The following is a 57,671-nucleotide window of genomic DNA, read 5'->3' as shown; positions in this document are numbered from 1 at the left end:
GTCAAAATATTACCCACCAGCAAAAGAAGATGACTGTGGATCAACTGAAGGCATTCAGAGATCGATTTAGTATTCCTATCAGTGATGACCAAATTGCAGAAATACCATTTTATAAACCTGCAGATGATAGTCCCGAAATTAAATATATTAAAAAACAAAGAGAAATGTTGGGCGGGTATTTGCCCTCACGCACTACCAAAGTTGATCCTCTAAAGGCTCCTGACCTAGCTGAGTTTTCAGCAGTTACCAAAGGGTTAGGTGACCGTGAAATTTCAACAACGATGGCATTTGTGCGTATTCTTTCAACCTTGTTGAGAAGTAAGGAAATCGGTTCACGTATCGTTCCAATCGTTCCTGATGAATGTAGAACTTTTGGGATGGAAGGTTTATTTAGACAAATCGGTATTTATTCTCCAGTTGGTCAACTTTATACACCGGTAGATCATGAACAAGTCATGTTTTATCGTGAAGCAAAAGATGGACAAATTCTTGAGGAAGGAATTAATGAGGCAGGAGCTTTTTGCTCGTGGATTGCCGCAGCGACCTCTTACAGTTCGAACAAATTGGCTATGATCCCATTTTATATTTATTATTCAATGTTTGGATTTCAACGTATTGGCGATTTGGCATGGGCTGCAGGGGATATGCAGGCCAGAGGATTTCTATTAGGCGGAACTGCTGGACGAACAACACTTGCTGGCGAAGGGTTACAACATCAAGATGGACATAGTCATTTATACGCTTCAACAATTCCAAATTGTGTCTCTTATGATCCTACTTATGCTTATGAACTTGCTGTGATCATTCAAAACGGTTTGTATCGTATGTATGAGAAGCAGGAAAATATTTTTTATTACATTACAGTAATGAATGAAAACTACATGCATCCAGATATGCCAAAAGGGGTTGAAGAGGGAATCATTAAAGGAATGTATGTATTGCAAGAAACCAAGAAGAAATCGAAACAACATGTACAGCTAATGGGAAGTGGTACCATTCTGCGTGAAGTAATTAAAGCAGCACAAATGTTAAAAGATGATTATGGTGTGACTGCAGATATTTGGAGTGTTACAAGCTTTAATGAATTAAGAAGGGATGGTTTAGCTGTGGAACGCTATAATGCAATGCATCCTAAGGAAAAGGAACAAAAAAGTTATGTTACAACTCAATTAGAAGGTAGACCAGGACCTGTGATTGCTGCAACAGATTATTTAAGAATTTATGCAGATCAAATTAGACCGTTTGTACCTAATCACTATATAACTTTGGGTACTGATGGTTATGGAAGAAGTGATACGAGAGAACGTTTACGTCATTTCTTTGAAGTAGATGCTAAATTTATCGTTCTAGCGGCATTGAATGCTTTAGTCGCTGAGGGCAGTATCGATAAATCCAAAGTTGTGGATGCCATGAAGCGCTATAACATTAATCCTGATAAATTAAATCCGGTTAATCATTAGAATTAAAAGTATATAGTAGGCTTAGTAATCCAGGTTGTGATTGTATTGGAACATACAGTAATCGCTTAGGTATGTTTCCAACACAGTCATGATTTGAATACACTGAGTAACCTTTTGAGGAAAGACATGTCAAACGAAATAGAAGTTAAGATTCCTGATATTGGTGGAGCGACTCAGGTTGATGTGATTGAAATAATGGTTCAAGTAGGAGATCAAGTAGAAGTTGATACTCCACTCGTTACTTTAGAATCAGATAAAGCTAGCATGGAAATTCCTTCTCCAGTTGCTGGGAAAGTCACAAAACTGAATATTAAAGTAGGTGATAAAGTATCTGAAGGTGATGTGATTCTTTTTGCCACAATTGAAGAAAAAGCGAATATTGAAAAAGAAAATGAAATTCAAGCTCAAGCTTCTAAAATAGAACCTGTCAATGTTGAGAAAAATGAGCCTATGGTTTCACAAGAAAAGAAATCTGAACAGGTAAAGGAAGTTAAAATTCCCGATATAGGTGGCGCAAGCCATGTTGACGTGATTGAGGTAATGGTTGAAGTTGGGGAGCAAATTGAGGTGGATACCCCACTCATTACTTTGGAATCAGATAAAGCCAGTATGGAGATTCCTTCACCGGTATCAGGAAAAGTTACTAAACTAAATGTTAAAGTAGGTGATAAGGTATCTGAAGGTGATTTGATTCTTTTAGTTGCTACAGAAAATGGCTCGCAAGCGGAAGAAAAAATAGCGCCTGCAGCTGAGCAGAAGCCAGCAAGTTCTCCTGAAACATCAAGCGCAATAGAGTTTAATAAAATCGAAGCAACTTCCCAGCAACCAGTTCTTACTGAGCAAGTAGATTCTTCAAAATTAATTGCTGCAGGCCCTGCAGTAAGACGCTTAGCTCGAGAATTTGGTGTGAATCTGGCGGAAGTTAAAGGTAGTGGTCGTAAAGATCGTATTACTAAAGAAGATGTACAAGCTTATGTGAAAAGGCGTCTTAGCGAACAACCAAATCAAGGTTCTTTTGGCATTCCACCTAACCCCGTAATTGACTTTTCTCAATTTGGTGACATTGAAACCAAGCCACTTAATAAAATTAAAAGGCTTACTGGAGTTAATGTTCATCGATCTTGGATAACAATCCCTCATGTCACCCAGTTTGATGCAGCAGACATTACCAATGTTGAAGCATTCAGGAAATCTGAATCAGAGCATGCTAAAGAAAAAGGATATAAACTGACATTGCTGGCATTCGTTTGTGCCGTAGTCAGTAAAGCATTAAAAACATTCCCTCAATTTAATGCATCTTTAGATGCCACTGGCGCCAATCTTATTTATAAAAAATATTGCAATATAGGTATTGCTGTAGAAACACCGAACGGTTTGGTTGTCCCTGTTATCAAAAATGTCGATAAGTTAACTGTTGCTGAAATTGCGGCTGAAATGACACGTTTAAGTACCAAAGCCCGAGATAAAGGCTTAATGCCAACAGATATGTCAGGAGGATGCTTTACTATTTCCAGCTTAGGTGGAATTGGTGGTACAGCATTTACACCTATAGTGAATAGTCCTGAAGTAGCTATCCTTGGATTATCTCGCTCGGAAATAAAACCCGTCTATGAAAATGGTACCTTCCAACCAAGGTTAATGCTGCCTTTGTCTCTCTCTTATGATCATCGTGTTATAGATGGGGCTGAGGCGGCGCGTTTTACTCGTTTTATTTGCGATTGCTTAAGTGATATAAGACGAATTTTACTCTAATTTTTTTTATAATATCTAATTGAAGAGGCTTGTAATGGCTAACAAAATAAAAGCAGATGTCGTTGTATTAGGAAGCGGCCCTGGTGGATACACAGCGGCATTTAGAGCAGCAGATTTGGGAAAAAAGGTAGTATTGGTCGAGCGTTATGATTCACTAGGTGGTGTTTGCTTGAACGTAGGTTGCATCCCTTCCAAGGCATTATTGCATATTGCAAAAGTTGTTGATGAAGCTCATGAAATGTCCGAACAAGGTGTTAGCTTTGGAAAACCCAAGTTGGATAGTAAAAAAATCGTTGCATGGAAAAATTCAGTAGTATCCAAATTAACAGGTGGTTTGAAGACATTAGCAAAACAGCGTAAAGTCGAAGTCGTTACAGGTTTAGGTAAGTTTTCAGGTACGCATCAAGTAACTGTCGCTACTAAAGATGGGGCAGTGGACGTTGAATTCGAAAATGCAATCATTGCAGTAGGTTCTGAATCCATTAACTTACCTTTTATTCCCGAAGATAAACGAATTTTTAGTTCAACAGGTGCTTTAGAACTTGCTGATATTAAAGGAAATTTGTTGGTTTTGGGTGGAGGAATTATTGGTCTGGAAATGGCTACAGTTTATGCATCTTTAGGTGTTGAAGTAACTGTTGTTGAATTTATGGATCAATTGATCCCAGGTGCTGATTTTGATTTGGTTAATGTTTTGCAAAAACGCATGCAGAAGAAGGGTGTTAAATTCCTTTTGAAAACCAAAGTAACTGCCGTTGAAGCCAAAAAAGATGGTATTTATGTCTCAATGGAAGGTGAACATGCAACAGACAAGCCACTTTGTTTTCAACAGGTTCTTGTTGCTGTTGGTAGAAAACCTAATGGTGGTGCAATTGATGCAGAAAAAGCTGGAATAAAAGTTGATGAGCGTGGTTTTATCAAAGTAGACAATCAACAAAGGACGAATGTATCACATATTTTTGCTATTGGTGACGTTGTTGGACAACCAATGCTCGCACATAAAGCAATTCCTGAAGGAAAAGTTGCTGCGGAAGTTATTGCGGGTAAAAAACATTACTTTGACCCTAAGTGTATTGCAAGTGTCGCTTATACCGATCCAGAGATTGCTTGGGCGGGTCTAACTGAAAAAGAAGCTAAAGAAAAAAGTATACGTTATGAAAAGGCTACTTTCCCCTGGGCTGCAAGTGGTCGTGCTCTTAGTATGGGGCGTGAAGAAGGGATGACTAAATTATTGTTCTGCCCTGATACGAATCGAATATTAGGTGCAGGAATTGTTGGAATTAATGCCGGTGACTTAATAGCTGAAGCGGCATTAGCTATTGAAATGTGTTGTGATGTTGAAGATATTGCTTTAACAATACATCCTCATCCGACACTTTCTGAGACTATTGCTCAAGCTGCGGAGGCATTTGAAGGAACAATTACTGATCTATATTTGCCAAAAAAGAAAAAAACTAATGAATAGTATGTAATACACAATCTGGGTGCAGCGAAGTGGTGCTGCCATTAAGTTAAGTGATTTGGACTATACTCTTTGTCATCTCCGCGAATGCGGAGATCCATTTTTAGAGCCTTTGCGGGGTGACAAAAATCTTGAACTTAATAGCAGTACGGGCGACGCAACATGGAAAATTATTGCAATAATCACCGGGACAGCACTTCATTACCGGGGTATGATTATTTGTTTAGGAGTGACAAGGATGACACTTAATATTCGCAGCATGAATGAATCAGATATTGATAAAGTTTATGCAATTGAAAAAGATGTTCATATTGCTCCTTGGTATAGGGACATTTTAAGGGATTGTGTACGTGTAGGGTATGATTGTCGTGTATTTGAAGTAGATGTTGAAAATAGTCTAATTATTGGTGGTTATATTATTTCTAGACATAGTAATAAGAGCTGCCATATTTTAAATTTCTGTATAGCTAAATCTTTTCAATCAAAAGGTTATGGGCGGCAGTTCTTAGAAAGAGTACTGCATTCATTAATTGAATCACAGCATATTGATTATGTGGTTCTTGAAGTGAGACCTAGTAATAAAGCAGCATTACATCTTTATAAAAGCATGGGATTTGAACAAATTGAAATTAAACCAGCTTACTATATAGAAAATAACCATGTTGAAGATGCAATTGTGCTAAAAAAAATATTATCTATTTAAAAATCAAATCCCAGGGAATGTTGCCAACTCATCTGGGGCACTTCGGCGGCGAGGTGAATTGGCAACAGTCCCTAAAAATCCAAGGATATTCTATAACGAAAAACTCCTACTCGTTACTTGATCATTAGCCTGTAGTATGAGCTTATATAAATTAACCTAGTTCAGGTCCTTCTTTTTGGGGTTCCTCATCAGTAATTTCTTCTATTTTAGGACCTATTTTTCTCATGTAAGGTAATGCCTCAATTGTTTTCATCATATGATCTCGAATGGCGTCCATATCGTTAACTGGAATATTGCTCGGTACATGTGAAAATACATATGTTTCATCATCATTTTCATACATACTGTTAAGTATTTCCAATATGCCAGATTTGGCTAAGTATTTTGCTTCATGCATCGTAATCACTCTGCCATCAGGAGGAATAAGTCCCATATCACGATTTCTTTGATTAACTAACTCAAATTCATCAGCAAGATAAGCATCATGCTCTGCAAAACCTACTTTAACAGAGCAAACTCTAAGTTTGTATCCTGGATTTTCAAAGCTTACTTCATGTAAAGGAGTCTTGATGCTTGTCCAATTACATAATAATTGACCTGGAACTGTTAGAAGATGAATTTGTTTTACATCGTGTATTCCTAATCCAACATATTTTTTACCAAAATTTCTAATCATAGTAATTTCAATGTTTTTTGCTGCCGTTTCCAAAACGTCCGTAAGCCCTTGGAATTCAGTATGCATTTCAGTTTCTAAGTCATAACGTTTTTTATAACGTTTATATAGCTCTTCGTGAGTACCCAGTATCTCTTTTGGATTAACAAAAAAAGGTGGCAGATTGGTTGTGACAATTGCTCCGGTGCTGGGTACAATGGTACTCATACTTGCATAAGTTCCACCAACTTGTAATGAGGGTGTAAACGAACCAAATCTGGTTGTGTTATTAAGAATAACATGTTCAGGAATGTTATAATGATCTTGTTTCTTTTTGCTGGGTGCGCATAAAAACTTTTTCATTTTTAGAAAATCGGCTACTTCATTATTGCTCATACCTCTAAATATCAGATTTTTTTTATTGTTCTTTTCTAGATGTGCAACAAAATTTGGAAATGTATCATGCCTCGAATGCAAATTTGTTTTATAAACCGCTTTAAAATCTTTTAAAATTGAACTTTGTCGAGTATTTAGATAATCTAATACAACATTGGAGTATGAGTACTCACCTTTGCGAGGTTGCCTTACATGGCTAAAAAATTGTTTTGCTTTCATCAAGAACACTCCAACGATTTAAAATAATCGAACTTAGATTCTTTGATTATAATTATAGCATTAAGTGTAAATATTGTTCTTGCTGGGAATGTATGTAAATAGAGATTAAAAATTGCAATAAATTATGGAACATAAGATAAAACTTAACGTTAGGAGAGGGAAATGAAACAGCATGCGCAAGGATTTTTAAAATTGGTTGCTGAATCCAAAAGTCGAATTAAAGAAATAACTCCAAAAGCATTAAAAGAAAAACTTGACCGCCATGAACCGATGCATCTCATTGATGTGCGCGAGCTTAATGAATGGGATACAGGCTATATTCCAACTGCAATTCACTTAAGCAAAGGAGTTATTGAACGAGATATTGAGAAAAAAATTCCGGACCTAAGTTCCCAAGTCGTTGTATATTGTAGTGGAGGTTTTCGATGTGCCTTGGTTGCAGAAAACTTACAAAAAATGGGTTATACAAATGTCTTATCATTGGAAACTGGAGTACAAGGCTGGCTTGATGAAGGATATTCGTTACAAAAATAGACAGGTTTGGTGCATTTTGAATTGGTATGAATATATGCTAGCTAACCTCTCTCGCAATGAGAAAGGTTAAGCATTCCAGATATGAAAATATCTTGCTAATCAGTCGCATGTTTAAAATTTATAGTATATTCGTTGTTCCAATGCCAATTTTTTCTCTGATTTGTTGTAATGACTAAGGATTTTACTTTTTTGGCGTCTAATTCGTGATTGTTCTTATAAAGTAACGAGAACTCAACTGTACTTTCAATGAGAGGCGAAAGAAGGAACGTTGACTTCGCCATGTTTGTAACAAGATGATACTTTTTTGTCGTACCATTGTTTAGATTCATAGTAATGTGTAATTGCTGTGGTTTAAAGACAATGGTTGCTAAAGATCCCAAAATGGTAGGGGTTATCTCAATTTCAGCAAATAGTAGTTGTGTTTCTGGTATTTCGACTGGCTCACCAAGAGAATGAGACTCTCTTTTTAATAAAGTGATGTTTATTGGATGTTCATGTTTCTTCCTTTTGAGAAATAGAAAATTATTCGTGGAATGAATAGGTTGGTAATTAGCCAGTAGTAAAGGCCAACTTGCACCATCCTCCAAAGAAGGGACTCGTTGATCAATTGGTTCAATCTTAAAAATGATATTATCAGGTTTATGTTTTCCTTGAAGATGTTTTCTATTATTCGCAGCTAAACCTGGATTAAAAGCAGAGTAGCTCTGAAAGATTGGACGTGGTGCCCAAGTATTGTGAGAGGATATTAAGTAGGCTTGATCGTAAGAATAAATATCTGTAGTGCCTTTTAAAATCGGAAAAGCAGCTTGATCGCGTATGAAGCTCATAGTAAGCGTATAGTTTTTTTCGAGCCAGGAAGAATCCTGTATTCTGTTTTTGAAGCCATGCCACGCTGACGAGTAAGTAGAGATGAAGTTATCCCGGATTGATATGTTTGTGTACTGACTATTAATGGAGAACCAAGTATTTAATGTAACAACAATGAGCAGATAGCTGGTCCAGGAGTTAATAATATAGGGTAAAAATAGTGTTGCAAGCAAAACAGAAGTTCCAGGTATAAAGGCATGACCCAAATGACGTGTAAAACCGGTTTTGAACGAAACAAATAAAAAAATAAAATAGACGCCCAATAAAAATATTTTGAGAGTAGCTGGTATTTGTTTGTTCAAGAAAATGGTTAAGAAAATTAATGAACAGGTAAGCAGATATAAAATGACTTCTTTCATATTTCCATCAGAGGACATTGCCTCAGTAAATCCTGAAGCGATAAAAAGTGAGTTGGTGAGGTAACCAGGTAGGGTGAGCAGAGATTGTCCCGCTGCCAACCAAAATAAAATGATTGATATTGAAGGAGAAACAAGGCAAATCAATGCGAGATTTTTTTCTTTATTGGCGAGAAAAAAAATGAAACAAAGAAGGAGCATAAGAAGACAAATAATTAGCATTGACCCTTTGATTAATGCCAATAAGCCCAATGGAGCGAAGAGAAAAAAAGCAAACAACAAAAGATAATTGCCTGTAATCTTATGTTCTAATGAGTTGATTTTTAAGCTGCACAATCCTGCAAGCAATGGATAAGAAAAAAACAGAGAATCCCTTGAATAAATCATCCCTAAAAATGGCACGCAATAAATTAGAGTCCAATACCATCTATTTTTTTTCATTAAAAAAAGTAAACACCCCCAGTAAGTGAATGCCAAGTAAAGACATCCAGCAATCATCATAAGATCAGTTGCTGGATGATAAGCCTTTGTATAAAGAGATGAATAGGGGCCCAGAGTAAATATTATTTCTTTGCCAAAAGCCAATCCTTGAGCGACAGCTTGGTTTAGTCCAAGTGCCCATGAAGGATCAATGCCTGGAGCTGGCATTTTGGGAGAAAAGGGGACAAAAGCAATTATTAGAGTAAGTAACAGCAACAATTGCGCCATAAAATCAAAGGGCTTATTTATTTTTTCAAGCAGTATCCTTGGTATGTTCCTCAATGTAGTTGTCCATAAATCAAATTTTTTAGTAGTGTAGCTTGGGTGATATAATGGAACAACCCTATCATAATATGTTGCTGGGTGAAGGGAAATGTAACCCGGGTCTGGCGGTTATATTCACATCCTGTACTCCTCGGTTATGTTATGCTGCATCCAACCAATCAGATTTTTAAATTCTTCTAAAACAGGAATGTCAGTCCTAAAGAAACTGTATTCGAAATGTCTGGTGTCGTACTTGTATCTTCAATTGTTTTAAATGCACCATAATCATGTTCGTTTTCATATTCAGCAAACAAACTTAGACCGGGTAAAAGGCGATAATAAGGCCTAATTGTATAACGCATCTGATTCAAACCACTGCCAATTTGAGCGTTGACCACGGTTTTAGTTGCTAAAATACTGCGAACACCCGTTCTTATAAAAAAATTATTGGTAATTTGCGTATCCCGCGATAGTTCAATATCAAATTTAACGCTGCCATTATAAAAATAAGTTCTTAGGTCGGTGTCAATGAAAAATGGCATTAATCCTTCCAGGCCAAGGCCTGCTTGCCAATAAGGATTGGTGGCAGGTTGATTAAAATAGTTCACTCCACCTTTAACTGCCCAAAATTGACTGATTAAATGCCAGTAAAATATATCAATATCCGCATTTTCAACTACACCTTTATACACCTCAGCATCATTGGTAAATAATTCTAATTTATTATAATCAGGGCCATACAAGCCCTTGTAAGTAAGACGTTGGGAGTCATGTAATGGATCCGCCCCCACATCAACAAAAGTTGAAAACCAAAAACCTGCGCCATGAGCCATAGGATGCTTCACCAAATGTAAATTAATCGGTCTAATTGCTTCATCGACTCTGATGATGGGGCGGTTATAATAAGCAGTATCCTTCTCAATGTCTTCCGGTTTGGCTTTACCTTCTGCGATGTTGACTATGGTTGTATATTGAAAGACCCGGCTCATTCCCGTCATCATATGATAAAGCATATGACAATGGAAAAACCATTGGCCGCTTGCATCAGTATCTACATCTGCAGTTATTGTGGCTCCTGGTGGAATATCCAGTGTATGTTTCAAAGGATCATAGGAATCCTTTCCAGTTCTTAATATGAACCAATGGCCATGAATATGCATTGGATGATGCATCATGGATGTATTAGTAAATACAAAGCGATAACGTTTCCCAGGTTTCAATGGAATCGGTTTAGCCTTATAACCAGGTACACCATTGATGAACCAGATAAATTGTCCCATATAGCCAAATAACTCCAATTTAATTATCCCTTCTACGGGTTTATTGGGATTATTGGTCGGAACTGCTGCAGTTAAATCACGATATTTTGTTTCCAATGACGTCATAAAGGATGAGTCAGAAGATGAGATTGTATCCCTAAAACGGGTTGGTTCCGTGGGCATTTTCATATTCATGGAATGCCCCAAATGCATACTATGATCCATGTTCATAGAGTGCATTTGTTTCATTGAAGACTTTGCTGTGGTTTGCTTTTGTTGGCTCATAGGTAGGGCACCATGATACATGCCACCCATCATAATATTCATCATTTCTCTACTGACAGGGATGGGCTCCGGAAACTGTTTGACATGACTGAAATCAACAGTTTGATTTGGTGTGGTTTTTAAAGCGCCGTATGCATTTCCTACAGTGTCTTTTGATCCGGCATAAATGATATAGGGTTTATTTTTTTCTATTTTTACTAAAACATCATAGGTTTCAGCAGGAGAAATTGTTAATTCTTTAGTCGAATAAGGTTTTACATCGTTTCCATCTGCTTGTACGACTTTCATGATAGAGCCAGGTATTTTGATACGGAATATTGTGCTACTTCCAGCATCAATAAATCTCAGTCTAACGATATCACCCACTTTAATGGGGGCAGTCCATGGGGTGGAATTAGGATGTCCATTCATTAAAAAAGCATCGAAGGCAACATCACTAATATCATATATGCTCATGCGCATTTGCTGCATGCTTTTATAATCGGCAAGGAGACTTTGTCGTTCACTTTTAGATGCTTTACGATAATCATAAATAAATTTTGCAAGTGATGGTTGTAGCGGAAAGCGAGGTGAATAATAATCACCAGATTTTTTAAGATTAGCTAAAACTCGGTCTGGTTTGGTATTAATCCAATCCGATAAAACGATCACGTAATCTTTAGTATAGGTATAACGGGGCGATTTTTTTGGTTCAATCAAAAAAGCGCCATATAAACCCTGTTGCTCTTCCAAACCGGCATGTGCATGGTACCAATAAGTACCAGACTGCTTCAAAGTGAATTGATAGTGGAAGACCCCGCCCGGAGGAATTTCAGTTTGTGCAACTCCTTCCACCCCATCCATTTGCCAAGGTACCAAAACACCATGCCAATGCAGGGCTGTTCCTTTATCCAGATGATTGTAAACATTAATAGTCACTTGATCGCCTTCTTTAAAACGTAAAGTAGGGGCTGGAATTTGATTATTTACAGCAATAGCTTTGGCTGGTTTATTGTCAAAGTATACAGTTTTATAACTAATTTCTAAATCAATAGTCTTTTGTGCTGCACATGCAGGAAACGCGAGCAAAAATGGAATCAGGTATTTAAAAACATGATATTTTTTAAGTTGTGAATTACGAAACCCCATCTTGCCATCCTTTAATGCAGTTGCTTTTATCCTATAGATTTAGACGTGATACAATATCATTTACATCAAATGGAAAACAGTGGGGGCTTTGGATTGGCACAAAGTCTAAGTTAAATATTATATAGAAAGAAATGATCGATAATTAAGGTATATTTGAGTCTTTATCATTATAAAATTCCTGGTTTTGTACTAGTAGGCTCTTCATCTAATCGAGTATGAATAAATGATTCTTCAAGTTTATAGATTTTTTTAATTGCCGCAGCCTCAGTGATTGCCGCATTTGTAGCGATTTCGATTTCTAAAGGAGATAGGTTCAAATGTTGCTGTAACCTGAATAGGGCTTGGGAAAAACTAGTAATTTGTCCATTACTTGCTTCTTCTAATGTTTTTCCTTGATACGCATTATTGAGCATCGGAGCTGAGTATGGCTCTAATCTTTTTGCAACACTCATTGCTTGAAATGCTTGAAGAGATAAATTTCGTCCAACTAAATTAGTTTCATTTTGATATTTAAGTAACTCTTGATAAACATTAGCCAATAATAAATAGCCTGGTGATAAATAATATTTTGCGGCGATTTGTGCGTAAATAATTATTTTTTGTGCAATCTGCTCATCAAATTCATGGTGCAATAAATTTAATCCACCTGTGCATAACGCATTCAAGGCAAAAAAACATCCATAGCTGCCTGAGGCCGCTAAAAACTCTTCCGCATCATCATAACATTTCTGTGTGTGCTCCATGTCTTTAAAAAATTTTCTATAATTTTCATAAAGATAAAGTCCTTTTAGCAGTTCAAAGCATGAGGAAACAGTAGGCATGGGTTGATATTCATGTACTGGTTCATGATTTAATGCGGCATTTTCTTTTGGATTAACACCACATAGGCGCCATATTTCCTCCCAATACCATTTAAATTCTGGGGCTTTACATATCGCATCAATTTCGGTGTTATTCATAGCAAGCTTGAATAACACCTCATGATCTGAATTTTCAATGATTTGACTAAAAAAATCAGGATCTAATCGTTTTTTTAAACTTAGTAACTTCATTTGCTGGTATTTTTCTTGAGCATTTAACTCAAGAAATTTAGCTAATTGCATATTTGATTCCAAATCGAATTGTTTGAGGAACACACAAAATATTAATATTTTCCCTACAAAATGAAGAACATGAGCGAATTATGTTCTTATCTCAGCAATTAATTGTACACCCTGTTCCTCTTTTTCTATAGTATCCTTAGATTTTTTATCAGCATGGACAGATGAAACAAAGATATCCGCATCTTTGGTTGTTCTTTGTGGGCCAAGCCAGGATAAGAGTTGTTGTTTGGATTTAGTAGAAACAGCTTGATTCTCTGTTTTCAATACTAGATGTCCATGTCCTTTAATTTCAATGATTTGATCCAGTTTATGTTTCTGTAAAAGAGTTTGAATCATTGAATGTGATGCACCACAAGTACTTGCTTTTCTAGCATTTAACAAGTCCTCTACAAAACCAGCAGCCACTTTCTCTTCAACACCCACTTTTTCCAAGTATTTAACGATTAAATATTGGCTATCCATGTTTGCATTGATGCTGGTTGGAGTAAGACCACGCCAAAAATTATAACACTTGATTTGTGCTCTGGAAGGAGGCATTGATCCAGGACCTACATCACCTCCAATGTTTTCTGATTGGAGCCATTTCCAGGTGGCATTCATATACTCCTTTTCTCGAACTGCCATGGCAGCTGCACCGAAGAAAATTACTTTTTTATCAGGAGAACATACATTAAGTACCATACCATTTTTATCATAAACAAGTGACAGATCGGCTTCGATTTCCTTGCAAATGCCTCTCATAAGATTGTCATCTTGTCCGACAGAGTAAATTAATTGATCACATTCAATAGATAATGCTTTTGTTTTATTCTTGGCATTTTTAGCAATGGAACTATCGGTTATAAATGTTAATAATAACTTTCCATTGCTTTGATGTTCAATTTTTATTAATTTGGCCAGCATTAATTCTCCACGTAACTGCGCAGTGGATAATGCAGTCGTAGCAAGTTTGCCCGTACCGGCTTTATCAAATTGCTTTGCTATCCAGATAACAGAGTTTTGTTGATTTGCTTTATTAAACTCCATATCTTCAGTTCGTTTATCATGACCAAAAAAACCTTTTCTATAACATGCCGCAGCAGTTCCCCCACCTCCATAGATCACAATTTTTCTTGGTGCCTTACCATGTTCTTCTGTATCCGTTAAAATAAATTGATTACCATCCACAATCGGTGTGAATCCTTTCTGAGGATCCAGTTTGTTTAAGCAATTAAATTCAGAAGATGAGAGTAATGATCCTGAAATGATATTTCGTGCAGGCCCAAGACCTGTACAAATGCTTAGTTCGTTTGCATAGATATTTTTTGCTCCATCAGGTGTACTCACAACCAAGCGATATTCCTGGTCTGGAGATTGCCAATCGCATAAATGGTTACTTCTTTTTTCAACTCTTAATACTGTGGCTCGTAATAAAGGAGCTTCAGTAAAACCAAGATTCACCTGATTTGCCTGGTAGACATGTCGGCCATTAGCATGAGGATTTTTTTGATAATAACCTGTAGGCAAATATATGGATGGGTTTTCTTTACATGCTGTTCGTTCAAGAATGCTGTGTGGTTGAGCAAGTGTGTAATCATGCTTCCAATTGCCTGGATCTTCACCGATCATTAAAATTGGAGGAAGCTCTCCATTAGCTAAGAGTGCTTGGCTGGTTCCATGATGTGCTTTATATTGTTCCAGCCAAAGTGTAGTTCCAGTATCACCTGAGCCAATAATTACTTGTGGAACCACTGCAAATTCTTTATTTTTTAGCACCCGTAAAATATTACTATTGATTTGCTGTACATTTTCTTGAGCCATTTCAAGGCGATCATAACCTTTTGTTACTTTGGTTAAATCATCTTCAGCTGATGTGTCAACAGCGGTTGGTTGGGTTGTATTAACTGTGTTTCTTTTTCTTTCGCTACTAACAAAGTTATCTATAAGCTCATCTTTTAGGGTGATTTTATAAGCATATACGTTATTGTAAGTTGTGATTGCTTTTTTGAGTATTTGAATGCATTGTTCTGGTGTGTATGTTTCTTTAAAAATGTGCGTATTTTGGTGAATTTGTTTAATAAGCTTATCAAAATTAGTTATTAAATCCTGGGTGGTACGGATTAAATTATGATTTAGTAACGAACAAATAGAGTTTATCTCGTTTTGTCTTATGTCTTTGGGAATGGAGCTTTTACCCATCTTTCACCTCTCAAGGCTGTTTAAAAAATGCACGCCTTGGTGGATTGTATCAAAAAAGTATTAAGAAATTATTAATGAGTCAAAATGGTTATTTAACTTCCATTTTGAAAATGGTTTATATCAGCAGAGAAACAGATAAAAAATTGGCATTTAAAATTAATCTTGAATAAGATAACACTAAATTTTTAAGGTGCTTTTTATAAAATGTCACGAACTCAACGACTATTGGACTTAATTCAGATATTAAGACGGCACCGTTTTCCAGTAAGCGGAGTATCGCTTGCCCAGGAGTTAGGAATTAGTCTCCGTACTTTGTATCGCGATATTTCGATGTTGAAAGGACAGGGAGCCCCAATTGAAGGGGAGGCGGGTATGGGGTATCTCTTGCGACCAGGATTTACCCTTCCTCCGCTCATGTTTACTACCGATGAAATTGAAGCTATAGTTCTTGGATCACGCTGGGTCGCGGATCGAACAGATACTCAACTTAAATCTGCTGCACAAAATGCATTGGCTAAAATTGCAGCGGTTCTTCCCAATGAATTACGTGAACAATTAGACATTTCTGGACTTCTTATTGCTCCTGGAAAGGTCACCGAAAGTAAGGACTCTGATTTAATTCAAATTAGAAAAGCAATACGATTGGAAAAAAAACTACAACTTATCTACCAAGATGTAAATGAAAATGCTTCGGAGCGGATTATTTGGCCATTAGCACTGGGTTTTTTTGACCAAGTCCGTATTCTTATTGCATGGTGCGAACTAAGACAAGATTTTCGACATTTTCGAACAGATCGTATTATTGAATTAAATCTTACAGAAACAAGTTATCCTGAACGTCGCCAATCTCTTTTGAAACAATGGAAGGCAACTCTTGCTGTGAATAAGTCTCAGTAAATATCAGTTTTCTACTGACAAAAACTGTCACTATATTCGATTACACTTGTAACTTCTCTAATGAATTGGTAATGGATCATGAGTAAAAATTGGCTGGCAGTTGCTTGTGCAGAACATGTTCGTTTGGGTAAACAAATAGGAATTATGCAAGTTTGTCATGGCAAACGTGCTCCTTTAGAGCGGATACATCCAAATGACTTTGTTATCTATTACTCTCCAACAATCAGTTTTCATGGTAAAGACAGATTGTGCTCATTTACAGCAATAGGAATTGTAAATTCTGGGGAACCCTATCAAGTTGAAATGAATAAAGACTTTCATCCTTTTCGAAGAAATGTACAATGGGCAAGGGCGCTTGAAATACCTATTGCTGCTTTACTTCATGATCTTGATTTTACGAAAAATAATAAAAATTGGGGTTATCAGTTGCGGTATGGATTAATTCCAATTAGTGAACATGATAAGTCAATTATTGCCGCTGCAATGCATGCTCAATGGTCATAAACTTAAGGGATAACTCATTATGATACATAATACGCCTCAACTTATTCAAATCGAATCTTTTACCGTAATGGGATTGAGTGAACGAACCTACAATTCCAATGAATTTAATCCTCAAACAGCAAAAATTCCAGAGCTTTGGCAACGATTTTATGCGTTACAAATACCTGCAAAAAAATCTAATTCACTGATTTATGGAGTATATTCTGATTATGAATCAGATAGTAATGGTCTTTATACTGTTACTGCTGGAATCGAACTTGATGATTTGGCAATAATAAATCATTTTTGTACCGTCAATGTAAAAAAAGGGAATTATCTTGTTTTTAAAAATTCAGGTCCTATGCCTAAAGCAATAATCGAAACCTGGCAAGCAATTTGGCTTTATTTTGAAACTCAATCCAATGTTATCAGAGCGTATGAGACCGATTTTGAGGTGTATATGGGGCAAGAGCAATGCGCAATTTATATTGGGGTTAAATCCTTTTAAAACTAAGGTTCATGATGTAAATAATTCGTTTATCGTCTTGATGCAGTGAAAAAATAACCGGAAAAATATCATGGTTCTATTTCACTGCATAAGGCATTACTTAATTGATACTATGCAATTGTCCGAATAATCCCGCCATCTACACGAATACTCGCTCCATTGGTAGCAGAAGATAATGGACTGCATAAGAATACAACCATATTGGCAATTTCTTCAGGGGTAGAAAATCGTTTGATTAGCGAGGTTGGTCTTAAATCCTCAAAAATTTCTTTCTCAATTTGTTGTGTTGATTTATTTTGTTGTTTTCCAAGATCGCTTACAAATTGGCTAATACCTTCACTGCTAGTAGGGCCGGGGAGAACTGAATTGACGGTGACATTAGTTCCTTTTGTTGTCTCCGCCATACCTCGCGCAATGGCAAGCTGTGCCGTTTTACTCATCCCATAATGCACCATCTCTTTAGGAATTTGTACCGCTGATTCACTTGAAATAAATATAATTCTACCCCAGTTTTGCTTTAGCATAGGGGTTATATAATGACGACTTAAGCGAACACCACTCATTACATTGACCTCAAACATATGCAGCCATTCCTCATCTGAAATATCAATAAAGGGCTTGGTGTTGTAAATGCCGGCATTATTGACAAGAATATCTACTGTGGGTATTTGCTTCATTAATGCTTCTGTTTCACTTTTTTTACTTAAATCAGCCGGTCCTGCAATCAAATTGGCTTCGGGATTGTGTGCTTTTATTTGTTGCATTGCCTCATTTACTCTATCCTTGGTTCGGCCATTAATAACAACTGTTGCGCCTTCCTCAGCTAATATTTGCGCGATTGCAAAACCTATTCCGGCTGTGGAACCTGTTACTAATGCTGTTTTACCTTTAAGTTTTAGATCCATGATTTATTTCCTGAAATCAATCGGTTGAAATGAAAGTCACCTATTTATAGGTTTAATCAGAAAGATTAGCAAATTTTTTTTAATTTTTAATTTTTTTATAATTAATTATTCTTATAGGAGAATGATGTTTAGAAGAAAGATAGTTATGAACAATCTAAGCTTCTCTCAGAACTTATGGCTGAATTATCAGGTTTAGTTTGGAAACCTCATGAGCAACTTCTTTAAATATTAAAGCCTTATATGTATAGTCTAGTCCTAATTTATTAAAAAATATTAACTTTTATAAATATATATAGTTATTTATAAAGGATAAAAAAATGTTGCTTCATGCTTGTTATAAAACATATTGGTAAGCAAAGAATTAGGTATTTTTTGAAATTGTTTTATTGTCGCTAACTCAATTTTGCCTTGTAATTTTATGGTAAAAATGAGTTGTTTTGCTTTTCCAGAATCTATCCATTTCATGATGAGCGCATAAGCTCGCTCAGGATAACAGGCGACATCCGATAAAACCCAATCATAACTGTGTTCCAACTGCATCGGGTCTATAGCGAAGGCGCTTTGTTGCAAGTAGTTAATGCGTGGTAGTTTGGCAATTTTAGGGTCTAATAAAGCTTTATCAACCGCAGTTACTGATGCCCCCAGCGATTGCATGACATAAGTCCATCCTCCAGGAGAAGCCCCTAAGTCCAGTGCTTCATCACCCGGTTTGGGATACTTCCCTAACAGAGTAAGTGCTTCCCACAGTTTCAAGTAGGCTCGATTAGGGGGATTTATTTTATCTTCAATAAAATTGCATATTCCATGCGGCCATTTTTTTTGCGTTTTGCGCTATAAATCAACGTATTTTTATCTAATAAGCTAAATGCTCCTATTGAGGGAATTTCAGATTCAATAGGAAAATGACGCATGAGCGGTGGAACCTGACGTAATTGTTCTTCGATTAGTCGAGAGCGTCTGATGTTAGAAATAGGGTGCAAATACCAAAATTTTCCGGCTTGGCGAAGAATTCGTACGGCTTCTGAAATTGATTGAAAAGTTACTTTTTGAGGTTCTAACCAAATATCTTGAGCAAAGCATACATCTAGTTTTTTATGAGGGGAAAAAACCAAATCTTCTATAATGTGTGAAACTTCACCTAATTCTTGAGATAGTAATGTTAGAAATTCTGGTTTAGTTACATAGATAGCAGCAATTTTATCCATAAGTTGAACTTAAAATACGGTTTAAAAAAACGATATATTATCATTATGATCGTATAGGAAACGAGTCTATGCAGATAAAAAATAATTGATGAACTCTAAGAATAATATGGTCTAACAGTAGACCTGATTAAGAATATGTATATCAGGACTTTTCCGTATAATTTTCTCTAGCCTCAAGACCCAAGGCCGCACCAAATTTCTGCGCAGCAGAAATGAAACTGCAAAAAGCAATTAATTCTGCAATTTCTGCCTCAGAGAAATATTTTTTTAAGCGAACGATTTCGTTATGAATGACATAGTATTTTTCCGTGCTGTTTCTCATCTGATACAAAAGTATATGTATAAATGTGCGCATTTTAAATATGTAGTGAAGTCTTTCTGGTTTCTGGCACAAGTTTCCTGGATTACAGCCAAAACTTTATTATAAGTATAATATACACCCCGCAAACAATGTCTAAAATTAAACCATATAGTGTGGTAGTGATTTATTAATGCTACTGAATGGCATTAATCAGACTTGAGAAATAGGGCAGTTGTTCTGGCCGATGATACCGAGCAAGAGAAGCAGAGTGTTCAAATGGTCGTCCTTGGTTAAGAACGTGTAAGGTATACTCGATTGGTTTACTGATGAAAAAGACAACTTGTCTTTTTCATCAGTAATTGCTTTATTTCACATATACAGTACTTGCTGCTGGACCGTCATTACTTCTTGCCTCAACAAAACTAACTCTTTTTCCTACTTCTAATTTATTGAAATCATAATCGATTACACTTTTACTGGTAAAACGAAGTCTTCTACCATCAATTGTTTCAATAAAACCATAATCAGCCAGAGGCGCTATTTCACGAACGAGCCCTATGGGTGGAAGTTCGTGATGTTTTATTTCACCACGTTGTTTATGAACGTATTTTTTTAGTTGCCGTGTCATAGCAAGAAACTTATCTCTTATTGCTACATAAACGTCTTCATAAGCATGATTTTCTGCAAGATCTCGGTTCACTACGAGTTCTGCATTTGGAACAACAAGATCAATACGTACATGAAAAATTCTGCCTTTATTGTGATGTCGATGCGTTTCAATGCTTACGCTACAACTAATAATACCGTCAAAGTACTTCCCTAATTTTTCAGCATGCTTGCGTACATTACTCTCAATAGCTTTTGAGTACCGTAGATTATTGAATATTATTTGTATAGGAAAATATGCTGAATTGTTCATTGTTTGCTCCTTATATCTCATACATCAATAACGATTATTTAAAGCTATGTTCTTTGTTTTGCTTCTTTTTTTTGTTGAAATTTGATTACATCAACCATTTTGACCATTGTCTCAGCTAGAATTTCAATGAAATCATCAAGAGTAATTATACCTATAAGCATTTTGTCATGATTGACAACCGGCAAACGGCGTATTTTTTTTGAATGCATCATTTCAAGCGCATCAAAAAGGCTGTCATTTTCAAAGACGCAACTAAAGGGTTCGGTGAGAATATCTCGGACTAACAATGAGTCAGGTTTAACACCTGCCGCCATAACCTCGACGACTAAATCACGATCGGTAACAATACCTATTGGCACCTTTTTATTTTCTTGTTCCTCAAGCAAAACTAAGTCTCCAACATGATGGGAACGCATGAGATCCGCAGCATTTTTTACTGATTCATAATCATTGATGACAACTACATCCCGGTTACAGTATTCGCCAACTCTCATAAAGGTCTCCCAAAATAATAGTTGCTATCGTTTTTTGCTTCGTAAACAAAGTACTTTTCGAGATAGAAAATGGTTCATATTCACTCTACGTCCAACAACGAAATGATCGCAGGGCATGAACGCTAAATAATTTTATTAACTGTTTTTAGTATAGTATATAAAACTTAAATCGGGCTAACTCGACTAAGATAACACTGATTTTATGCTGAAATTGAGGATATAGATGGTTGTTTTTTGAAAAACCGACAACGGAATATGTAAAGATTTATAAGTAAAAACAATAGAGATAAACATAAAGATATAAACAGGCTACTTTTTAATAGAATAAGAATAAATAAAACTAAAATGGATCGTATTATTTCAAAAAAAAGGACTTTTTGTTTGCCATTGGCAATTGAGCCAAGTGTATAAAGGGTGAATAAAATAAATGCTCCAATAAGCCATGAGCTCAGTGAGCTCAAAGTGAATATAAATGAAAGATATGCGTATAGAGCTATTGCTATTCCTATGTTTAATAACATATATAATTTAGGAGACTCGCTATTATTCTGATTGACCATTCTTTTGGAAATGTATTGATTCTGCTGCTGTAAACGATGAATTACCCATTCTGGAGGCATAAAAAATGCTTGAATGATGTCCAGCTTATTTTTCAGATTTTTTCCATAATACAATACATCTTTAATAACTTTAACATTGGCATAAAAAGGATTCCATGAATCAAGCGGCTCAGTTACCCCATATTCTGCAGATGTATTTTCTGGCTCAAATGTTCCAAAAAGTTTGTCCCATATAATTAAACTTCCTGCGAAGTTTTTGTCTATATATTGCGGGTTTATGCCATGATGTACTCTATGATGAGAAGGTGTATTAAAAATTTGTTCAAACCATCCCATTCGGTTAATCAATTGAGTATGAATCCAAAATTGATAAATAGTATTGCTTGAAGCGACTAGAACAAACATCCAAGTTGGAAAGCCTAATAAAGCCAGAGGCAGATAAAAAATCCAAGATGTTAACGTTTGAAAATAACCCTGTCTTAGAGCAACTGATAAATTATAATTTTCACTTTGATGATGAACCGAGTGTCCTATCCAAAGGAAATTACATCGATGGCTTGCTCGATGGTACCAGTAATAACAAAAATCAACACCAAGCCAGAGCATGAGCCAGGAAATAAGAAGATGAGGATTAATATTAAACAAGGCAAAATGCTCATATATATAATAATAACCAAAAATTATTAAACCTCTTACTGGTAGTGCCCCAATTTCCTCGAGTATGCCAGTGCTCAAATTATTAATAGAATCATTGAATTGATATACATCTGATTTTTTATAAAAGGATATGCTCCATTCAATTCCAATTAAAATTAGAAATATTGGTGCAGCAAAAACTGTTAAATTAATATCCATATCAATCCTTTAGCTTGAGTCTGAGTCAAGATAGAAATAATTTATTTTCTGCTAATTGTATTCTGATTGTAAATGTTGATATTAATGTTTATTTTCTTTTATTCAAGAAACATCATTTTCAGTATTGGTGCAATTAAATGAGTACCTGATCACTAGTTCTGCGCGATTCTAAAAAATTCATATATTCAGTTTCATAGCCTATGCAGGCTGGCAGATGAGCAACAGAGCTAATGGTGTATCTAATAGGGGGGGCAGAAGATTCATGATTTACCGATCGATTATTAATAAAACAATAATCGATTCCAAAGTTCTTTGCTCCATAACCATCACTAATAATCGAATCACCCACCATTAATATTGAGTTTTTTTCAATCACTTGTTTGCGCTTCCTCGTGATTTCTTGTATGGCAATATTAAAAATTTCTAAGTTAGGTTTCGCTACGCCAACTTCATCAGAAACAATATAACAGTCAAACCAATTATTTAACTGGAGTCGTTGCCTTTTTTCTTCTTGTGTCTCGACGAAACCATTAGTAATAATACCTAAAATATGTCCTTTTTGATGTAAGAATTGAATAGCCGTTCTCACGTTAGGTATCCAATGCGCGTGAACACAAAGATTGATATCATATTCATCTGCAATCACTTCAACAGGAGTAGTGCAAAAGAGCTTTTGATTTAACTGTACGAATCGTAATAACCTGACATCGCTTGGCATGAGTGCATTTTTTTCCGACCCAACTTGATTCCATAGACTAGTATTAATTTCTTTATATAGACGCTCAAAAAGAGTGTATTCGACTTTTGAGTAAAATTGTTTATAGATATTTAACAATCCCATGCGTTGGGAATAGGTAAAATCAATTAGCGTGTCATCTAGATCAAATAAAATAACTTGATAAGGCATTTATGAATCCTGATTATTCATCTACATCCAAAGATGCAAGTACCAGTTCACTATACTTTGTCCCCAGAATAAAGAAATTAATCCGCTTACACACAAAAAGGGACCAAATGGGATCGCAGTATCTTTGGTTTTACCTTGTAAACGTAAATACAATAAACCAATGATTGTACCACCAATTGACGAAAGAAGGAGAATTAACGGTAAAAATACCCAACCAAACCATGCTCCAAATGCAGCAAATAATTTAAAATCTCCATTACCCATACCTATTTTTCCAGTAAATAAATAAAATATTTTGATAAATATCCATAATCCCATGTAGGCTCCCGCAGCGCTAAGAACTGCTTGAGGTAATGAAGTAAATAGATTTTCAGTATTGGCAATAAGACCTATCCACAATAAACTTAAGGTAAGACTGTCAGGTAAAATTTGATGGTCCAAATCAATGAAAAATAAACAAATTAAAATCCAAATAGCAATCAATACAAAAATCAATTGTAAGGTAAAGCCAAAATGCCAACTCGCATATAATGAAAGGAGCATGGTGCCTAATTCAATCAAAGGATAGCGGATAGAAATAGGGCTTTTACATTGGTAACAACGTCCACGTAGAAATAAATAGCTTAAAATCGGGACATTTTGCCAAGCTTTAACCATGGCTTTACATGATGGACAAAAAGATCTTGGCAAAAATAAATTAATTGGTTGTTGCTCTTCTTCATTTTTGCCACCAACCAGTTCATTATATTGTTGTTTCCATTCTCTTTCTAACATGATAGGCAAGCGATAAATAATCACGTTAAGCAAACTACCCACTGCAAGCGAAAATAGAGCAATTACAAGGTACATAAACCAAGTATGATTACTAATAAGGTCATATATCATTGAATGATCCTGCCAAAATATCTAGGTGCAGCGAAGCGCAACCTGGATTTTAGGTCATAAATTTCCTGGGGATTCGCTTCGCTGCACCCAGGCTAAATAAGCTATTAGGATATAATTATTAAATGTTTTATACCGCAGATCCAAGTTTAAAGATGGGCAAATACATTGCAACAACAAGTCCACCTACCAAGACACCTAGAACACACATAATAATAGGTTCTAATAAACTACTCAGTGAGTCGACTGCATTATCAACATCTTCTTCATAAAAATCAGCCACCTTACTTAACATTTTTTCTAGAGCTCCTGATTCCTCACCAATTGCAACCATTTGGATCACCATATTAGGAAATAATTGAGTGTTTTCCATGGCTTTATTCATTTGCTGCCCGGTGGATACCTCTTCCCTAATATTATCGGTGGCTTTGGCGAAAATAATATTCCCCGTAGCTCCTGCTACGGATTTAAGTGCCTCAACTAAAGGCAGGCCCGCAGCAAAGGTAATTGATAGAGTCCTTGCAAAACGAGCAATCGCCGCTTTTTCAATAATAGGGCCAATTACCGGTATTTTTAGCAGTGCTTTATCTACATTTTGCGCAAATTGCGGTGAGTGTTTTTCTGCATAGATAAATGCATAAATCCCACCACCCAAAATTCCAAAAATTAAATACCAATAGGATTGAAAAAATTTGGACATACTCACTACAGCTTGGGTCATTGCGGGCAAGTCCGCACCAAAACCTTTGAATAACGCTTCAAATTGAGGTACTACGAAAATAAGTAAGCCTGCCGTAACCAAAAAAGCAACAACTAACACGGCGAGGGGATAAGTTAATGCCTTTTTAATTTTCTTCTTTATGGTTTCAATTTTTTCCTTATAGGTTGCAACTTTATCCAGCATGATATCTAGGGAGCCCGATTTCTCACCAGCCTCCACCAAATTGCAAAATAATTCATTAAAATGCGCTGGGAATTTTTTCAATGATTCTGAGAGCGTTAAACCTGTTTCAACATCTCGCTTAATTGTTTCAATTAATTCTTTGAATCGCTTATTGGATTGTCCTTTTGCAACAATATCAAAAGATTGTACTAAAGGGATCCCTGATTCAATCATTGTCGCTAATTGGCGGCTAAATACGGTTATATCCGCTGATTTTATTTTTTTGCTTTTTAGACTGAATAGAGGCGCGCGTTTTTTAGCAATTTTATTAACAACAATTCCTTGCTTTCGTAACTCCACTTTGGCTAAAGCAAGACTTCGAGCCTCAATATCTCCATTTATTTTTTGAGCTGCTTTATTAACGCCAGTGTAATGAAAAGTTAAGGTGGTATTGGCATTTTTTTTCATTTTTGCATAGTTAATCAACGGTTACCCGATTGACTTCCTCAATAGTTGTAATACCTTGCTTTATCTTTTCAAGTCCGGATTGATAAATAGTAATCATCCCTTCTTCCTGAGCAATCTTTAATATTTCCAAGGAGTTTCCTCCTGCCATGATGATCTGGCCTAGTTTCTTAGTCATAGGCAATACTTCAAATAATCCTATTCTTCCTCGATATCCGCTGGTACACCTTGCGCATCCCCCCGCTTTGTATAACTTAATTCCCTCTATATCAGCTTCGGTAAAACCTAACTCTAATAACCCTGGTTTGTTGAAGTCATCTCTTAAGACTTTACAATGTTCACATAACTTTCGAGCTAAACGCTGAGCAATAATCAGTGTTACGGAGCTCGCTACATTAAATGTTGCAATACCCATATTAACTAAACGATTTAATGTTTCAGCTGCACTATTCGTATGCAATGTTGAGAGCACTAAATGTCCTGTTTGAGCAGCTTTAACTGCTATTTCAGCCGTTTCCAAATCACGTATCTCGCCTACCATGATGATATCAGGGTCTTGGCGTAAAAAAGAACGTAACGCATTAGAAAATGTTAACCCTGCTTTAGGGTTTATATTAACCTGATTAATTCCTGTTACTTTTATTTCCACGGGATCTTCGGCAGTGGAAATATTGACTTCTTTAGTATTAAGAATATTTAATGCGGTATATAATGTTACCGTTTTACCACTTCCTGTTGGTCCTGTTACCAGGATCATCCCTTGAGGTCGTTCAATTGAATGTTTAAAATATTCTTTTTGGATAGGGCTAAAACCTAACGCTTCGATACCTAATTTTGCAGAACCGGGGTCCAAGATCCTCATAACAACTTTTTCACCTGCGGTAGTAGGGCAGGTGCTTACACGAAAATCAATGGATCTGGTTTTGGATATTTTCATTTTAAAACCACCATCTTGAGGAATTCGTCTCTCGGAAATATCCAAACTGGACATGATTTTTATGCGTGCAGTAATTCGCGTAGCTAAAGTTCCAGGAGGAGTTGCAATTTCGTGTAAAATACCATCTTGACGATAGCGTATGCGATACTCTTTTTCATAGGGTTCAAAGTGGATATCAGATGCTCCTTGTTTGATGGCATCAAGAAGTATTTTATTAACGAATTTAACTATAGGAGCATCTTCTGTTATCGAAGTGACAACAGTTGTATCACGCTCTTCTTCTTCCTCATTAATAATTATTCCATCGAACTCAGCAGTATCTCCAACAAATTCGGATAAACCTTCAGTTTCTTTTACGGTGAGTAAATGATCAATTAATGCACTCAGCTTATCTGCTTCAACGATAATTGCATGTATATTAAGTCCCGTATGGAATTGGATCTCCTTTAAAGAAACTTGTTTGCTGGGATCCTCTGTTGCAAGATATAAGTTATTTCCTCGACGGAATAGAGGAACCATTGAATGTCGACGAATTAATTTTTCATTTACCAGATTCGTAGGAATGGAATCGATGTCAATGCAGTCCAAATCCAGCATAGGAGCACCAAAATTATGGGATGCTGTGAGTGCGATTTGTGTGGCTGATAAAATGTTATTTTTAACAAGGTATTGAACTAAAGAGATTTTTTCTGCAGCGGCATGTTTACAGAACTCTATAGCTTGTGGTTTATCCAAAAGCTTTTCAAGGACAAACAATTGTCCTATTCCATATAATTTAAATTCATCGCTTCCTAACATAAGTTCCAGTAAGTATTTATTATAATATTAAATATAGTTAATCAATTTAATAAATTCACGTGTTCCATTAATGTTCGTGTTGTTCGAATTCAGTCCGAAGCGAGGAGTAATGTCATAACAATCGTCAAATGGTTGATTCGTCCAGAATTCATGGGTTCTACTAAGTCACCTAGACACTATTTAAAATCAAAAAATGGATTGTATGTATATGAAACTCGTTGTATTGTAGTTTAATTCAGGATTAACTATTTTAAAAGGTATTATTTTGTTGATCGAACGGCAAATTAAACAATATCGCGCCCTGAATAAATGGTTTCAATCGCCTCTTGGGCTTTTTGCTGCTCATGAATTTTTAGTAAATCTTGAACATGAAAGTGACTATTCACATGGCAATACATTACTGCAATTGGGGAATTGCGGCGATAATATATGGCTAAAAAAATTTAATTATATCAATAAGTGGATTGCGTCTCCTTTTTATATAGCAAATAAAGTTCAGATTGAATGTGCCTTACATCAGCTTCCACTAGATCGTAATAGTGTTGATTGTATAATTGTACCACTCACTCTTGAACCTTTTGCCAATAGTTTTAGCTTGATTGATGAAATTGATCGCGTTCTTAATCCAATGGGGTTTGTTATTTTATTAAGCATTAATCCTTGGAGTCTTTGGGGTGGGGCAATGAAATCCGGGTTTCTGCACTGCTACAGTGATCAAAAAGTTAAAATGCGAACGCCGTTTAACCTAAATCGGATTTTTTTGCAAAGAGGTTATAGACAGCATTCTCTAAGCAACTTTTGCTATATTCCTCCGGTTAATAACGCCTCATTAATTAAAAAATTTACTTTTTTGGATGAAATAGGCAAAATGCTTTGGCCTTTACCTTCTGGTTTTTACTGTTATGTTGCTCAAAAGTATCAGGTTATAGAACCTGTATTACAGGTAAATCCCGCGCAATTACCAATGAAAGATTACCAGGCTCCATTGCAGCCAGTTATTTTTTCTTCTCAGACCTCCAGTATTTATCCCCTTGATAAATAAAAATAATATAGATTATTGATCTTTTCATTTAAAAGTCATATCAAATGTTATTATCCCGTCCAAATTGCTCTTGAGTAATGTTTTCTTTTGCGAGTTATAATTGATGCACGCTAATTTAATTTGAATAGAGTGCCTTTGTTTTTGTATAATTTGCTTTGCCATAAAAACAGGTTAATCTTATGAATAAAAAAACGATATTCAGAATCACTTTTGCTAATCAAGAAGCAATTTATGAAATTTATGCACGTTCCATTAAAGAAAGTGAGATGTTTGGGTTTCTCGAGGTCGAAGAATTGGTGTTTGGTGAACAAACAGCATTAGTTGTTGACCCTTCTGAAGAGCGGTTAAAGATTGAATTTAATGGTGTAAAGCGGACATTTATTCCGATGCATTCAATCTATCGTATCGATGAAGTTACAAAACAAGGGACAGCCAAAGTAAAAGATAATCCAGGCTATGGAAGTAAAGTTAGCCCTTTTCCTGGTACAGGAAAAATAAAAGATTAAATGTATCCCAATAACCTGCTCTGCCCCGAGGACTGATAATGACTATTCCCGATAAAATTAAAGAAGTTTACGAAAAATCATCTTGTTTGTTTACAACTAATGAAGTTGAGGCCGCTCTTGATCGAATGGCAATTAATATACATAAGGAATTGCAAGATCAAAATCCTGTACTTGTCTGTGTTATGGTAGGGGGATTAGTCCTTTTAGGCAATTTACTTCCACGATTGGATTTTCCATTAGAAGTAGATTACGTACATGCAACTCGCTATCGAGGCGAGACAACAGGTGGAGATATTGTTTGGAAGGTAAAGCCATCGGCTAATTTGCAAGGCAGGACTGTTCTTGTTGTTGATGATATTCTTGATGGTGGTGTTACGCTGGCAGCAATTATCGATGAAATAAAATCCTTGGGGGCTGAAAAAGTTTACAGCGCTGTTTTGGTGGATAAGTACCGAAAACGTGTCCCAAATGGATTGCAAAAAGCTGATTTTGTGGGCTTACAAGTTGAAGATCATTATATATTTGGATATGGCATGGATTACAATGAATACTTGAGAAATGCCCCAGGAATTTTTGTAGTACATCCTGAGCATGAATAATCAAAATCGTAGCTTGATGAACTAAAATACTTATACCATACAGGTATTAATTGATGAAAAGGATTTCAAAACATCTGGTTGAACCAGCAGGCAAGGAGCCTAAAATCCGTTCCGTAGTGGTTACAGGAGTTTCATCTGGAATTGGCTATGCTATAGCTAGGCAACTGGTTGCTCAGGGCGTAAGAGTTTTTGGAAGTGTGCGTAATCAAAATGATGCACAACGTCTAATTAATGAACTCGGCCCTCTTTTTGTTCCTCTTACTTTTGATATAACCGATCAAATTGCGGTTAGAAATGCAGCCCAAATGGTACGTGAACAATTACAGGGTGAAATGCTCTGGGGATTGATTAATAATGCAGGGATTGCTGTTGTTGGGCCATTAATTGAAACGCCGATTGAAGAATTTCGCCGTCAATTTGAAGTCAATGTTATTGGGCAAATTCAGGTAACTCAAGCTTTTGTTTCTTTACTTGGTGCTGATGAATCTCTGAAAGGAAAACCTGGAAAAATTATTAACATAGGTTCTATATCAGGTAAAATATGTAGACCATTTTTCGGTCCGTATTCTATCTCAAAATATGGTCTGGAAGCGTTTTCAGATACATTAAGAATTGAATTAATGATTTATGGTATTGATGTCGTGCTTATTGGTCCAGGAATGATTAATACCGCGATTTGGCATAAGAGTGAAGACCTGGTTAGTGATGATAAACTGCGTAAATCAATTTATGCAAAACCGTTACTTAAATTTAAAAGTTATATTTATCATAAGATTGCTCAATCTGCTTTACCAGCAAAAAAAGTGGGAGAACTTGTATATCAGATTTTACCTAATCCTCATCCTCAAACGCGTTATGTTTTGGTCCCTAATCTCTTCTCAGACTGGATACTTCCAAGATTATTACCTAAGCGGTTTTTAAATAAGAAAATAGCAAAAGCACTTGGTTTGTTTAAAGAAGGCTCACCTGATAGTTAGTCATGTCTTATTGTTTCTTTATTGCCTTATTTTTGATCGATCGCAGTGAGTGCTGATTTTGTAGTGATGTACGGGATCGTACTAAACATGAATATCGATTTTAAAATCCAAATGATGTTAAATCTGATCTATCGATTAAACTGAAAAACATTAAAAATTTTAAATACAATTAAGGAAGTTATGGATGTACACGAGACACTATTTTGTAGATGCATTAATTAAAGCTATTAAAGAAAATAACTACGAGGATGTGATAGACCTGGTTAAGTTAATTAATGAACGATCACCTGCTTCTTTATTTGCGTGTGATGAAGAGAATAAAACACTGTTACATTTGGCCTTAGCAACTGGTGATGAAGAACTATCTAACTTTTTATTTAATGAAATTAAAAATAATGAAGTGATTTATACAAAAGACCATGAATTAAGAACGGTTTTTTGGTATGCAGCAAAAGATTCATTTTGCGATATTTTTATAAAGCTACTAAATCAGGCAAAAAAAGACGACCAACAAACTTTGATTTTTGCATGTGACACATATAAATCTACACTTTTACATAAAACAGCTTGGCTTGGTCAGCATAAAATTATAGATATCTTATTTCATCATGTCATTTCAGATAAAGATAATGAATTTATTAATCAAGCAGATGATGATGGTAATACGGCATTGCATAAATGCTACCAAGCACTTCTGGATTGCAGAAAAGAACAACCAATAGTTGAGGAGTCAATAAAAAATTTCATTCAGATCATAGTAAAACTATTTCAAAATGGAGCAGACCTACATCTTTTCAATAATGAAAATATCACTTCATTTATGTTGCATAGACAACTTCCTATCCGCGATCAAGAACATATTTTGCTTCGTCTTAAAAGCAGAGAGAGGGCACACTTTTTAAGTGCTTATGCTCGGTTATTCGACGAGCAAAAAGATAAATATGATCCAATGGAGAAAAGTCTTTATATACGATATAGCGGAATTCTTAGCCTGGTCGAGTTAGTTAGAGCCAATTATTTATGTAATCCAGGAATGATTCCACGGGCATTATATCTGCAAAGTGTGAGCGTACCAAAAGATCAAATATTATCATATGCAGCTAGGGGGTATACTTTTATCGAGTCAGATCAAAGATATCTTGAATCAGAAAAAGGTAAAGAAAAAGTTGAAGATCGTGGTTATAAAAATGACGAAGACTTTGTCTTAATGATAGGACAAGAAGTCATCCCTGACTCCATATTAGCGGAGATGCCGAGAGCGTTCAAAGATAATTTAAAATCAGACATAAATCTCAATACTGTAGCAAGGCGCAATATTTCGAAATCATCTCCTTCATCTTCAATCACTTATCACTATCAACATTCAAATAATGATAGGATTGTTTTGAATTGCTTGATTAAACAGATGGAAGATTATTTAGCTGACTTACAAAGACGCACTCCACAAGCTGATCCATTTTTTAGGGCGGCAACAATAAGTATGTCGGGTGGATCTATTTGTTGTTCACTAGTTATTATATTATATTTTATTTATAGTGCTGTTGATGCCTACCAATATTTGGAATCTCATAAAGAAGTGCTTGACTATGAAACAAGAGGATATTATAGGGAACAGGGTGACCTATACGTGGCTCTTGCACTTTTGGCACCTTGGCTTCTTCTTATTCCTGTGGTGGGGATATCTGCTTGCTCTGCTAATTTTTGGAATATAGAAAAAAAGATTGCAAGTCTTGAATATCAACGCTTTATTGAGAGATTGGAACTCGTTTCGAATAAGCTGGCTGATATGCAAGGGCTTCACGCCCCAATTCATCATGAAATTCATGTGCAATTATTGCAAGATATTGGCTTGTTAAAACAGGATCAGTACCTGACAGATACCATTAATATATTTGCGCGTTGTATTGAGGCATTAAAGGTAATACGACGAGACGTAATAAATAATGAAAAATTATCAGCGTATTCAATTTTTTCACGTAAGGAAATCGCTATTACAGTAAATGAATGTACACCGTTACAACAGATTCCCCAATCTAGATTAACCTATGGAACGATGTAGATACTTTCATGTAACAATCGGTGCTTAATCATCCTTATTCAAATGATTAATGGTAGTTAGTGAAGTCTACGTAAAAAATAATTTACTAATCAATTTATCTTTCACATTCTTAAACTTTCATTTATCCAATAATCCAATCTTATTTCTCTTTATGAAACACGTCTCAAGGTCTACCTTGAGACGTGTTTAGGAACATGTTTTTTTAATTACAAGAATATGTTTTTTCAACATCGGTAAAGGTTGTTGAATCCGTCGTGGAAAGGAGGTCAAAGAACATTTGCTGGATGGGAAGGGGCGGATCAAGCTTCCTCTTGTCCAACCCCTTTTTTGCCATGTTTCTCACATCCGCAGTTATGGCATTAGTATTAATATATTCTAGTTGACTTAGCATGAGCTGTTGTCTCTTTTTATCGTATTTATCCCAGTCATTGAACTTTTCCGTCAAATTAGCAGCTAAAGTTGGATTGATTTTTTCCAGTTTTAGGATCGCACCAACAATTAATTGATAACCTTTTCCTGATATAGCATGGAAGCCATATGGATTTTTAATAAAGGTGCCTAATAGAGCACTTACCTTGTTGGGATTAGACAAATCAAAAGCAGGATGGAGCATTAATTGTTCCACTAAGCCTACAACATTCTCTGAATGGGCTGCTGCTTGAATATTAAACCAATAATTAACAGCGCTTGGGTCATGTTGCCAGTACTCATAAAAGTATTCTAAAAGCTTATTTGATTGGCTGCTGTTATTATTCAACAATAAGCTGAGCGCATAGATGCAATTTGTCATATTTTTGCTTAGTGAATTATTGAATTGCTTAATTAATGCTTGTTCGGTTTTTTCTGGTTCTATCGCCAGTAAATAAGAATGACAAACATATTTTAAACGTCGGGCTCCAGCACTTAGGATATCAAATGATTTAAAAGGTGAGTCTTGAGATACAGGTAACGTGCGGAGTTTATTTTGCAATCGTAATATATCCTCCTTTATTTCTTTTACAAGTTGGCTTTGAATTAGTTGGCGTGCTTCAGCTATTTTTTCGAAATCCTGACTCTGCATGCTGGAAAATAAGACTTCATCGGGAGGGATCGCTATTAGTTCAGCCAGTAACCAATAGTTTAAGGAGCTATTATTCTCACTGAGTATATTTCGATAAGTATTGATAAACTCGGGAGTAAGTGTAAGCGTCTTTCCAGAACAGTAGTCACTAACCATCCGGGTTATGAGTTTATTCGCCGCTTCGCAACGATTATATATGTTAGTATCATGTTGCATTAGGCGAAGTAGTTGTTCTGAGCTGTATGCAAACTCGAGATTTACAGGAGCAGAAAAACTGCGCAACAAAGATGGGGTAGGATGAGCCTTAATGTTCTCAAACTGAAACTCCATTTCAGGTTTATCAACCAGGATCATTGTGTCGCATTGAATTTCCTTGCCTGCATTATTGAGTAATCCAACAACAATTGGTATTGGCCTTCCATTTCCATCTTTGGTTTTAAATTTTAAAGTATATCGTTTTGAGTCTACATCATATTCATCCGTGACGGTTACTTGTGGAATGCCTGATGCAGTAAACCAAGATAAGAAAGGATGCATATTTTTCCCAGTTGATTTACTTAATGCTTCCAATACATCTTCCAGAGTTACTGCGCCACCATCATTATCTTTTAGAAATTGGGTCATTCCTTTATAGAAAGCTTTTTCACCCAAGAAAAGCATCATCATACGAAAAATATCGGCACTCTTTTCATATGCTGCAGGGGTATAAAGGCTTCTAACATTCGTGTAGGTATCTTGTCGTGGAGCGCGCTCATCAAGGTTTTTTCCGTCTAACATCCGAATTAAATCAGTACCAAACAAACGTTCACGAAACATAGCAGCCCTAAAAGTAGTCAATCCTTCTTTAAAAGGTAAATTGAACCACTCGCGAATAGTCACTCGATCACCTGACCAATAATGATAGTATTCATGGGCAACAACTTCTAATACTCGTAAAAAATCTGCATCCGTACGCGCTTCAGGTGTAGCAAATAAATTTGCGGTATTAAATAAATTTAAACCTGTCGGCTCAGAAGCCCCCGATGCATACTTATCGACACCAGCTACCATATGTTGTGGTAGTTCACATTCCAAATCAAAGATTTCTTCTTCCCAGCGCATTGCTTCTTTTAATACTTCTTTAGCAAAATCACATTTTGCTGTTGCATCAGGAGGGACATAAAATTCAATTGGTAGTTCACGCCCAGAACGTGTTTTGAAATAAGTCACTGATTTCTGCAGTTTCCCTGCAACTAATGCAAAAAGATAACTGGGCTTAGGAACTTCATCCAACCAGGTTACAGAGTGTAGTTCTTCATCTAGCTCCTTCTGTTCAATGAGCGAACCATTGGAAAGCAACACAGGATAGTCTTTTTTCTTAGCAATAATTGTTGTTTTGTAAGTGGCTAAATTATCAGGCCGGTCATGACAATAAAGGACCCGGCGCAGTCCTTCAGTTTCTGCTTTTACCAGAATGGTTCCTTCTGTTTCGTATAAACCAAATAAGTCCGTATTTTCACCCAAACGAGTTATTGTTTCGAGCGTAAAGGAGCGATCTTGAGGAACATTTTTGATAATCAGAGATTCTTCTGTGATTTCGTACTCTTCTTGAGACAGCTTTTTACCATCGAGCAAGATCGATTCTAGAACCATATTTTTACCATCTAACTCTAAATCTACAGAATAGGATTTGGATTTTGGATTAGGCTCAATAGTTAACTGCGCTTTTGATTGCACAGGCTTTTTGGAGAGATCAAGCTTCAAATCTATGTGCTTTACCAGATAATCAAGAATCTTATAATCGCTTAGCCTAAATATCCCAGAATGGTTCTTCATGAAAACTCCCTTATTCATGGTATGATTAAGAAGCAACAATATAAGATCAAAATGTTAATTTCAACAGAAATGATGACTTAGATGGTAAGCATTGTCTCCTGAGTATGTACTTCTTGGAGTTCATCTTTATCTTTTTTATCGCGTTGACTGAAGATTAGATCATGATTCGGTAATTTAGATTGAGTAAATGGATTATTTTCTGCATCCCAAGAGGGGAACGCTGTCATGTCATTAAAATAGCAAAGCATGTATTCTGAAATTTCAATTGGAAATTTAATTTTTTCAATGAATTTATTGAGTTCTTTGGTAATTTCTGCATGCAGTGGTTCAGAAATTTCTTTGGGCATTGGTCTATTGAAACGTGAATAAGCTAATGTAATATGAAGAACTCGAGGTACTGTATCTTCGATGTTTAGGGATGTGGCTATAGTCTTAATTTGTGTTTCTTGCTCTTTTGGCAAAGATAAAGAGAGTGAAATGGTTCTACCTATACTGATTTCCATTTTTTCAATTGAAGGATAAATAGCGTTTTTCTCTAGCGTCTGCTTGATCCTTTTATAATGAGGCAAATTATTATAAATAAATTGATTCCATGAACTTCCTATTTGTTGTTCTGTTTCCAGACTCATTGTAGTCATATGATAACTTTGAGCAGGAAGTGGTAAATAATGATTCACGATCAGTGGGTTACTCACTAAAAGCTTATAAAGAGTTTCACAAAATTCCTTTTGTTTGGGATAGCAGGCAGATACTACTGTAACTCCTGGAAAAGGTGCATATTCACCACGTTCATTAACTTTACTTAATTGTCTAGAGTGCGCATTTTCGTTTTTTAATGTAAACATTTTATAAGCCAAGAACTGAAATCAAACTAAGAATATCATGAGTTAATAGTGATACAAAAGGAAGAGATATATTTAATCTATAATGACTATATGTGAAGGAGAATTTGGCAATTCGTTTTTTGATAATTTATGAATACCAGGCTCAGAGAGTAATTATGAAATCAAAAAAAGTGGAAGATGCTCAAGAATTAGAACAGAAAAGACTTGATGCGCTCCAATCATTGAAAATTATGGATACACTACCAGAGGAGAGTTATGAGCGATTGGTACGTCTTGCGATTGATTTATTCAATATCCCAATTTGTTACATCGCATTTCTAGATGAAGAAAGACAATGGTTTAAAGCACGACATGGTTTAAAAGAAAAACAAACGCCTCGATGCATTTCTTTTTGCAATGTGACAATAAAAAAAAATGAACCACTAATCATTAACGATGCACTTCTTGATGAACGATTCGTCAATAGTCCTTTGGTGCAACAAGAACCATTTATTCGTTTTTATGCAGGTATTCCTTTGACTGATCCCCAAGGTTATAACGTAGGCACTTTTTGTTTAGCAGATACGTCCCCTAAAGAGCTTAATTCAAAACAACGAGAGCTTTTATTAAATTTAGCCAATATAGCTAAAGATGAGTTAATTCTACGTAAAACGAATTTATTGTTACAAAAAGTAAAGAATCAACTTGAAGTACGTAATAAATTGATTCACAAGGTATTCAGTTTTTATATGTCCGATGAGGTAGTCAATACAATACTTAAATCACCTCATCAGCAAAAATTAGGTGGCTATGAAAGTAAAATAACAATCATGTTTAGTGATTTAAGAAATTTTACTCCATTATCTGAATCCATACCTGCGGAAACGCTAGTGTCTCTTTTAAACACCTACTTCAGTAAAATGGTTCCTGTTATAGAAAATCATCAAGGAATCGTTGATGCATTTATTGGTGATGCAATTATGGTTATTTTTGGTGCCCCATCTTTTTCAGGGGATGACTCACTCCGTGCAATAGCTTGTGCTCTAGAAATGCAAAAAATGTTAAAAAAATTGAATCGTGCCAACAGTAAGATTAATTTACCGCACTTAGAGATGGGGATAGGAATTAATACAGGGATTGCCGTAGTCGGGAATATAGGTTCCAAGAGGCGAATGCAATACAGTGCTATAGGATCCGCAGTCAACGTATCATCTCGAATTCAAGATCTAAGTCTTGGTGGACAAATATTGATTTCTGAATCCACATACAAAGAAGTTGCACAACACATTGAAATTAATGGACATCTTCGTGTAAAAGTGAAAGGAATCCAATCGCCCATTACTATCTATGATGTATCAGGTTTAAAATCCAAGAATCTAAAAGCTAAAGAACAAAAATAATGATCCATTTTTAAAAGTGGTTTTCAGATAAAATACTGAAAACCACACATTAACATAGCCCATTATTTAGAATTTATGGGCCTTGCTACTTAGTTCTTCTGACAAACCATTTGGAGTAATTACCCATGGTTTTATTTTGGAATGTTTGATTGGCAATCCACCTTTATTCAAGACCTCGCTAACAAGAGAAGTGCAATTATGTACTTTGCTATTATCTGTTTGCTTCTCAGATATTCTGCGATGCATTTCAATATCAATAGGATCTTGGGAGATGAATGCAGAACTGTCCTTAAAAAAACCAACTAAATTCACATTCGGAAATAGCTGATAGCCCATTTCACCAGTAGTCACCTTTTTATGAGATTCCTTTAAGTGATCACTCATTGCAGAAGTATTCAGGGCTTTAAAATGATAAATGTGATCTGGTGGTAAGGGTTTTGCTTCTTTATCAGGTTTTACTTTTATGGGGCCATCCATATCGGTAATAGCCACAGCATGTTCTGAAGCACCTAATGTTTCCATATCCTGAGATAAATTTGTTGCGATGTGTGCTGGTAAGGGTAAGACTGATGTTAATCCTGCGGATGGAATATCATTCGGATGAATACTGGCATATTCACCAGGATCTTCTTCTTGCATTTTGGGTTTAGACCCACCTATTTGAACTGCAGCATGGCCAACTTTATCTGCTGTCATGTTCCAAATAAATACCCAAGTATCTTTTGTAGATTCAGTGGATTTTGTTTTATTTAATGAAGGATTCGTTGAATAGGGGATATCAGAGGTATTTTTAAGAGTTGAATCTGAAGCGGCATTAATTCCATTATTCTTTTTAGTCTTTAGAAATGAAAACATAAGCAATCCTTTTATAATTAAATAAAGTTTCAACGTGCGAATTATAATCAACTATTTAATTTTTTATCAAATGGTGGTAATTATTGTACGCTTTACCTAATCATATTAAGCAAGGCGTACATTGGTTCGGTTATTTTTTGAGTGAACTGCCATGTTGCATGCCAAATTGTTTCATAAAATCTTCTTTTTCCATTTTTACGAAGCCGTGATTTTCCAACTCGCTAGTAAAAAACGTTGGTATTTTAGGATTTTTAAAATCTTTATAACCCGCTTTACGTAATACATGTGTTACAGAACTAGCGCAATTATCTACACGTGGCCCTTTTTTAATTTCTGGATGGTTGTTATCAAATACATGGATGCCACACATGTCTTCAGGTGGATGAGAGCCTGTCTTCTGTAGATGTTGTTCTATAGTTAGCTGTGCGCCTTTACATCCTAATGCCAGTTTATTGATACCATTTGCTATTGGATTGTCTTTCGCAAACACAGAGTACATTCGACGTCCATCTTGTACCTCTTTACTAAACTTTTTATGTCCATTTTTTGCACCTTTAAAGGTCTCTTTAGGTACTGAAGTAACTAATACATGGTCAGCCTCATGTACATCTTGCATATGATCTGGAGCTAGTTGTCCTTTTACAGGTACGGAGCCAAAAGTCATTCCATTCAAAATACTACCGAATGGGCCTGGATAAAAGCTTGTATGATAAACTTTAGTTTTGCCTTCTTTCTTCTTAATCAGCATCGCTGATACATGCCCTGGCCCATTTTCCTGATTTGTATCTTTTACACAAACACCAATTTGGTATTCAGCTTCTGACTTAGATTGCATTTTATCACCTCAAATTACGAGGCATCCATACCCAATTAAACCCCTTGCCTGATTAATAATTATACAGATAGATCATTAACAAAGTATTAATAAGGTGAAATGCATACTGAATCAGTTATTGATGTGCTAGGAATTTTGATAAACATGTAGACCAGTTATGTAAATAAATTGATGCCCATGTTTACATATAATACAAATGATTTATTATGCTCTTACTTAGTAATAAAGTTAAAGATTGACTATGCGAAACAAGATCGAGCCTGAAAAAACGTTAATTTTTCATGAAATGGGTCATAATTCTGATGGCGAAAAAGCAGGTGCTTCTATTGAAGTTTTTTTAAAAGAGGGACTTCTATCAAAATCTATATTAAGAGCAACTGGAAGGTTGCCAAAGGAAAAAAATCTTTATGAAATAGGAATAGAAAATAGAGCGAAATGGATACAACAAAGAAGAGAAGAACTCAAAGATAATGTTGAACTATTGGCAACGATTCTTGCATTTGATGAGGAATCTGATTGGATAAATGAAGCAGCTCTTTTCTATAGACCTAATATGCCAGGGCATAGGGAAGAAAATGTATTTTTTGGTTATTTAGAACACCCATCGTCTCACTGTGATTGGGTGGCTATAGAGGCACCAGAATCTACTTTATTACATGATGCTTCTTGTCGGGACAGGGGGAATTCTGCGGAATGGATTAGAACAGCCATAACAATAGATAAATTTAGGGAGTATCGAAAAGAAGATAAAATGCCGCCAGAATGGGGATCTATTTACAATGAAACGTTAATTAAAGATAAAGTATCTCCTGATAAAATCATCGCTTACGCTAAATTAGAAAAAGAGTTAGTCAGTAGTACCAAATTAAGCAATGAAGAGTTAAATGACATTCAAGAGTTTATAAACGATAAATTAATATTTGCGACACATTTTGAAAACAAAAAAGATAATATCTTGTTACATGAAAAAGATGACAAATATCAAATTAGAGTGTCTATAAACAAGGCAAAAATAAGGGGTAAAGAAGAAAAGTTATCTGATTTTTTTAAGAGTTTTAATTCAATGAACGAGCTAATTGAAGAAGCTAAGAAACATCAGAAACCAAAAAATATAGAAGTAACTTTAAATTTAAAAAATAGACTACAAGAGATAAAACAAAGCTTTGAATATGATGACTGTAATTTTCCAAGAACGCTCAAACGATAAAACCTTCATCGGAATCAGTCATCGAGAACCAACATCATTTAATTCCATTTAAATGCAATAGGTAGGTTTTATAGAATGCATCTTGTCATTCCATTAGTTTGAGTTAGATAGTATAAACTCATGGGCGGTTTGCAACTGAATCAGAAATAAAAGACTAATTAAGCTTCATGGATAGAGTGTCCAGTTCCTCATGAATTGCTTTTTTTGCTAGCAAGACCTTGGTATAGTTGAGTGTATCACCTAAGGCTTTATCAAAAGCATCTTCATTTCCATTCAATAATAGACTTGTTGCATTAATTTGTTCAAACCCATTAATAAAGGTGAATTTCTCGCGCACTTGAGCTATCTCTAATACACCTAAAAATTCATTGAAAACATGGCCGCCACTATTGAATAATAGAATTGACATAAAACATTTCAAAAAATTAGCAAATTTTTCTTCAGTATCAAAAACCTGCTTGTTTTCGTCCTGTAATTTTATCATCAGACGTAATTGGCATAGTGTTGTTCCTGATATAGAACAGGAAAATGGATGAACTAATTTAGAAAAATTCAGGACAGGCCACGCAGCTTCTGGATCATAGGTATTTTGATCCGAGGGTTTTACAAAAGAAAATCCCGATTCTGCATAAGCAATATCATTGCGAGGCATCGGCATGCTGGTTTTCATCAAGCCAAAATGATTTGAAAAAAACGGTGATTTTTCAGATAGATAGGCTGAAGTAGGTGAGAGGGGCTTATCTTTAACTACTCGACCTCTATTCTGCTCTGAGAAAAATCCTGTTCCATATAGGTTAACAGGAACTTCAGGGTTTCTCGCATGCAACACACCGATCCAAGATGCCCGGAGAATTAATAATACTTTTTCTTTTTGCTCCTTGGATAAGCGCTGATAATTTTCATGATGCTGCACTTTTTGGAATGCATCCATATATTCAGTAGCAAAACCATCTATTTTGGGAGAAATCTTACCGTCTATAAAATCGTTAAATTTATTTCGACTTACTTCAGGTAATGTATCATAAAGTACTTTATTATATTGTAAAATATCATCTTTCTTCATTTGGTCTAAGGAGATTAATAGCGTTTCAAATGCCAAATGGGTTTCAAAATATCGTCGGGATGCATCTTCATCGATGTCTTTTTTACTGTAAGAGATTTTATATTTGTATGTTAATTGACTCTCTTTGAACAATTGTTCAATATAGTCTAAATCTGTTGAAGAAACCACGCCTTGAATATAAAATTGCTTCAAAGTGGTGCAAGTGGATTTGTCTTCTTTGTATTTATCAATTAATAACAATAACGCTTGTCCAAAAGATATTTTAGCCATAATAAAAGCTGTAATGAAAAATCAAACTGCTAATAGTATAAATATTTTTCATTAAGGAATAATTAAGGTCATAAGCGATATTTTTTAATCCTACATTAAGTAATTATGAAATCACTATTAGAAACAGGCAGTAACACTTTTTTTGTACTCAATTCGCAACTTCAAAAAATCGCTTTGAAAACTACAGCGATTGATGAGAACAAGGTTAGTATAAATCGAACAAATAAACTATTTGGCAGTTTTGGTGAAACACTGGTTATTTTTCATGAGGCAGGCTCTGCATTAGGTCAATTTATTATTAATTTCCAAAACGAATTGCTCAATCATTTCCCCAAAGCAATTCAAAATCTGGAAGCTCAACAATTCATCAGTGAGAATAACGAACGCATAGGACCAACTTCCTTTGCTCCGATTACTAATCTCCATACTACTATCGCCGCACTAAGAGTGATTGATTCATATGATGAAAACAGCTGGAACAATTGCCTGATGCAATCCTATTTGTATGCGAAATTAACACAATATCAACCAGAAATGGAAGAAATTGAAATCATTGAACTGAGCAAAATTATGCTTCTTGATAACATGGATTTAGATAAAGTTCTCAATACGTTAGCGCCAACTCTTTCAAGAAAAATATTAGGAATAGAGGACGAGGCTACTGATATTCTTCATTTTGTCAAAATCCAATGCCATACATCATTACTTAGTGACACGGTAGAGCAATCGTTAGTCGCTCAAATCCAAAAAAAACCTATCGTTGAATTGGAGTTGGAATCCATATCATTAAATACAAATGGAAGCTTAGGAATAAGGTGGAAATTAAATGAACAAATTATGGATTTACGAGGAGCCCTTAGTCAAATAGGTGGAATTGCCAAGCATGGTGCCCAGGTGCTCACGACTACTATAGGATATTTCCCTTATTGCTCTGAGCATTGTCGCGATGAAATAAAACAAGTTCTTCAAGAAATCATTTCGAAAGTTGAGTCCGCTGAAAATTGCCCCCCTAAATTTCTTCTAAATTTAACGGACCTACAATTGGTTCAGTTTTCACGAAATGATTTACATCAAAATTTTATTAAAAAAACATTATTTCTCGATCAACAACATATTTCAAACATGATCCAGCAGCAAGAGTTTCCTGGTAAACGGTTGTCTCATTAAAAATCATTGACATTTTGTTAAATAATTGCTTATTTGTCCAATTTTCTACAGTCGAGATGTACTAAGCCTCCAACATGACCTGGACATAAAAATATTCAGTATACAGTGCGACACACTAAAATTGTCCCAATGAAATTTGTAGAACTCTGGGATAATTAAAAACTAATGGAAATTTCCAGAGTTCCAAGCTTGGACCTCGTCCAGGAGATTTTTTCTAAGAAGTGTTATGACTCTTGGCTTGGGCTATCGCTCTTTAATGTGTTTTACTCTGCACGAGCATTTTATTAGTTAATGCTATTGCCAGGGCTGAAACAAGTAAGGTTAAATGTATTATTACTTGCCACATTACCGAGTAATTACTCAGTTTGTTCGGATCAATAAACGTTCTTAATAAGTGAATTGATGAGATACCGATTAATGAAAGAGCAAGCTTTATTTTCATAGCCCCTGCATCGAGATGATCGAGCCACTCTGGTTGATCAGGGTGAGATTCAAGGGCAAGATGAGAAACAAAGGTTTCATATCCCCCCATAACAACCATAATCAGTAGATTTGCAATCATTACTACGTCAATTAGATCTAATACCCCAAGCATAATGAGTGTATCATCAAAACTATTAAGGTGGGTTATTAATTCAAAGAGCTCATGAACAAAACGATAAACATACGCAGCCAGTATTAAAATAAGTCCTAAATAGAGCGGAAGTTGCAGCCATCTACCCATAAAAATAAACTTGCTAATGCCTTTTTTGAAATTATTCATAAAAATTTACACCATTTACATATTAAAAATTCTTTTTATCCAATCATATTGAATGGTACTTGTGTCCTGATTTATCTAATTCCCTAAATCTAAAATAGATTTATTTAAAATGTAATAAAATCTACTTTATTTTGAGTTCCATGTTTAAAAAATTAGCTAAACAATTAACTTATAATTGTAGCCTGAGCCAGCGTAGCGGAACCCGGTTTTGTATCACAGATTTTTCGGGTTACTGCTCTCCTTCAATTAGGCTACAATTGAACTTTATTACTCGAACAATTCAAGTATTACGGTGCTTCTGTAATTGTAATCACAGAAGAAACACCTTGGGCTTTGGTATTAGGATTATACATTGCTTCGGCGTATGCAGGTGGAACAATGTATTTTCCTATATTCACAGCCTTGATTTTATAAACAATTTCTTTAGCAGCAGACTCAACACCACCAAAAAAATTCACTCTATCTTCACGTACGTCAACATAATCCATTGTATTATTATTTTTTACAGAGTCATTAACCACTTCAAATCCGCCAGGTAATAGGTCCTCAATCGCGATATTGGATAAATAATCGCTACCTAATGCACGAATTTGAATATGTACTTCAATTTCACTCCCTAGGGTTGTTGAACTAATCACATTTCCTTTGGCATCTTTATATTCTCGGAAGATTTCCAAGCCCTGTTTTAATGGAGCATTCGGAATAACTCGATTAAAACCTGATTGCATGAGCTGATAGAAAAATGTTTTCTTGTCAGGATTGTTAAAGCGAATTTTTTGGACATCAGATTCAATATCAATTTTTTGATAGTCCACATTCGCAGCAGGGATATTAACCTCTTTATTATTGTCCATGATTTTTGTCATTGATAAAGCAGGTGCCTGATCATTTGATAAAGCTGGATGATACGCCCCTAAAGCCAAGCTCGTAAAACCAGATAAAACCGTATTGATTTCATCATTATTGATCGCTTGAATTAAGCGCTTAACCAGTCCATCTCCAACTTGTGGTAATAAATTAGGAAAATGTTTGGCTACAAGATATAAATACTGAGCATCAGCAATTGCACTGCTATAAAAATCAGTAATATAGGCTTGATTATTTTGTGGCTTGTACAAACCAATTAATTGATTTGCTTCATCATGGCTTTGCAGCAATTGATATGAAGCAGCAATATAGGCTGTTGAAATATCTGTTTGCCAAGCCTTTGTTTGATCTTTTTCCAGATACAATTGCAAGTTAGCCAGATAATTGGTAGTTACTATTTCATTACGAGTTAAAATGTAAATGGCATAGGCTTGAATTCTTGCTGCATCCATATCTGTTACATTTTGACTTGCCAAGGTTTTAAGGTAATTAATCCCATTAAAGAAAAGGTCACTAGGAATATTAAATCCTTGGGTTTTCGCTTCAGTCAGAAAGTGCATTGCATAAACTGAGGAAAAATCATTACCCTGATTGTCACCCAGTCCTGGCCAATAACTAAATCCGCCATTAGACATCTGCCTTTGGCTTAACATTTGAATTGTAGCGTTTACTTTTTCATTAACTTGTTTTGCTTCGCCACCAAATCCAGTTTGATTATTCATTGCTAATAATGGAAGGGCTTTACTTGTTAATTGCTCTGTACAACCATAAGGATAATTATCCAGGTAACGTTGTAAACCAAATACCAAAATCATGGGGCTAGTAGAAGCAGTTGCATTTGCTTTGCGATATTCAGGATATAATGTTTGCATAACATCCAAAGTTTTTTGGGCATCTGTTGATTTACCACTATTGATGTAAGTACTAAGCGGTGTAGCAGGTCTGACACTAAGCGTCGCACTCATAGTACTGGACTTGTCGCCCATGCTTGCTTTAAAGCTCAACTTGGCGTCACCTAAAAGTGATTTGGCTTTTAATTTAAAATGAACAGTTTGTTCATGGCCTTCCGCAATTTCTAATGTTTGTGTCGGAGAGCCAATTACTTCGATTTCAGGTGAAGCAATCAAATCTACATTAACGAGAGCGTGCTCTCCAGAACCTTTAATGTTATTTGCAATTGATGAAGAGATTTCAAACTCATCACCCGGTGCCACAAAAGTTGGAACATTGGGATTAATAATAAAATCTCCGCGAATTTCGGCAGAGGTCTCTTGTGAACCGACTGAGTCAGATGATACCGCTACTGCCATGACTCGTAATGTTCCATTAAAGTAGTCGGGAACTTGATACACTAACTGATGGGCACTTGAATCAGTATCAACAATCCCTGACCAATAAGCTACGGGTAGATCAGTTTTTCGTTTGAAAGGATTTAGACGACTTGCCATACCTTCTTCACCATTGTCACCGCCAACAGCAGAAAGCTCACGATCCTGAATGAATTTGGGCATGATTTGATCCACTGTTTGTTGGGTCAAAACTTCAAGAGCATGCTTTTGGAAGAAAAATGATAAAGGATCCGGAGTCTCATAGCGTGCTACTTGTAAAATACCTTCATCAACAGCAAACACAATAATTTTTCCTGGTTTATCTGTGTGATAATCAATAGTGAATGGTTCACCAGGACGTGCTACGGCGGCGGTTTGCAGATCAATTTTTACATCGTGAGTCTCATGATTGACAGTGAAAGGGGCAACGCTATAGCTGAGTGGGCTAATGAAGAGTTCAGGTGAGCTCCAATCGCGTATAAAGGCGACATTAATATATCCATCTCCTTGAAAATCAGCAGGGATGTGAATGGTTTGCACTGAATTTGTTGTATCTGTTTTAAACCATTGAGCTGCATAAACCTTATCACGTTCTATAGTAATTAAGCCAGAGCCAGTATAGGGTGCGGTGATTTGAATCTCAATGTCCTCATTGGCTTGATACTCAGTTTTATTGAGTTTGATTGATAATTCGGCATTTTTAGCTAGAGGCTGTTGACTGGCACCTACCACACTGAATTTTAACTGATTAAGTACAGTATTATCTTTTCCAAGAATGCTTAAGGAAAAATCGCCAATTTGTTGTGTGGGTAGAGGATAATCAGCTCCTTGAGCAGAGATATTAAATGGGGTGGTGCTGACAACTGTAGATTGAATAACCGATTGATATTGATAAGTACCATCAGCTTTTTTAACTAGAGTTGTAACTGGATGTAAAGAAACCAGTTGTATCTTTAAGTCTTTAATTTCTTCTTTATTTAATTGGGGGTTAATCGCAATATAATTAACGCTTCTGGTGCTATTTTGCTTAATAAAAGATAAGTCACCATCCGGTTTGTATCCAACAAAATAGGGTAGAGGACTAATCAATGTTTTAGTTTGGCTTGTTACACTACGACCGCCTTCCGATTCAAAACCTTCGGCAAAAAATGTTAATTGATAAGTCGCTTTTTCAAAACGGTCAAGATTCAAATCAAATTCTGCTTCACCTTTATTGTTTGTTTTACCGTCATTTAATGTTTCAGTGAACACCTTAGGTGGTTTTTGGGGATCTAGTAAAGGATCAATAAAGACGTAATCGGGATATTTATCAAATTCAACTTTTTGAGGAACTAATAAAATTTTAGCGCTGATTTTTCGGTCAGTAGCAGGGGCGCCATATAAATTCCAAAGAGTTACCTCTCCTTTTAATCCCGAAGGAGAACTCCACCCAGCTGATGGCTTTGGAGAGAGACTAGTAGAAATTCGCATTCTATCTGGTAAAAATTCGGAAATACGAATACTTGTAGAACCAAGTAAGTTTTGTGGGTATCCATCTTTAACTAGATACAAATTAACCATGTACTCGCCGGTGGGCGAGCTTGCATTTGTTGTGAAATCCAGATCCATATACCCCAAATCATTAAGGGTAATTTTTTCATCTTTAATTGTAGTTCCTCTTGAATCAACTACAGTTGCTTGTAGTGGTAACCCTCCAGGTTGCGGTTGAGCATAAGCTTGCTTGACTATCATACCAATATGAACTGTATCCCCTGGTCTGTAGATCCCTCTATCAGAAAAAAGATAAGCACTTAAGCTGTGTAATTCTTGATTATTAGTATAAAGACCACCAATATCGAATTTAGAGAAATTTAATTGTCTATTCGCATTGTTGAATGGAATAAATGAAACATCATTATTTAATTGAGCCAAATATACAGTAGGTTCTCTATCATCTACAAAGTCTTTTAAAGGCGGAAAATTCACTCGACCTTGTGCATCACTGACGCGGGATAGAATAGGCAAGCCATTTTTACCTAAAACAGTTACTGTTGCATTAGCAACTGGGGTTCCTTGCGTTATGGAATCAACAAAAACGTCATGGCTGCCATCTTGATTGTCTTTTACCAACAATGCCAGATCAGTAATTAAAATCATACGGCTTGCTTTTACATCCAATGCAGTTTTATTTGTAGTATCCCATCCAGTGGCTTGTAACAAAAATAATCCTTGAGGACCCAGTGTATTCGTATTCATTGTTAAATACTTACTGAAGTCAAGCGCGGTATACTGTTGCTTTGCTAAATCTGAAATATCAAATTCTTGAATTTCTGAAGATATTTGACTGATATTTTGTTGATTAAATGTAGGATTAATAAAATATGGATTGTTAAAATCGCCCTGGGTTTGAGTGACTAATTGGTTAATATTTTCTGGCAATACGCGTGCGAAATCAAACTTTACCGCAGGCACACCTCGGACCAATACTGATAGTTTTTTCTCCCCACTTAAAGCAAGAAGCGAACCTTTGTGCAGGAAACTGATCTCTTTAGGTATTGTAGGAACAGGGATGATCGCTGCATACTCATTTCCTAACGTAAAATTACCAAAGCTCCGCATTCCTTTATCTATTTTAATATAGATATATTGGGGGGTATCGGCCTTAAATTTGAAACTATGCAAGGTAGAGTAGTTTTGCTCTGTAGGTATCTCTTCTTTGGCTAAAGGCTTAGCTAGAGCCAGGACCGCTTTGGTCACTTCCCCTGGATTTTGCCATTGATAATTCTCTTTAGCCGCTTCAGCGACTGTTGCAGGACGATCTTTAGGTAATAAATAAATATGAACTGATTTATTAAACTCATTTTCATTTATACCCAGTGAGGTTTCAACATTCAGTACTTGCTCAGGTCTGTCTTTATCGTTACGGATAATAGATGCCGAAGCAGAAAGAACTTTAAGAAAATCTTGGGCACTAGGGATCAGGAGATTTTGCGATAATTCATTTTGCAATTGGGCAGAATCAGTAGATGAAGTCACATTTTTGTTTAAGGTTAAGCGTAAAAACCGTGCTACATTGTCTATTTTTATTGTTTCTGAATGTAAATAGGCTACACGCTTATTTTTATCATATGTAAAAGTAACAGAAAGTTTTTCGGCCGCAGGTCCTGATTTCGTTTGATACACCAATGAAGCGTTTTTTTCCAAACTTTTAGGATTAACTGGAAAATTAAATTCTATAGTAGCTACGGCATTTCTAATTTCAGCATGTACTGGATCTTGATACAGTTTAAATTCAGTTATTTTTCCGTTAAAAGAATGAGTAGAAAAGGCATACTCATGGCGTTCCATAATTGCACTGGATGTAAAAAAGTCAGGGGCAAAACGTATTGTAAATTTTTGTCCTGCGGGCCAATATTCCGAGGGGGTAAAAACTAATTGACTGTCGGTATTCCATGTCCATGTTCCAGGCATTTGGGGAGTCATTTCTATGCCTTCAGTGACAGTTTTTCCAACCTGGCTAAGCGGTGCTACTGATTGATTAATAAATCCGTTATTTTTTATTCCAAAATCAATAATCAAGTTGTTAGCAACTAATTGTTCTTCAGTATTTGGTGTTATGTCTGGAACTGTAATTTGCGCAGTGGTATAAATAGGTTTTGGTAAATTTTTATACCAATGTATTGAATAGCCAGCAATAATTAAAATGAGCACTATTAAAAGGCTACTTCCCCAAAACATTTTTGGAGATGATTTTGATTTATAGCACAAGTACTTCATCCACGGTGGGCTACGCCAGTTTAATTTGCCAAATACAGATGATAATGCATTTAGTATTATAGTTAGCGGATTTTTATTCATCATTTATTCCAAGTGGTGAATTGTGCCAAAAAATTTTGCACATATTTTATTCTATTTAGGGCATAATAGCGACTATGAACAAAATATTTAAAAAACTTAGCATAATATTTGTTGCGATATTTGTCAGCGTCTATTTGCTATTATTTTTTCTGCCAAAACCTACTTTGTTAGACGACGTAAGTTTTTCTAAAGCGGTTTATGATGACAATCATAAGTTATTGAGATTGACATTAAGCCAAGATGAGAAATATCGATTGTTTACACCTTTATCGCATATATCAAATCAGCTGATCGAAGCTACCTTATTACAAGAGGATCAATATTTCTATTGGCATTATGGCGTTAATCCTTGGGCAACAATAAAAGCCATATGGCAAACGTATGGCGCACAATCGCGTAGGATAGGTGCTTCTACAATTACCATGCAAGTTGCTCGGATGCGTTATGGCATGAATTCAAAAAAAATATCAGGGAAATTATTGCAGATCATCCGTGCCATACAAATTGAAATGCACTACAGCAAAAAAGAAATTTTGGAAGCCTATTTAAATTTGGCACCTTATGGTGGAAATGTTGAAGGAGTAGGGGCAGCAAGTTTGGTATATTTTGGAACATCTGTTAATCAAATTACTTTGCCGCAATCCTTAACTTTAAGCATTATTCCGCAAAATCCTGGTAAAAGGACACCTAATAATAAGGAATTAAAAAAAATTAGAGAGCATTTATTAGGACGATGGTTAAATAAACATCCGGAAGATCATAATAAAAAGGGCATGTTTGCCTTACCTTTGGTGATGCAAAATACACATATGCTCCCTTTTAGGGCACCACATTTTGTAAATGAGATTTTGTATGATCCAGCAACTAAACAGCAAAGTATTGATACCACTTTGGATTATCGTAGCCAAATGATTATCGAACGTATTACGCATCATTATCTCGCCAGAAAAAGGGGGATTGGTGTAAATAATGCAGCTGTTTTACTCGTTGACACCCGAGATATGGGCATTAAAGGTATGTTGGGTTCGGCTGATTTTTTTAATCCTGGCATTAGCGGACAAATTAATGGTACAGAAACAAAACGGTCGCCTGGATCCACACTAAAGCCATTTATCTATGGGTTGGCTTTGGATCAAGGCTTAATTCACCCAGATACAGTTTTAAAAGATGTTCCGCATAGTTTTAATGGTTATAACCCAGAGAACTTTGATTATGATTTTATGGGGCCTATTAAAGCTAAGGATGCTTTAGTTTTGAGTCGTAATATTCCTGCAATTTATCTTGCCAATCAATTATCTAATCCGACATTACATCAATTATTGGAAAAGGCTCAAATCAGTCAATTACGTTCTGAATCCTACTATGGTCTATCACTGAGTTTAGGTGGTGTGGAATTAACGATGAAAGAGCTTGTCAGTTTATATGCCATGTTAGCTAATGATGGACTTTGGTATCCAATTCGCGCATTTAAAAATGAAGCGAAGCCCAAAGGGGTGCGTTTGCTTAGCCCAGAGGCAAGCTATCTAGTATTAGATATGCTTAAAAATACTCCACGTCTGGATGATGTTTCCAGGGCTTGGTCTCGTTTGCCGATTTCCTGGAAAACTGGAACTTCATCAGGTTATCGCGATGCGTGGGCAGTAGGAGTATTCGGCCCTTATGTATTAGCAGTCTGGGTGGGAAATTTTGACAATAAAGCCAATCCAGCATTTATTGGTAAAGATATCGCTGCTCCCTTGTTTTTTGAATTAGTTGATGCATTAAAACATGAACATGGGCCCATACATGCTTTAGAAAAACATCCAGAACAGATGAATCTGAAAAAAGTAGAAGTATGCAAGGCCTCAGGAATGCTTCCTACTCGTTATTGCAAAGATACTGAGTGGAGCTGGTTTATTCCTGGAAAATCTCCAATAAAAACAGATACAATTTATCGAGAGGTTGCTATTAATAGCAAGACAGGTTTGCGTACTTGTCACATTGATGAACATACGCGCTTTGAAATTTTTGAGTTTTGGCCTTCAGACTTACTGAGTATTTTTAAGCGAGCTGGAATACAAAGACATATTCCACCATTTTTTGAGTCTGATTGTAACTTATCTGGAAACTCTGGTATTAATCCGCACATTACTTCGCCACAAAACGGTATCAGCTATATTATTCGGGCTGATTCGCAGCAAAATAATACCATTCCTCTTACTGCCGTAACTGATGCAGGCATTGCTAATGTCTATTGGTTTATTAATGAGACATTTATTGCAAAAACTAAAGCAGGAGAGTCGTACTTATGGAACGCAAAACCAGGAAAATTTGTTGTCAGAATAGTAGATGATCATGGCCTATCTGATGCACGTGATATTTATGTTCAATTGGATAGTTAATTAAGCTTATATAAGCATAGTTGTAACGCAGCGGAACCTACGATTTTGATTTGATGAAAATGAATTAGGCTCTGTTGACAATTGCTTCATTAACCTACGTCCTGCTCTTTATGCGCGTAATCCAAGTAAAGGCAGCATTAAACAATAGCTACATTTTAGTGTGTCTCTGTATAGAGCACGCGCATAAAGCAGGCGGAATTAAATGAAATATCAACAGACTCTAGTTTTATAAAAAAACATTTACATGAGACAAAAATTTACACATAATTGATTCTTTTTTTTCAATTACAGAATGAAACGATTTTTTAAAACTCTTAAGCAACAAATTTCTTTTGAAGAATATTTGCGAAATACTTTGATTATAGCCAAGCGAATTGTTTCAGATTCCGGTAAACAACGTTATAGCAGTGCTCAATTAGAATTGGCACTTGTCGCTTTTGCGGATCTTACAACATTAAAACAAGAAATGGATGATGATATTGAGGTAGAGTTTCCCGAACTAGAGTGTGATTGGATTGTTGGTTTTGACTGGCTTGACCTTTCTGTAAGCTTTGGTGATGAAGATGCTATTGAATATTTTAAAAGTAATATGCAAAGAATAGATTTTTCAACCCAGTACGAAAAATATAAAAAAAAATATCGCCCAGATTGTGCTTTACAACTTTATGAAGAAAACGGTAATGCCCTAGAGTTCTAGATACAATTTACCAGGCCTAACTAGAAAGGACTAGGATTAATTCAAAGCACTGCTATGCTAACCTAAGCTGTGATTGTATTCTTTTTTAATAATTACAATTTCCGGTATATCCCATTATTAAAAATCAGGTAGTTATCACCGTACATACTAAGCAGATATAAACAGTTCCAAATAATATGCATGGTCATTGATTTCAAGAAAATCCAATGTGTTGCAGTTAAGGTCAAATTGAGGTAGATTTTGGCAAAAACTTATCATGATGACATAAATTATGTTTTTAAAACGATTTCCTGAAAATTCACTTATTAAAAAAATTAAAATTAGCGGTCCTTTTATTAGCATTTATGTACCTGAAGCTCAATTAGAAAATTTTCAAAAAAAATATGAACAGCTATTAAGTCGATACTCAGTTTTATCGATTGGCGAAGGAATGATGCACGATTTTGCTCATTATACTCATAACAAAAGCCTCTCATTTCTTTTCGCAAAAAAATCAAACAAAGAGCAGAATGAACATTTTCATTTCATTTTACCTGCAACAGCTACTGAAGCTAACTTAACAACATTTTTAAACTTTTTTGAAGATAAAGACTTAAGTAAAGAACAAAAACAACAACTCTTAAAAGAGTTTAAGGAGCACTCCAATACAGTGACTCTAGAAACATTATCAGAGCAAATTAAATCTTATAAGTATATCATATCCGCTTTGTTAAAACGGGACTATTACCTTTCAAAAATAATGCCATTAATTACTGAAATGGTTAATAACTTAGAGCCTTATTTGAGTGGTAATCCAGATGAGTCTGTTGATATATCTCCATCGATTATGATCAAGGTGGGTGAGCATCAAGTATCTGCTTGTGATGCTTACAATAATCTTACTGCATTTTTAACCCACGTAGGATTTTTATCATCCTTTGAACAGATTATTGACCAATTAAATAAAGGTGGGAAAGAAGCAGCTACAACTGAGACAATAAATAAACTAAATGCACTCTTCCATTCTGCATCTACAACTCCATTCCCTAATTTTAGTACATCACCTTATCTACTCAATGAATTGGTAGCACATTTCCCCTTCATTGATGGGAATTTAAATAATCTATACGAAATGCTTAAACAACAATTCGCAAGTCAGTTAGAAACAGAAGAGCTTATTTTTGTCCCACAAATAACTAATCTTCCTCCTGAGGATATTTCCTATAATGAAGCAATACTTTTCTTAAGTAAGCAGGGAAATATGGGATTAAAAATCATGGAAGCTATGGCTCGCTTGCAAGAAGGAAAAAGGAGTTCGAATCCTTATTGGATTAACAGTGGTACAAAACTTCAGGGTATAGTTGATGCCGTATTAAATCTTAAAAATAGAGAAGAAGTCCTAGGAAAAATAGTTCAAAATCCCGAGTCCGAGCTTTACTTGGCGCTTAATAAGCCCCGTCTTTTACCTTTAACTTTCTTAGGAAGTTTTTCTGTTAACAAATCAAAATCAATGATGAAAGTTGAGGCTGAAATTTCAAGTTCACTTACATGCTAATAAGCATGAAAATGGACATAGTAGCTTGCTAGATTTTGGATAATTGGATAATTCACAGTTGGCAGCTATGCACATTATTAGATATTAGAGAGTTGATGATACGTAGAATAGAGAATATATAAGACAGCTACTAATGAAATAAACAAACTCCCATAATAAAATAATTCATTATCCCTAGGAAAATGAATCACTTCCATAACTTTTTAATCGACATTGAAGAGGCTCCTCATCTTTATTTTTAATGAGAAAATATTAGCCTATAGGCTACCATATATCGAAAAATGGATAGCCATGTTGGAGATTTGATCTAAGGAATAGATTTTCTGCTGAAGCAATCATGTGATTGTCTTCGATACTTGCAATCCATGATAGTTCAGCAATGTTTGAACGTATTTATTGACTAATTGTAGGCAAGTATTCAATTGAAGTAGCTTTGGTCATATCAATTGAAACTTCTAAAGAATCACTAAACTCTTCTTTAAACTCGTCTGATTCTAAGTAAAGAGACAACATATTTTTAAATGCAGTTAAAGCAATTTCCAGTTCTTTAGGATCCCATTTAATCGCAAATTGATTTGTGGGTTCCGACTTTGATTTGGCAATGAGATCAAACATTAGACCTGGTTTTGGGCCTCGCAAAGGAACACCAGCAATAAATTCATGCTCAGGATCGCCTCTGCCCCAAAGATGAAGATGGAGCATACCTGGCTCCTCTTCATTTCCAATAATAGTTTCGCGTGTTTTCTCGTCAAAGGAGTGTGAATTGTTACCAAGCTGAGCAAATTGGGGGATAAGTCCCATTTTTTCATAGACTCGTTCCATCATTGCAGTCACTTCATTTAATCCTCTTTCTTCAGCAACTGTATATGGACGATTCAGCGCCGAAGGAATATCCGAGTTACTGTCATTCAGATATCTTATTATGGACCTGTATCCTCTGCAGTCAGTAGGATTTAAAATAATTGAGTAATTGTATTTACCTTTTAACTTTACGTGCGCAATTGATGTTCCCGCTTTAGTGTAATCTATAGCCCAATGATCTTTCGGATAGTTATATTTAAAGAATTTAATTGAGTTAAGATAACTGCTACGTGCATCTGCAACAATTATTTTTTCATGCATGTTGTTTTCCCTTAAATTAAGTAAACTGACATTGGCAGCTGATAGCGAAGGAAAAATAAATAAACCGATGTGAAGAAATAGTTTTAATAAAATAATTTTACTTACACGTTGAGATATTAATGCCATTTTTTATCCTATTTCAATATAAATCATCTAAGTAACTTACTGCTTAATATTTTGCTCTCTTCCGGGCTTTCTAACTGGACATCGCTCTTATTTGCAGACACCACAGGAGAAAAGAATGTAACTAACTCTTTTTTTAAATGCTGTTTGCTTGCTAAAACCTGGGCATAAATCGAAGTATCATTCATTGCATACTCAAGAAATGCTCCGACATCGGGATCAAATCTGAAATATTTGGTTAAATCCAGAGTAACATTATTTTCCTTAAAAACCTCTTGGATCACTGGGTCATGTAAAACATCTATAACTTCAAGCATGCTATGATATCCACGCTTTGTGTATACTGCCACTAATTGCACCAAAAATAGATTAATATCCTGACTTAAATTTGGATCCTTTCGATTTGCTTGCATATAGTAATTGAGCATAAACACAATATTGCATGTATGTCCTGAGACTGAGCCCACATAGGCTGCACGAGAGCGGTTATTAGACCAAAACCACTGTGGCGGTTCTACTTCCTTCTTTGGTGAAACTTCACTGGAGTCAACCAACATATTACGCATAGGAACACGTTGTGCATCAAAGAACGTAGCCGAAGTTGAACGCATTACGCCACCGGAAGAATTCCAGGTATCTTCCCCAACTTTATCAGCAGAGGTCTCAAATTTTCTTTCTAATATTCCAGTTGATTTTGCTCTTGGAATTCGATCTCTTCTATGATAAACATGACACGCTTTCATAAACCGTTCTAGTTTTTCTGCATTGTATTTTTCTTTATCCTTATATCCGTTAGCAAAAATACTAATTTTTCTTTCCATTTCTATGGGAGAGTTTACAATACCTTCAGGACCAAGGAAAAAATATAATATCTTGTTCGTAGCATTTAGTGTTTGGAACCTTAACTTATTGTCATCAAATAAGTTGTTCAAAGGGCAATTTAGATTATTACTAAATATGGTTTCTTCCGAATGCGTTAATCCATTAATGTATTGCGCAAGGCGTGTTTCAAAAAAACGTCGTGTATCATTTCCTTGAGGATCACACATTCTAACTTCTTGACATATAGCGCGGATAAATTTCTCATATCCTAAAGGGAACTCTTTGGGTAAGGCTAGATGTTGAAAATGTTGTCCAATTGATTCAATACACGCTTCATAGTCAACAAATAAATAGTTAGCAGACAGCTTTTGTAAAAATTGTTTTGAAGCAAGATTATTTGATTTTAAGTAGCCGATCGTCAAGGTAATGAAAATTGATTGATCTATTTCTTTAGTTATAACCTGTAAATATTGTTTGTGAGTGATTAAGACCGGTATATAATTTTTATCACCAATAGAGGGTCTAAAACCAGGCAATAATGAATCAAAAGATAAATCTGTAAGTTGTGAAAGTACAGACATTCTGACTTGGACTTCAGTCTGCTCCAGAAGTCTTGGAAGTAATTCTTTCTTTGCACGCATGCTGAGGCAAATACCTGATTTATCATTTGATGATTCGGGTATTGATTGAAATACATTTAATAATAGAGAAATTAATGGCTTCACTTCTTCTTTAGCGAGCTCTTTTTGAACGAGCCCCAAAACAGGGGAGTTCAATATAGCGAGAGGGGCTTTATTATGCAAATCCAAAAGATTAGTATGGTGTTCAAAATATGAAATATCATAAAGAGCGATCTCTATCATGAGCTCTTTAAAGAGTGCTATATTTTTGCTCAAAATAGCTTTCAGAAACATAGCTTTCAAATGCTGCCTTCGATCTTTATCACTTTTGTTAATTTCATGGATTACAAAAGAGAATAATGTTTCAAGAGAAAAACTATTGGATTGAAGCGGAGTATTTTGCACTAATGCAGAAGACAGTATAGAAGAGGCACTGGCTTTATTTTGATTCTTTAAAAACTTGTCCTTCTGAAGGAGTTTTTCTTCAAGTTGAATTCTTGTTTTATCAGCGGGTTGTAGAATTAATTTACGAGTATTCTCAGATGCTTTTATAACTAAATTAGCTGTTTTATCTGAAGCAGAAACAACAAGATCTCTGGTTTCTTGAGCCGCTTTACTTACCAAGGCAATAATATCTTTATAGCTTAGCATGCCTGAAGGCCTCTCCACGTGTCATTGTTGCCTAATATACCTCGAAATAATTAAGGAAAAATTAAGAGAAATGTAAATCACCCCTGTTTACAGGGCGATTTCATCAAAGTTTAAAAACCAATCACTTTTCTTAAGTATTGAGTAGAAAGA

General features: G+C 35.6%; 42 protein-coding genes and 1 pseudogene (1 of these 43 running past the window's edge). 19 read left to right on the top strand and 24 right to left on the bottom strand.

Annotated elements, in window-relative coordinates:
- The 4 genes from aceE to rimI form a co-directional block, all read left to right on the top strand.
- Positions 1–1,460: the 3' portion of a pyruvate dehydrogenase (acetyl-transferring), homodimeric type gene (gene aceE, locus DGG96_RS14850; RefSeq protein ID WP_165831625.1), read on the top strand. Its footprint begins 1,204 nt before the window's first position; the window shows 1,460 of its 2,664 coding nt (coding positions 1,205–2,664); its start codon lies off the left edge, out of view; its stop codon occupies positions 1,458–1,460.
- 126 nt (positions 1,461–1,586) lie between these two features.
- Positions 1,587–3,212 carry a dihydrolipoyllysine-residue acetyltransferase gene (gene aceF, locus DGG96_RS14845; RefSeq protein ID WP_110143431.1) on the top strand — a complete coding sequence of 542 codons (1,626 nt, stop codon included), beginning with the start codon at positions 1,587–1,589 and terminating at the stop codon, positions 3,210–3,212.
- A 34-nt stretch (positions 3,213–3,246) separates the two neighbouring features.
- Positions 3,247–4,677 carry a dihydrolipoyl dehydrogenase gene (lpdA, locus tag DGG96_RS14840; RefSeq protein WP_110143430.1) on the top strand — a complete coding sequence of 477 codons (1,431 nt, stop codon included), beginning with the start codon at positions 3,247–3,249 and terminating at the stop codon, positions 4,675–4,677.
- Positions 4,678–4,912: 235 nt separating this feature from the next.
- Positions 4,913–5,377, top strand: coding sequence for a ribosomal protein S18-alanine N-acetyltransferase (rimI, locus tag DGG96_RS14835; RefSeq protein WP_110143444.1), 465 nt, complete (start codon positions 4,913–4,915; stop codon positions 5,375–5,377).
- A gap of 151 nt (positions 5,378–5,528) precedes the next feature.
- Here rimI and DGG96_RS14830 read toward each other — a convergent pair whose 3' ends face one another.
- Positions 5,529–6,644 carry a hypothetical protein gene (locus DGG96_RS14830; RefSeq protein ID WP_110143429.1) on the bottom strand — a complete coding sequence of 372 codons (1,116 nt, stop codon included), beginning with the start codon at positions 6,642–6,644 and terminating at the stop codon, positions 5,529–5,531.
- A gap of 162 nt (positions 6,645–6,806) precedes the next feature.
- Here DGG96_RS14830 and DGG96_RS14825 point away from each other — a divergent pair, with 162 nt between their 5' ends.
- Positions 6,807–7,178: a rhodanese-like domain-containing protein gene (locus tag DGG96_RS14825; protein ID WP_110143428.1), complete on the top strand. Its 372-nt coding sequence runs from the start codon at positions 6,807–6,809 to the stop codon at positions 7,176–7,178.
- Positions 7,179–7,273: 95 nt separating this feature from the next.
- On the opposite strand, the gene DGG96_RS14820 is transcribed toward DGG96_RS14825, so the two are convergent.
- From DGG96_RS14820 to DGG96_RS14805, 4 genes are all read right to left on the bottom strand, one after another.
- Positions 7,274–9,109: a hypothetical protein gene (locus tag DGG96_RS14820; RefSeq protein ID WP_233590601.1), complete on the bottom strand. Its 1,836-nt coding sequence runs from the start codon at positions 9,107–9,109 to the stop codon at positions 7,274–7,276.
- A 233-nt stretch (positions 9,110–9,342) separates the two neighbouring features.
- A complete protein-coding gene (locus DGG96_RS14815) occupies positions 9,343–11,817 on the bottom strand; it encodes a multicopper oxidase domain-containing protein (protein ID WP_110143426.1) in 2,475 nt (824 codons plus the stop codon).
- Positions 11,818–11,984: 167 nt separating this feature from the next.
- Positions 11,985–12,920, bottom strand: coding sequence for a DUF5630 domain-containing protein (locus DGG96_RS14810; protein ID WP_158618889.1), 936 nt, complete (start codon positions 12,918–12,920; stop codon positions 11,985–11,987).
- Between the two features lie 78 nt (positions 12,921–12,998).
- Positions 12,999–15,098 carry a hypothetical protein gene (locus DGG96_RS14805; RefSeq protein WP_110143425.1) on the bottom strand — a complete coding sequence of 700 codons (2,100 nt, stop codon included), beginning with the start codon at positions 15,096–15,098 and terminating at the stop codon, positions 12,999–13,001.
- 204 nt (positions 15,099–15,302) lie between these two features.
- On the opposite strand from DGG96_RS14805, the gene DGG96_RS14800 reads away from it, so the two are divergent.
- From DGG96_RS14800 to DGG96_RS14790, 3 genes are all read left to right on the top strand, one after another.
- On the top strand, positions 15,303–15,995 hold the full coding sequence (locus DGG96_RS14800; RefSeq protein ID WP_110143424.1) for a helix-turn-helix transcriptional regulator: 693 nt from the start codon (positions 15,303–15,305) through the stop codon (positions 15,993–15,995).
- A 78-nt stretch (positions 15,996–16,073) separates the two neighbouring features.
- Entirely contained in the window at positions 16,074–16,499 is a 426-nt protein-coding gene (locus tag DGG96_RS14795; RefSeq protein ID WP_110143423.1) for an EVE domain-containing protein, read from the top strand.
- Between the two features lie 19 nt (positions 16,500–16,518).
- Complete coding sequence (locus DGG96_RS14790) at positions 16,519–16,986, top strand: GyrI-like domain-containing protein (protein WP_110143422.1); 468 nt, start codon at positions 16,519–16,521, stop codon at positions 16,984–16,986.
- 110 nt (positions 16,987–17,096) lie between these two features.
- Here the strand turns inward: DGG96_RS14790 and DGG96_RS14785 are convergent, their stop codons facing one another.
- From DGG96_RS14785 to pilB, 10 genes and pseudogenes are all read right to left on the bottom strand, one after another.
- Positions 17,097–17,891, bottom strand: a complete 795-nt coding sequence (locus DGG96_RS14785; protein ID WP_110143421.1) for an SDR family NAD(P)-dependent oxidoreductase — start codon at positions 17,889–17,891, stop codon at positions 17,097–17,099.
- Positions 17,892–18,191: 300 nt separating this feature from the next.
- Positions 18,192–19,096 (bottom strand): annotated as a pseudogene (locus tag DGG96_RS14780) (SAM-dependent methyltransferase).
- Between the two features lie 142 nt (positions 19,097–19,238).
- Entirely contained in the window at positions 19,239–19,451 is a 213-nt protein-coding gene (locus DGG96_RS14775; RefSeq protein ID WP_127059501.1) for a carboxymuconolactone decarboxylase family protein, read from the bottom strand.
- A 310-nt stretch (positions 19,452–19,761) separates the two neighbouring features.
- Complete coding sequence (locus DGG96_RS14770) at positions 19,762–20,316, bottom strand: HPF/RaiA family ribosome-associated protein (protein ID WP_110143419.1); 555 nt, start codon at positions 20,314–20,316, stop codon at positions 19,762–19,764.
- A gap of 44 nt (positions 20,317–20,360) precedes the next feature.
- The gene (locus DGG96_RS14765; RefSeq protein WP_110143418.1) at positions 20,361–20,810 is read right to left on the bottom strand and encodes a CBS domain-containing protein; all 450 of its coding nucleotides are present in this window, start codon (positions 20,808–20,810) and stop codon (positions 20,361–20,363) included.
- 200 nt (positions 20,811–21,010) lie between these two features.
- On the bottom strand, positions 21,011–22,225 hold the full coding sequence (locus DGG96_RS14760; RefSeq protein ID WP_110143417.1) for a sterol desaturase family protein: 1,215 nt from the start codon (positions 22,223–22,225) through the stop codon (positions 21,011–21,013).
- 133 nt (positions 22,226–22,358) lie between these two features.
- Positions 22,359–23,132, bottom strand: a complete 774-nt coding sequence (locus tag DGG96_RS14755; protein WP_110143416.1) for an HAD family hydrolase — start codon at positions 23,130–23,132, stop codon at positions 22,359–22,361.
- Positions 23,133–23,153: 21 nt separating this feature from the next.
- Positions 23,154–24,017 carry a prepilin peptidase gene (locus tag DGG96_RS14750; protein WP_110143415.1) on the bottom strand — a complete coding sequence of 288 codons (864 nt, stop codon included), beginning with the start codon at positions 24,015–24,017 and terminating at the stop codon, positions 23,154–23,156.
- 127 nt (positions 24,018–24,144) lie between these two features.
- The gene (locus DGG96_RS14745) at positions 24,145–25,365 is read right to left on the bottom strand and encodes a type II secretion system F family protein (protein ID WP_110143414.1); all 1,221 of its coding nucleotides are present in this window, start codon (positions 25,363–25,365) and stop codon (positions 24,145–24,147) included.
- Positions 25,366–25,375: 10 nt separating this feature from the next.
- Positions 25,376–27,097 carry a type IV-A pilus assembly ATPase PilB gene (pilB, locus tag DGG96_RS14740; RefSeq protein ID WP_110143413.1) on the bottom strand — a complete coding sequence of 574 codons (1,722 nt, stop codon included), beginning with the start codon at positions 27,095–27,097 and terminating at the stop codon, positions 25,376–25,378.
- Positions 27,098–27,362: 265 nt separating this feature from the next.
- On the opposite strand from pilB, the gene DGG96_RS14735 reads away from it, so the two are divergent.
- From DGG96_RS14735 to DGG96_RS14715, 5 genes are all read left to right on the top strand, one after another.
- On the top strand, positions 27,363–28,139 hold the full coding sequence (locus DGG96_RS14735; RefSeq protein WP_110143412.1) for a methyltransferase domain-containing protein: 777 nt from the start codon (positions 27,363–27,365) through the stop codon (positions 28,137–28,139).
- 179 nt (positions 28,140–28,318) lie between these two features.
- Positions 28,319–28,645 (top strand): DUF1820 family protein, encoded by a 327-nt coding sequence (locus DGG96_RS14730; RefSeq protein WP_058468897.1) that lies wholly within the window; start codon positions 28,319–28,321, stop codon positions 28,643–28,645.
- 38 nt (positions 28,646–28,683) lie between these two features.
- Positions 28,684–29,244: a hypoxanthine-guanine phosphoribosyltransferase gene (locus DGG96_RS14725; RefSeq protein ID WP_110143411.1), complete on the top strand. Its 561-nt coding sequence runs from the start codon at positions 28,684–28,686 to the stop codon at positions 29,242–29,244.
- 53 nt (positions 29,245–29,297) lie between these two features.
- The gene (locus DGG96_RS14720) at positions 29,298–30,221 is read left to right on the top strand and encodes an SDR family oxidoreductase (RefSeq protein ID WP_233590603.1); all 924 of its coding nucleotides are present in this window, start codon (positions 29,298–29,300) and stop codon (positions 30,219–30,221) included.
- 184 nt (positions 30,222–30,405) lie between these two features.
- Positions 30,406–32,280, top strand: a complete 1,875-nt coding sequence (locus tag DGG96_RS14715; RefSeq protein WP_110143410.1) for a hypothetical protein — start codon at positions 30,406–30,408, stop codon at positions 32,278–32,280.
- A 202-nt stretch (positions 32,281–32,482) separates the two neighbouring features.
- On the opposite strand, the gene pepN is transcribed toward DGG96_RS14715, so the two are convergent.
- Positions 32,483–35,155 (bottom strand): aminopeptidase N, encoded by a 2,673-nt coding sequence (gene pepN / locus DGG96_RS14710; protein WP_110143409.1) that lies wholly within the window; start codon positions 35,153–35,155, stop codon positions 32,483–32,485.
- Positions 35,156–35,232: 77 nt separating this feature from the next.
- Positions 35,233–36,000 carry a DUF1868 domain-containing protein gene (locus tag DGG96_RS14705; protein ID WP_110143408.1) on the bottom strand — a complete coding sequence of 256 codons (768 nt, stop codon included), beginning with the start codon at positions 35,998–36,000 and terminating at the stop codon, positions 35,233–35,235.
- A gap of 155 nt (positions 36,001–36,155) precedes the next feature.
- Here DGG96_RS14705 and DGG96_RS14700 point away from each other — a divergent pair, with 155 nt between their 5' ends.
- Positions 36,156–37,379 (top strand): adenylate/guanylate cyclase domain-containing protein, encoded by a 1,224-nt coding sequence (locus DGG96_RS14700; protein ID WP_110143442.1) that lies wholly within the window; start codon positions 36,156–36,158, stop codon positions 37,377–37,379.
- 66 nt (positions 37,380–37,445) lie between these two features.
- Here the strand turns inward: DGG96_RS14700 and DGG96_RS14695 are convergent, their stop codons facing one another.
- Positions 37,446–38,234, bottom strand: coding sequence for a hypothetical protein (locus tag DGG96_RS14695; RefSeq protein WP_110143407.1), 789 nt, complete (start codon positions 38,232–38,234; stop codon positions 37,446–37,448).
- A 130-nt stretch (positions 38,235–38,364) separates the two neighbouring features.
- A complete protein-coding gene (locus tag DGG96_RS14690; protein ID WP_110143406.1) occupies positions 38,365–39,069 on the bottom strand; it encodes a hypothetical protein in 705 nt (234 codons plus the stop codon).
- Positions 39,070–39,310: 241 nt separating this feature from the next.
- Between DGG96_RS14690 and DGG96_RS14685 the strand changes: the two genes are divergently transcribed.
- Positions 39,311–40,276 carry a hypothetical protein gene (locus tag DGG96_RS14685; RefSeq protein ID WP_110143405.1) on the top strand — a complete coding sequence of 322 codons (966 nt, stop codon included), beginning with the start codon at positions 39,311–39,313 and terminating at the stop codon, positions 40,274–40,276.
- A 154-nt stretch (positions 40,277–40,430) separates the two neighbouring features.
- Here the strand turns inward: DGG96_RS14685 and DGG96_RS14680 are convergent, their stop codons facing one another.
- Complete coding sequence (locus DGG96_RS14680) at positions 40,431–41,609, bottom strand: hypothetical protein (protein WP_110143404.1); 1,179 nt, start codon at positions 41,607–41,609, stop codon at positions 40,431–40,433.
- A gap of 105 nt (positions 41,610–41,714) precedes the next feature.
- On the opposite strand from DGG96_RS14680, the gene DGG96_RS14675 reads away from it, so the two are divergent.
- A complete protein-coding gene (locus DGG96_RS14675) occupies positions 41,715–42,776 on the top strand; it encodes a hypothetical protein (RefSeq protein WP_110143403.1) in 1,062 nt (353 codons plus the stop codon).
- A gap of 253 nt (positions 42,777–43,029) precedes the next feature.
- Here DGG96_RS14675 and DGG96_RS14670 read toward each other — a convergent pair whose 3' ends face one another.
- Both DGG96_RS14670 and DGG96_RS14665 read right to left on the bottom strand, forming a co-directional pair.
- Positions 43,030–43,539 carry a TIGR00645 family protein gene (locus DGG96_RS14670; protein WP_110143402.1) on the bottom strand — a complete coding sequence of 170 codons (510 nt, stop codon included), beginning with the start codon at positions 43,537–43,539 and terminating at the stop codon, positions 43,030–43,032.
- A gap of 287 nt (positions 43,540–43,826) precedes the next feature.
- On the bottom strand, positions 43,827–49,571 hold the full coding sequence (locus DGG96_RS14665; protein WP_110143401.1) for an alpha-2-macroglobulin: 5,745 nt from the start codon (positions 49,569–49,571) through the stop codon (positions 43,827–43,829).
- 74 nt (positions 49,572–49,645) lie between these two features.
- Here DGG96_RS14665 and pbpC point away from each other — a divergent pair, with 74 nt between their 5' ends.
- From pbpC to DGG96_RS14650, 3 genes are all read left to right on the top strand, one after another.
- On the top strand, positions 49,646–51,952 hold the full coding sequence (gene pbpC, locus DGG96_RS14660) for a penicillin-binding protein 1C (RefSeq protein WP_110143400.1): 2,307 nt from the start codon (positions 49,646–49,648) through the stop codon (positions 51,950–51,952).
- Positions 51,953–52,244: 292 nt separating this feature from the next.
- A complete protein-coding gene (locus DGG96_RS14655; RefSeq protein WP_110143399.1) occupies positions 52,245–52,649 on the top strand; it encodes a hypothetical protein in 405 nt (134 codons plus the stop codon).
- A 271-nt stretch (positions 52,650–52,920) separates the two neighbouring features.
- On the top strand, positions 52,921–54,183 hold the full coding sequence (locus DGG96_RS14650) for a hypothetical protein (protein ID WP_110143398.1): 1,263 nt from the start codon (positions 52,921–52,923) through the stop codon (positions 54,181–54,183).
- Positions 54,184–54,576: 393 nt separating this feature from the next.
- Here the strand turns inward: DGG96_RS14650 and DGG96_RS14645 are convergent, their stop codons facing one another.
- Complete coding sequence (locus DGG96_RS14645) at positions 54,577–55,431, bottom strand: hypothetical protein (RefSeq protein ID WP_110143397.1); 855 nt, start codon at positions 55,429–55,431, stop codon at positions 54,577–54,579.
- Positions 55,432–55,454: 23 nt separating this feature from the next.
- Positions 55,455–57,521 (bottom strand): Dot/Icm T4SS effector Ceg14/sidL, encoded by a 2,067-nt coding sequence (ceg14, locus tag DGG96_RS14640; protein ID WP_110143396.1) that lies wholly within the window; start codon positions 57,519–57,521, stop codon positions 55,455–55,457.
- Positions 57,522–57,671 lie beyond the last annotated feature (150 nt).

The sequence above is a fragment of the Legionella qingyii genome (assembly GCF_003184185.1).
Note: the sequence above shows the minus strand (reverse complement) of the source record. Positions and strands in the feature narration are given on the sequence as shown.

Excerpts from the sequence above, each read along its gene's own strand:
- DGG96_RS14675 (WP_110143403.1), top strand. The coding sequence starts at position 41,715 with ATGAAATCACTATTAGAAACAGGCAGTAACACTTTTTTTGTACTCAAT.
- pilB (WP_110143413.1), bottom strand. The coding sequence starts at position 27,097 with ATGTTAGGAAGCGATGAATTTAAATTATATGGAATAGGACAATTGTTT.
- lpdA (WP_110143430.1), top strand. The coding sequence starts at position 3,247 with ATGGCTAACAAAATAAAAGCAGATGTCGTTGTATTAGGAAGCGGCCCT.
- DGG96_RS14655 (WP_110143399.1), top strand. The coding sequence starts at position 52,245 with ATGAAACGATTTTTTAAAACTCTTAAGCAACAAATTTCTTTTGAAGAA.
- DGG96_RS14745 (WP_110143414.1), bottom strand. The coding sequence starts at position 25,365 with ATGAAAAAAAATGCCAATACCACCTTAACTTTTCATTACACTGGCGTT.
- DGG96_RS14785 (WP_110143421.1), bottom strand. The coding sequence starts at position 17,891 with ATGGATCTAAAACTTAAAGGTAAAACAGCATTAGTAACAGGTTCCACA.
- DGG96_RS14830 (WP_110143429.1), bottom strand. The coding sequence starts at position 6,644 with ATGAAAGCAAAACAATTTTTTAGCCATGTAAGGCAACCTCGCAAAGGT.
- DGG96_RS14775 (WP_127059501.1), bottom strand. The coding sequence starts at position 19,451 with ATGCGCACATTTATACATATACTTTTGTATCAGATGAGAAACAGCACG.
- pepN (WP_110143409.1), bottom strand. The coding sequence starts at position 35,155 with ATGAAGAACCATTCTGGGATATTTAGGCTAAGCGATTATAAGATTCTT.
- DGG96_RS14700 (WP_110143442.1), top strand. The coding sequence starts at position 36,156 with ATGAAATCAAAAAAAGTGGAAGATGCTCAAGAATTAGAACAGAAAAGA.
- DGG96_RS14755 (WP_110143416.1), bottom strand. The coding sequence starts at position 23,132 with ATGCCTTATCAAGTTATTTTATTTGATCTAGATGACACGCTAATTGAT.
- DGG96_RS14750 (WP_110143415.1), bottom strand. The coding sequence starts at position 24,017 with ATGATATATGACCTTATTAGTAATCATACTTGGTTTATGTACCTTGTA.
- DGG96_RS14825 (WP_110143428.1), top strand. The coding sequence starts at position 6,807 with ATGAAACAGCATGCGCAAGGATTTTTAAAATTGGTTGCTGAATCCAAA.
- rimI (WP_110143444.1), top strand. The coding sequence starts at position 4,913 with ATGACACTTAATATTCGCAGCATGAATGAATCAGATATTGATAAAGTT.
- DGG96_RS14800 (WP_110143424.1), top strand. The coding sequence starts at position 15,303 with ATGTCACGAACTCAACGACTATTGGACTTAATTCAGATATTAAGACGG.
- DGG96_RS14725 (WP_110143411.1), top strand. The coding sequence starts at position 28,684 with ATGACTATTCCCGATAAAATTAAAGAAGTTTACGAAAAATCATCTTGT.
- DGG96_RS14665 (WP_110143401.1), bottom strand. The coding sequence starts at position 49,571 with ATGAATAAAAATCCGCTAACTATAATACTAAATGCATTATCATCTGTA.
- DGG96_RS14770 (WP_110143419.1), bottom strand. The coding sequence starts at position 20,316 with ATGAACAATTCAGCATATTTTCCTATACAAATAATATTCAATAATCTA.
- DGG96_RS14685 (WP_110143405.1), top strand. The coding sequence starts at position 39,311 with ATGCGAAACAAGATCGAGCCTGAAAAAACGTTAATTTTTCATGAAATG.
- DGG96_RS14720 (WP_233590603.1), top strand. The coding sequence starts at position 29,298 with ATGAAAAGGATTTCAAAACATCTGGTTGAACCAGCAGGCAAGGAGCCT.
- DGG96_RS14795 (WP_110143423.1), top strand. The coding sequence starts at position 16,074 with ATGAGTAAAAATTGGCTGGCAGTTGCTTGTGCAGAACATGTTCGTTTG.
- DGG96_RS14810 (WP_158618889.1), bottom strand. The coding sequence starts at position 12,920 with ATGCAATTAGCTAAATTTCTTGAGTTAAATGCTCAAGAAAAATACCAG.
- DGG96_RS14765 (WP_110143418.1), bottom strand. The coding sequence starts at position 20,810 with ATGAGAGTTGGCGAATACTGTAACCGGGATGTAGTTGTCATCAATGAT.
- DGG96_RS14715 (WP_110143410.1), top strand. The coding sequence starts at position 30,406 with ATGTACACGAGACACTATTTTGTAGATGCATTAATTAAAGCTATTAAA.
- aceF (WP_110143431.1), top strand. The coding sequence starts at position 1,587 with ATGTCAAACGAAATAGAAGTTAAGATTCCTGATATTGGTGGAGCGACT.
- DGG96_RS14805 (WP_110143425.1), bottom strand. The coding sequence starts at position 15,098 with ATGGGTAAAAGCTCCATTCCCAAAGACATAAGACAAAACGAGATAAAC.
- DGG96_RS14645 (WP_110143397.1), bottom strand. The coding sequence starts at position 55,431 with ATGGCATTAATATCTCAACGTGTAAGTAAAATTATTTTATTAAAACTA.
- DGG96_RS14820 (WP_233590601.1), bottom strand. The coding sequence starts at position 9,109 with ATGGCGCAATTGTTGCTGTTACTTACTCTAATAATTGCTTTTGTCCCC.
- DGG96_RS14815 (WP_110143426.1), bottom strand. The coding sequence starts at position 11,817 with ATGGGGTTTCGTAATTCACAACTTAAAAAATATCATGTTTTTAAATAC.
- pbpC (WP_110143400.1), top strand. The coding sequence starts at position 49,646 with ATGAACAAAATATTTAAAAAACTTAGCATAATATTTGTTGCGATATTT.
- DGG96_RS14695 (WP_110143407.1), bottom strand. The coding sequence starts at position 38,234 with ATGTTTTCATTTCTAAAGACTAAAAAGAATAATGGAATTAATGCCGCT.
- DGG96_RS14680 (WP_110143404.1), bottom strand. The coding sequence starts at position 41,609 with ATGGCTAAAATATCTTTTGGACAAGCGTTATTGTTATTAATTGATAAA.
- ceg14 (WP_110143396.1), bottom strand. The coding sequence starts at position 57,521 with ATGCTAAGCTATAAAGATATTATTGCCTTGGTAAGTAAAGCGGCTCAA.
- DGG96_RS14730 (WP_058468897.1), top strand. The coding sequence starts at position 28,319 with ATGAATAAAAAAACGATATTCAGAATCACTTTTGCTAATCAAGAAGCA.
- DGG96_RS14760 (WP_110143417.1), bottom strand. The coding sequence starts at position 22,225 with ATGGATATTAATTTAACAGTTTTTGCTGCACCAATATTTCTAATTTTA.
- DGG96_RS14690 (WP_110143406.1), bottom strand. The coding sequence starts at position 39,069 with ATGCAATCTAAGTCAGAAGCTGAATACCAAATTGGTGTTTGTGTAAAA.
- DGG96_RS14705 (WP_110143408.1), bottom strand. The coding sequence starts at position 36,000 with ATGTTTACATTAAAAAACGAAAATGCGCACTCTAGACAATTAAGTAAA.
- DGG96_RS14650 (WP_110143398.1), top strand. The coding sequence starts at position 52,921 with ATGTTTTTAAAACGATTTCCTGAAAATTCACTTATTAAAAAAATTAAA.
- DGG96_RS14670 (WP_110143402.1), bottom strand. The coding sequence starts at position 43,539 with ATGAATAATTTCAAAAAAGGCATTAGCAAGTTTATTTTTATGGGTAGA.
- DGG96_RS14790 (WP_110143422.1), top strand. The coding sequence starts at position 16,519 with ATGATACATAATACGCCTCAACTTATTCAAATCGAATCTTTTACCGTA.